This window comes from Kitasatospora sp. NPDC004531 (assembly GCF_053602195.1).
Window position 1 is genome coordinate 112,202 of record NZ_JBSGDD010000003.1, and the last position, 54,600, is coordinate 166,801.

Consider the following 54,600-nt stretch of genomic DNA (forward strand, 5'->3'; position numbering starts at 1 on the left):
GCCTCCGTCAGCCGCAGCACCGCGATGTCACCCGAGCCGTCCGGCTCGATCGGCGTCCAGCCCGTCACCTCGGCGGTCATCCGCCGACCGGGCGCGGCCAGCGGGAAGTCCACCTCCAGCCGCCCGTCCGGCGGACCGGGGGCGTCCGCCGCGACCCCGAGGACCCGGGCCACCACGTGCGCGCAGGTGACGACCTCGCGCCGCCCGACCAGAAACCCGGCCCCCTCCGGCCGGCCGTCCGAACCGAGCACCCTCACCACGGAGGTGTCGCTCGGCGCGGCAGTGCCCGGTTCCATCCCAGCCCCACCCCCGTGGCAAGAGACTCTAATGGAGCGTCAAATTCCTTGCCATATCCATCTGTTCAGTCCGCCAACGCCTGCTCACTGTAGTGCTCGACGTAGGACAGCAGTTGGGGGTCGTCCAACGGCTCGCCGCGGTAGCCGGCCAGCGCGATCCGGCCCTCGATCCAGTAGCGGTAGGCGAATTCCTCGAACGAGGGCGCGCACCAGCCGATCGGCCCTCCCACGCCCTCCTCCGGCTCGTCCTCCCATTCGCCTTCGAGGTCCTTCCAGGAGTGCACGACGAAGCTCTCGCCACCCGGCCGCAGGTACAGGTACCACATCACGCAGTCCTGCTGGTCGTTGAGGAACCGCACCAGGTACGCGCCGGGCTCGACGGGGCTCGGGACGGGCATCGAGAAGTTCTGCCAGCAGGCGGTCGGCGACACCGCGTCGAGCGACAGGGCGAGGCGCTCGTCGCGGTGGTAGGCCAGGAAGTCGGCGGGCAGCGCGAGTCCGAGCCGCCGCACCGCCGCGTCGAGGATCTCCACTTCGTCCGCCAGGGCCGACGACCGGCCGCTCGGGCCGCCCAGCCAGTCGAAGGAACCGGTGAAGCGGGCGGAGTCGAGCGGCGGCACGCTGTCGTACGGGTACCACTCGTAGGTGGCGGCGCAGTCCCGGTACTCGCCGAGATCGGTGTTGCACCACTCGGCCGGGAAACGGACGGTCATCGCGAACCTCGCTGAACAGTGGGCGCCTGGGACCACTGCACGCTAGCGGGGGCCGCCGACAGGCCCGTTCGGGGCGGCGGGGGTTCAGGTGCCGGGGCGGGCCAGGCGGTCGACGATGGCGCGGGCGCAGTCGGCGGGTGGGGTGCGGGTGGTGTCGACCTGCAGGTCGTAGTGGACGCCGTGGTGGACCCGGATGGCCTGGTCGGCTGCCATGCCGGGGGTGCGGTCGGGGCGGGCGCGTTCGCGGGCGGTGGCCTCGGCGGGCTCGCAGCGCACCCCGACCCAGAGCACATCGAGGTTCAACAGGGCTTTGACCCACCGGAGTTGAGAGTTCCGGCCGGAGAGGAAGACGTCGTCGACGATGACCGGCGCGCCCGCCGCCGCGGTGGCGGCGACCCCGGCCATCCAGGCGCCCTCCAGCCGGCGGAAGGTACCACCGACCGCGACCGTCCCGTCACCGCCGAGGTCGATCCCGGCGTCGCCCTGGAGCAGCGCCAGCGGCATCGCGTCGATCAGCCCGTCGATGCCGAAGATCAGCCAGGGCTCCGGCAGTTGGGCCTGGAGCGAGCGCGCGAGACTGGTCTTCCCGCTGCTGGAACCGCCGTTGAGCACGATCACCCGAATGGTCATCGGGCCACCCTAACCGGCTCCGCCGATCCGGCGTCGGTCACCATTGGTGAGCGGCGAAGTCCACTGGCCCGGGCACCAGTTGGGCGGCGTGGTCGACCACCGCGCGCAGTTGCTCCGCCATCTGCGCGGACGGCAGCCGCATCCGGTCGCCGTGCCCCGGGAGCACCCACTCGAAGCGCAGCCGGGGCGCGACCCGGGCCAGCGAGGCGGCCTGCTCCTCGATGGAGTACCAGGTGACGTGCTCGGCGACCGCCAGCGCCCCGACGGTGCGCGACCAGTAGAGGCTGTCACCGCTGAAGCAGTACCGCCCGTCGGCGAGGAACAGCACGCTGCCGCGGGTGTGCCCCGGCACCGGGTGGGCGACCACGCCCTCGGCGATCTCCGTCGGCCCGGTGCCGCGCAGCACCCGGTCGGCGTCCGGCGCGGCCGCCAGGTCGCCCTCGTGGATCCACAGTCGGGCGCCGAAGCGGTCGGCCCAGCGGCGGCCGTGCACGGCGTGGTCCTGGTGGGTGAGCAGCACGTCGGTGATCCGTCCGACCTGCTCGTAGCGGTCGGCCAGCGACTCCGCCCAGCGCGGCGTGTCGATCATCATCACGGTGCCGTCCGGTCGGCGCAGCAGGTAGGAGTTGGCGGCGGCGGTCCGGCGCGAGTTGTGCCCGCAGAGCAGCACGTTCTCGTCGATCGCGAGCGGGAACGGGTCGGCCGCCGGGTCCAGCGGTCCCGAACGCCGGCGGATCGAGCGGGTGTGGCAGGCGAACGCGGCGGCGTTCACCTGCGCCAGTTCGGCGGCGTCCTGCGGCTGCCGCACCATCTCCGAGCCCCGGCCGACCTGTCGGATCAGGCCCGGTGCGAGCTGCCGTGCCACGTCGCAGCCGGTGCAGCGGTCGTCCACGTACCATTCCTCGCCCATGGCAACGCCCTTCGGGAGTAGGTGATGTGACGCTTCGTCAGCGATGCGCTGCTCCAAGAGTCACCCGGCGGGCGGGGAAAGTGGAAGGGCCGCAGATCTTGTGCTTCCGCGCCGTGGGCGCTCCGGCAGGCAACGGGCCGGTGGGGGAGGGCGGCGCGGGCAGCGAACAGGGGGCGCGCGGACGGGCTCAGCGGCGGGCTCAGCGGCGGGTGAGGCCGTCGAGGACCAGGTCGACCAGGGAGTCGAGGAAGGCCGGGGTGACGGGTTCGCCGAGCAGCAGGTGGCGGGCGAACAGCGGGCTCATCAGCGCCTCGACGGCCGCATGGGCGTCGGCGTCGGGGCGGATCTCGCCGCGTTCGGCGGCCCGGTGGAGCAGGAGTTCGGCGCGCTGGAGCCGTTCGGCCCAGTAGGCGTCGCGGCCGCTGCGGGTCTCGGCGGTGGCCGGGGCGATGCTCAGGTGGAGCAGGGCGGGGCCTTCGGGGGTGTCGAGGAACGCGGCCAGGGCGGTGAGGAGTTGGCGCAGGTCCTCGCGCAGGCTGCCGGTGTCGGGCAGCGGCATCGCGTGGTCGGTGTAGTCGGCGAGCGCCTCGCGCAGGAGTTGCTCGCGCGTCCCCCAGTTGCGGTAGACGGAGGTCTCGTGCACGCCGGCCCGCGCGGCGACGGCCGAGACGCTGGCGGCTTCGAGCCCGCCCTCGGCGAGCAGGTGGACCGTCGCGTCGATCACGGCCCGCCGCATGGCCGCGCCGCGTCGGCGCAGGGGCGTCGGCGCGGCCGTCCCCGCGTTCCCGGCGCCGGTGTTCTGCTCGTTCGACACACCCGAATTCGACACACCCGAAGCCTAACGCAGGCCTCCTTGCATTGCGTCGAACGGCGTCGTAGCCTCAGCAATGCAAGTCGCCTTGCGATATCTCGGCAGGGCGGCTGCGGCAACGAGGCCGCCGACAGTTCGCCGCCGGCCGGAGAGGATCGACCATGGCCCGGATGCGTGCCGTCCGCCTGCACCTGCCCACCCGCAAGCTGAGCGTCGAGGAGGTGGAGCGTCCCGTCCCCGGCCCCGGCCAGGTGCTGATCAAGGTGGAGGCGGCCGGCGTCTGCCTGTCCGACGTCCACCTGATCGACGGCTCGCTCACCCCGCTCTACCTCCAGGGCGAGAGCGTCACCCTCGGCCACGAAGTCTCCGGCACGGTCGCCGAGTTGGGCGAGGACGCGGGCGCCTGGAAGGTCGGCGACCGGGTCGTCCTGCAGGCCGGCGAGAAGCGCGACGGCATCACCTGGACGCGCGGCGTGGACTACGACGGCGGCTGGGCCGAGTACGCGCTCGCCCGCAAGGACACCCTGATCCGGCTGCCCGAGTCCATCCCCTTCGAGCAGGGCTCGATCATCCCGGACGCGGTCTCCACCCCCTGGGGCGCCATCACCCTCACCGCCCAGGTCCGCCCGGCCGAGCCGGTCGGCGTCTGGGGCGTGGGCGGGCTCGGCGCGCACGGCGTCCAGCTGCTGCGCACCATCGGCGCCAACCCCGTCATCGCCGTGGACCCCTCCCCCGCCGCCCGCGAACGCGCCCTCGCCTTCGGCGCGGACCTCGCCCTCGACTCGGCCGACCCCGAGCTCGCCGCCAAGATCGGCGCCGCGACCGGCGGTGCGGGCCTGGCCGTCGCGTTCGACTTCGCCGGCGTCCCCGCCGTCCGCGAGCAGGCGCTGACCGTCCTCGGCGCGCACGGCCGCCTGGTGCTCGTCGGGCTCACCGACCAGCCGCTGACGGTGACCAACAGCGTCCGCTTCTCCTACCTCCAGCAGCAGATCCTCGGCCACTACGGCTCCGGCGAGAACGCCGTCCCCGAGCTGATCTCGCTCGCCGCCGGCGGCCGCCTGGACTTCTCCCGCTCCGTCAGCGACGTCCTCCCGCTGGAGCAGGCCGCCGAGGCCGTCGAACGCCTGCACACCAAGCAGGGCAACCCGATCCGCCTGATCCTCAAGCCCTGACACCCCCCCTCGTGCCGCAGCCCCGCCCGGCGGGACTGCGGCACGAGCGGCTTCGGGCGGGCGGTCAGGCCGTGCCGCGCCCCGCCGTCCAGACCTCGCGGAGCCGGTCGGCCGCCTCGGCGCCCTGGCGCAGGCCCGCCCGGTACGCCGGGGCCCAGACCGTCCGGTCGTTCAGGTCCGGGCCGAAGACGTGCAGGGCGGCCGGGTCGGGCTCGACGGTCACGGCGGTGCGGGCGGCCGCGACGGCCAGTTCCCGTGCGAGCAGCTCACGCGGGAACAGGTGCGCCTGCGGGTCGACCACCACCAGCACGCGGGCCCCGACGGCGAGGGCCGCGTGGGTGGCGGAGTGCAGCGAACCGTCCAGGTAGCGGCGGCCACCGAGGGTGATCGGCGGATAGATGCCCGGGAAGGCCGTGCTCGCCGCGACGGCGGCGGCCAGCGGCGCGCCGCCCGTACGGTCGAAGACCTTCCGCCCGCCGGTCCCGGCGTCCGTCACGGGGACGAGCAGCTGCCGTCGCCGCGGCCACTGCGCCGGGCCGACCATGGCGCGCATCCGGGCCAGGTGCGGCTCCTCGGGGCCGGTCCGGGCGGCGAGCGCGATCCGGCCCACCTCGCGCCGCGCCGCGTCCGGGTCGGCGGCGGCCCCGCGCAGGACGGCGAACGCCTCGCCCAGGCTGCGCCCGTCCACCTGCGGCGGCGTGCCGCCCGGGCGGACCGGCTCGGCGAGCCGCTCCGGGTTCTGGCCGGTGGCCAGCAGTGCGGCGGTGATCGCTCCGGCCGAGGTGCCGACGAACAGGTCGGCCTCGCCCAGGTCGACGCCGGCGCCGCGCAGCCCGGCGGCGAGTCCGGCCGTCCAGGCCGTGCCGACGAGTCCGCCGGCGCCCAGGACCACCGCCCGGTCGAGTGCGTGCATGACGACTGCCCTTCCCATTGTTGAAACAGTCGTACCATATACCGACGCTGCCTCAGTTCCGTGCCGTCGGAAGGACGTTCCGCCATGGGCCGACCCCCGGACCCCGCCCGCCGCGAGGCCACGCTCGCGCGGGCGACCGACTACGTGCTCGCGCACGGCCTGGCCGGCCTGAGCCTGCGGCCGCTCGCGGCCGCGCTCGACACCAGTCCCCGGATGCTGCTCTACGACTTCGGCAGCAAGCAGGAGCTGGTGGCCGCCGTCCTCGCCGAGGCCCGCCGCCGCGGCGCCCGCCGGCTGACCGAGGACCTTCCGCCGACGGCCGCCGCCCCGCAGGAGCACCTGCGGGCCATCTGGGCCTGGCTGAGCGCGCCGGAGCGGCTCCCGTTCGTCCGGCTGTTCTTCGAGGTCCACGCCGACGGACTCGCCCACCCGGAGAACTACCCGGACCGGGCCGAGGCGATCACCGGCTGGTTCGACACCCTCGGCGCCGCCCTCCGCGACCTGACCACCGGCCCCGAGGACACCGTCACCCCCACCCTGGTGATGGCCGTCCTCCGGGGTCTGCTGTTCGACCTCACCACCACCGGCGACCACCGGCGCACCGATCGCGCGCTCGACCGCTTCTGCGAGCTGCTCGGCCGCTGAACGGCGGCCCGGCCGGGCGTTCGCTTCCGGGCGCCCGCCGGGGCGTCGGCGGTGTCGCCGGCCCCCACGGGGGAGCGTCCGGGGGCACCGGCGGCGGGTGCCCCGAAACGGATCCGACGACGCCGGACGCGTGAGCGGAGGCGTGCTGCGGTGCGGCGGTCCGGGCGGGGAAACTCGTTCGCACAACCGGGCCTGGTTGCCGAATGCTTGGGGTCATGACACTGCATGACGACGAGGTCCCGACCGACGAGGCGCTGGTGCGGCAGCTGTTGGCGCAGCAGCGGCCGGAGTGGGCCGGGCTGCCGGTGCGGGCGGCCGGGGGCGGGACCGACAACCGGATGTTCCGGGTCGGGGACGAGCTGCTGGTGCGGCTGCCGCGCACGCCGGGGACGGCCGGGGCGGTGCGCAAGGAGCAGGCCTGGCTGCCCCGGCTGGCACGGGAGTTGACGTGCGCGGTGCCGGAGCCGGTGCACCAGGGGGTGCCGGGGTGCGGGTTCCCGCTGCCGTGGTCGGTGTACCGGTGGATCGAGGGCGCGGAGCCCGGGCCGGAGTCGGTGTCCGACTGGGCCGCGTTCGGGGCGGAGCTGGCGGCGGCGGTCCGCGGCCTGCACGCGGCCCCGCTGCCGCCCGAGGACGAGCGGGACGGCCTCCACTGGTACCGGGGCGGGGAGTTGGCCGCCTGCGCCGAGTCGATCGAGAAGTCCTTCGCCGAGGCCCGCGCCCTGCCCGGGCTCGATCTGGACCTCGACCGCCTGCACGCGATCTGGCGCGGGGCGCTCGCCCTGCCCGCCCCCGCCGGGCCGCCGGTGTGGCTGCACGGCGACCTCAAGCCGTCCAACCTGCTGGTCCGGGACGGCCGGCTGCACGCGATGATCGACTTCGGCGGCCTGTCGATCGGCTTCCCGGACGCCGAGCACGCGCCCCTGTGGGACTTCCCGGCCGCCGCCCGCCACGCCTACCGGGCCGCCCTGGGCGTCAACGAGCAGTCCTGGCAACGGGCTTGCGGCTGGGCGGTGGCCGTGGCGATCAGCGGCGTGCCCTACTACTGGCACAGCAACCCGCCGTTCGTCGCCGAGTGCCTCGCCCGCCTGCGCGCCGTCCTGGCCGACCCGGCCGGGCTCTGACCGGCCGAGCCCCGCCTCCCCTTCAACACCCTTGCCGTCGAGCGGAGTTGGGTAGGCTCACGAACATGTCCACCGCCGCGCTGTCCTTCGGTTCCGCCGCCCGCCTCTACGACTCCATTCGGCCCAGCTACCCGCCGCGGGCGGTGAGTTGGGCCGTCGGCGCCGAGCCGCTGCGGGTGCTGGACCTGGGGGCGGGCACCGGTCTGCTGGCCGGCGGGCTGCGTGCGGCGGGGCACGAGGCGGTCGCGGTCGAGCCGGACCGGCAGATGCGTGCCGTCGCCGCCGAACGGCTCCCGGGGGTGCGGGTGCTGGCCGGCAGCGCCGAGGACATTCCGCTGCCGGACGGGTCGGTCGACGCCGTCGTGGTCGGGCAGGCCTACCACTGGTTCACGCCGCAGGACGCGCTGCCGCAGATCCACCGGGTGCTGCGCGGGGGCGGCGTGTTCGCGGCGCTGTGGAACATCCGCGACGACCGGACGCCGTGGGTGGCCGCGCTGTCCGGCATCGTCGGCCCGGAGGGGTACGGCCTGGAGAGCGCCTGGCCGTACGGTCCGGTGGCGCCGTGGTTCACCGAGCCCGAGCGCGGATCGACGGCGCACACCGTGACCGTCCCGACGGGTCGGCTGGTCGACCTGGTGCGTTCGCGCTCCCGCTTCCTGACCGCCGACGCGGCCGAACAGGTCCGCCTGGAACGGGAGATCGCCGAGCTGGTCGCCACCGATCCGGCGCTGGCCGGCCGCGACAGCGTCGACCTGCCCTACCGGACCTGCGTCTACCGGATGCGACGGGTCTGAACTCCCGCCCCGGGTTCGGGCACCACCGCGTGGGTCAGCACCGAGAGGTCGAACGGCCGCAGCGCGTCGGTGCGTTGCTCCCACGTCTCGGTGGCGAGGACGTCGTGCTGGCGCAGGTGGCGCAGCGGGCGCAGGCCGTGGGCGGTCAGCAGGGCGTCCATCTCGTCCACGGCGAGGAACGTCCGCCACGGTTCGCCGTTCTCGGCGGCCGCGGCCCGGACGTGTTCGGCGTAGGCCTGCCCGGCGGGGTCGCGGTGTCCGGCGGGCAGCAGGTGTTCGGCGACCAGCTCGGTGCCGGGTGCCAACCCGCCTACCGTGGAAAGGACTTGGGCGATCGCCTCGGCGCTCAGGTACATGGTGACGCCCAGCCAGCTCACCACGGCGGGCCGGCCCGGGTCGAACCCGGCGGCGGCCAGGGCGGCGGCCGGCGAGCCCTGTTCGAGGTCGAGCGGGACGAAGGCGACGGTGGGCGGGACGGCGATGCCGGCGGCGGCCAGCCGCCCGCGCTTCCAGTGCTGGGTGTGCGGGTGGTCCACCTCGAACACCCGTATCCGGTGGGCGAGTTCGCTGCGGTAGGCGAAGGAGTCCAGGCCGGCGCCGAGCAGCACGTACTGGTCGGTGCCGCGCTGCGAGACGGCGTCGGCGAGGAGGTCCTCGGCGAGGCGGCTGCGGGTGACGGCGGTGGTGCGGGCCCCGGCCAGGACGGGGTGGGCGCCGAACGCGCGGTGGTAGCCGAGGAGTTGCTCGGCCTGTTCGCCGAGCAGGGCGGCCGCGAGGGTGTCGGCGTGGATCGGCGGCTGCTGGTCGACGAGCAGGTGGGCCGCTCGGGCGGCGGCCGACATCAGGGCGGTACGGCTGGGCGACTGGACGTTCTCGTTCATAGCCGAGACCGTAATATGAATTTCTGCCAGCATATCATATCCACAAATCTTTCGACATCCTTATTCGGTGCGCTTTTCGCAACAATTCCCGCACCGGGCCGCCATCTCCCGTGATAGGCAGGGGGAATGGCATTCACTCCCGCCTTTCCGGCTCTGCTGAACCAGATCGACGAGCACTCCGCACTGCTCCGCCAGACCGTTGCCACCGCGCCCGACCCGGAGGCCGTCGTCCCCAGCTGCCCCGACTGGCGGCTCCCCGACCTGCTCGCGCACCTCGCCGTCGTCCAGCGCTTCTGGACCGCCGTCATCGCCGCCGGCCCGGGCTTCGTGCCCAGCCGGCTCAAGCCGGAGACCGGCCTCTCCCCCGAGCGGGCGCTCGCCCGCTCCGCCGAGGCCACGTCCGAACTCCTCGCGGCACTTCGCGAAGCCGGACCGCAGCGGCCCTGCTGGACGTGGTGGCGCGGCGCCGACGCCCCGCAGGACGCGGGGGCCGCCGCCCGGCACCAGGTGCAGGAGGCCGCCGTCCACGCGTACGACGCCCAACTCGCCGTCGGCGCACCGCAGTCGGTCGCGGAAGCGGTGGCCATCGACGGCATCGACGAGTTCCTCGCCCTCTCCTGGGGCACCGCCGGCCGCTGGACGCACGGCCCGGCCCGGGTCCGCCTGCGCACCGAGGAGGGCCCCGGCTGGCTGGTCGAGCTCACCGCCGGCGGCGCCAAGCCGATCGCCCCGGACGAGGACCCCGTCACCCTCGAACTCGCCGCACCCGCCAGCGAGTTGCTCCTCATCCTGCACCGCCGCCGCCCGCCCGCGGCGGTCCGCACCACCGGCGACGACCCGTCCCTGCTCCCCCACCTCCTCGCCTGGCCCCGCCTGGGCTGACCGGACCGCCCGCGTGCTTCACTCGGTGCACCCGCCGAGTGAAGGGGCCCTCATGAACCGGACCGCCGTTCGCACCGCCGCCGTCGCGTTCCTCGCCGCGAGCCTGGCGGCGTGCGGCGCCGTTCACGGGGGCTCCCCGATCTCGCCGCCGCCCGTCACGGACACCGAGGGGCGGATCATGTCGGTGACCGGCGACGGATTCGCACTCTGCGGCATCTCCCGTACTGCGGACGACCGTTACCGGGTGGAGGTCTGCGGCGACCAGGAGAAGGCGCGGGCGGCGATCGAGCAGCGGTTCCCGGGCGTGGCGGAGGTCCACCCGTACCGGCCGGGCGAGGGCGGCGCGCACACGCCGCAGCAACTCGCCGCCCAGTACTGGGTGAACCGCACCGCCGACGAGGGCTTCACCGTCACCTCGACCCGGATCACCGCCGACGGCACGATCGCGGTCGGCGTCGACGGCGACCTCGACCGGGCCCGGGCCGTGCTGGAGCAGCGGTTCCCGCACTGGACGGCCGTCCACGCGGAGACCGCGTCCCCGGCGCTCTGACCGGCCGGCCGGCCGCCCCGAGCGCCCCCGTGCGCCCTTTCGCCGCCTCGCGGTGGGGCGGAAGGATGGGAGCCCGTCGGAGACGAGGCAGCGGGGGCGACAGCGGTGACCACCAGTCCGTCCAGCGCCGAGGGGTGGCGGCTGCGGCTCGACGCGGCGATGGCGGACGGCGGGCGGTGGCCGGAGCGTTCGCCGTGGATCCGTCCTGCGGTCGCCGCGCATCCGCGCGACCTGTTCGCACCCGACCGGCTGTGGGACTGGGACGGCCGCGCCTGGCAGCCGGTCGGACGGATCGCCGATCCCGGCCGGTGGTTCGGGTTGCTGTACGACGACCCGGGCCGGCCGGCGGTGACCAGGGTCGCCGACGGCCTGCCGTCCTCCAGCCTGCCAGCGCCCGCCGTGGTGGTCGACATGCTCGACTCGCTGCTGCTGGAGCCCGGGCACCGGGTGCTGGAGCTCGGCACCGGCGCGGCCTGGAACGCGGCGCTGCTCGCCCACCGCGCCGGCCCCGGCCGGGTCGTCTCGGTGGAGGTGGACGCGGACCTCGCGACGACCGGCTCGGCCCGGCTGCGGGCGGCGGGCCTGGACGCCCGGGTGCGGGTCGGCGACGGGGGTGCGGGCCGGCCCGCCGACGCGCCGTTCGACCGGGTGATCGCCACCCACGCCGTCGAGCGCGTCCCGTGGACGTGGGTCGAACAGACCGCGCCGGGCGGCCGCCTGGTACTGCCGTGGGGCGGCCTCGGCCACGTCGCCCTCACCGTCGCCGACGACCGCGCCTCCGCGAGCGGCCGGTTCCGGGGCCCGGCCCGGTTCATGGCCGACCGGACCACCGCCGACGGCGCCCCGCCCCGGGGCTTCGCCGAGATCCGCCGTGCCGCCCCGCCGGGGCCTGAGCGGCGCACCTCGCAGGATCCGGCCGAACTGCGGGACTGCGACCTGCTGTTCCACCTGCGGCTGGCGCTGCCCGAGGTCCGCGTGGAGACCGCCGCCGACGCGGACGGCGTGTCGGCCCGGCTCCACGACGGCACCTCGTCCTGGGCGGCCCTGTCCGCCACCCCCGACGGCGTGTTCGTCCACCAGGGCGGCCCGCGCCGCCTCGCCGAGGAGGTCGCCGCTGCGCGGGACGAGTGGACCGTGCTCGGCCGGCCCGAGGTGTACGACTACGGCCTGACCGTCACCCCGCACGAGCAGTGGGTGTGGCTCGGCGACCCGACCTCCGCCCGCCGCTGACCGGCCCCGCACGGGGTCGGCCGGCCCGAGATCGCTGCCGAACACGGCGACCGCCGCCGGCACGCCCGCGAAGATCCACGCCTCGGCGGCCCGACGCCAGTCACACGCGGCGGGGCGCTGCCGGGCGTCCCGGCCACCGGCCCACCCCCGCCGACGGCTTCCACGAGGATCGTCCGCAGCGCGGAACCCCGTCCTGGCAGCGGCCGAGCACCGTGTTCCGAACGCTCCGCACGAGCAGCGATCTCCGCTCGCCGCCGGCAGGCTCCCGGACGGCGCTGACCGTGATCGCCACAGCAGCCCGGACGGCGCCGGACCGCTACCGCCGGCGACGGCTCCGGCGAGGGTCGTCGGCCGCGCCGAACGCCGTCTCGGCGGCCGCCAGCACCAGGAAGCTTCCCAGTACCGCGAACACCGCCGGTACGCCGGTGAAGATCCGCATCTCGGCGGCGCGGCGCCGGTCGTACTCGGCCCGGTCGATCTCCGCGCGCACCGAGGTCCGTCCGCGGTCGCCGACTTCGTGCTTCGTCCAGTAGTAGCCGGAGGCGTCCTTGCCGACCTCTCCCGCGCCGCCCGCGGTCGCCAGCCCGATCGCGATCAGGCAGGCCGCGAGCGGGTAGCCGAGCTTCACGCCGCGCGGCAGCAGCCGCAGGTACCGCAGCAGGTCGAAGCCGTTGCCGCGCCGCAGGAACGGCACCGACCAGGAGCGGACCAGGGCGACGACGAAGAGCAGCACGATCGCCAGCAGCGTCGGGGCCCACAGCCAGGCGGGCGCCATCCAGCGCAGCGGGGGCGCGGTGGCGGCCATGCAGAGCAGTTCGACGGCGCACAGCGCCCAGGCCGCGACAAAGTGCACCCGGTGGCTGCCCCGCAGTACCTCCACGTCCCGCCCCCGTCCACGCGTTCCCCGAGCTGCCCGCGCAGCCTATCCCCGGTATACCCCTGACCGGCACCCTTGCTCTGCGTAGACTGCCCCACATGGCTTGCCGCATCAGTGAGTTGATCCTGGACTGCACCGATCCCGAACTGCTCGCCGGGTTCTGGTGCGAGGTCCTCGGCTACGTCGAGCTCGGCCGCGAGCCGGACGGCGGCATCGAGATCGGCCCGCCCGGCACCGGCTTCGGCGGCCCGCAGCCGACCCTGATCCTCAGCCCGAGCGCCGACCCGCGCCCGGCGAAGCTCCCGCTGCACCTGGACGTCAGCCCCACCGACCGCGACCAGGACGCCGAACTGGCCCGCCTGCTCGCCCTCGGCGCGAAGCCCGCCGACGTCGGCCAGAGCGGCGAGGAGAACTGGCACGTCCTCGCCGACCCGGAGGGCAACGTCTTCTGCCTGCTGCGCGCCCGCATCCCGGCCGTCCCACCGGAGCGGTCGGACGGCAGCAACGGATGACGGGCACGGCCACCTGCTACCTGCTACCTGCTACCCGCACCTGACGCGGCCCGCTGCCGACCGAGTGGGAACCGCCGCTGTGCAGAGGGGACTTGACGGGCGGCGCGGCGCGCTCAGCCGGTGATCGTGCGGACGTCGACGGCGGCCATCCCGGCGCGGGCGGCGGCGAGCAGGCCGGTGTCGGCGTCGTCCAGGACCAGGCAGTGGGCGGGGTCGACGCCGAGGCGTTCGGCGGCGAGCAGGAAGATCTCCGGTGACGGCTTGCCCTCGGCGACGTCGTCGCGGGTGACGGTGCAGCCGAACAGCTCGGCCAGGCCGAGGTGCCGCATGGTCGCCTCGACGGTGGCGCGCATGCCGCCGGAGGCGACGGCGATCGGCAGCCGGCCGGCCAGGTCACGGGCCAGGTCGGCGACCCAGCCGATCTCCCGGACGTCCCCGAGGTGGTCGAGGTAGCGGGCCTCGCAGTCCGCGACCAGGGCGTCCACGGTGACGCTCGGGGTGATGCCGTGCTGACGGAAGGCGTCGGCGATGGTCTCGGGCGTCGAGGTGCCGGTGTGGGCGAGGTACCAGTCGTGGCTGATCGGGATGCCGTACGGGCCGAGGGTGTCGGACAGCGCCTTGTAGTGCGCGGTGTGGGTGTCGGCGAGGGTGCCGTCGAAGTCGAAGAGGACGGCTCGGCGGCCGGTGAGCAGGTCGGGGTCGAGCGTGCCGGACACGGTTTTCCTCCCGGGTGGGCCGGTTGACGTCCGCGACCATTAGGTCTGTTCGCGGAGCGGGCTGTCAAGGCGTCAATGCCCGGGCCGAGAAGGGGAATTGCGACCGGCCGTGGCGGCCAGCGCGGCGGCGACCAGCAGGCACAGCAGCGCCCAGGCCGGGGTGAAGCCGCCGGTGAGGTCGACCAGCAGGCCGAGCACGGGCGGCACGGTGACGATGGCGATCTGGTTGACGGACATGGCCAGCCCCAGGGCGAAGCCGGTCCGGCCCGCCGGGGCCGACTCGGTGACGTGGGCGACCCACGGGCCGTACCAGCCGAAGCCGAAGAAGCCGAGCCAGACGAAGACGCCGGAGGCCACAGCCGGCACCCGCCCGGCGGGTGTCATCAGCACGGCCAGCCCGGCGATCACGGCCGCCATGCAGGCCAGCACCACCGGGTAGCGCCCCGACCTGCTGCGGTCGCTCCAGGCCGCCAGGCAGATCCGCCCGACGACGCCCGCGACCTGGGACGCCACCAGCACCAGCGCCGCCCGCCCGGCGTCGACCGACGCCGCCTGGTGGAGGTGGAGCACCGTCAGGATGCCGACGCCGCACTGCACCGAGATCAGGCTGGTCCCCGACAGCATGATCCGCACGGTGGACGGTTCGCGCAGCATGCCCAGCCGCGCCCGGAGCTGCGCCGCGAGCGGGCCGGAGGCCGCCGGGTCGGACGGCACCGGCGGCCTGCGGTAGCAGCCCGTGAAGAGCACCGCGCCGAGCAGCGCGACCAGGCCGCCGGTCAGCAACGTCGCCCGCCAGCCGAACTCCCGGGCGATGAACGGGAGTACCGCCGAGGCGAGCGCCGCCCCCAGCGGCAGGCCGGCCTGTCGGATGCCCATCGCGAAGCCGCGCTGCGAGGCGTCGAACCAGGACGCCACCGACTTGCTCCCGCCCGGCTGCACGGTGCTGTACCCCGCCCCGACCACCAGCAGCGCCACCAGCAGCGCCGGGTACCCGGGTGCCAGGCTCCCTGCGCCCAGCGCCAGCGCGACCACGCCGGCCCCGGCCCCGACCACCCAGCGCTCGGAGTGCCGGTCCAGCAGTGCTCCGGCCACCAACAGGCCGACCAGAGGCGCGAGTTGGGCCGCCGAGACCAGCAGGCCGAGCTGCGCCGCACTCAGCCCCAGGGCGCTGCGCAGCTGGACGCCGAGCGCGCCGATGCCGCCGACGAAGAAGCCGGACGCCGCCTGGGTGAAGGTGGCGACCCCCAGCACCGTCCAGCGGTAGCGCCACGGGTCGCGGGCATCGGGACGCGGGGGCCTGACGGCTTGTTGTGTCATGCCGACCAGCCTGTTGTAATGGCCTTGTGCAGCTCAACCCTTACGGCGAGGACGCGGTGAACCTGGCCGCCGACCTGGCCAACCCCCGGCCCGGGAGCGCGGGCGAGCTGGCGGACCGCTGCCTGGCGGCCGGGCTGCTGCTCGAACGCCCGGTGACGGCGGACGACCTGGCCCGAGCCCAACTGGCCCTGGACGCCTGGGAGTCGGTGGTCGACGCCGCCGACGACCGGGAGCGCGCCGACCGGCTGAACCGGATGCTGGCCGAGGCCGCCGCCTACCCGCGGCTGACCTCCCACCCGGGCACCGGCTGGCACCTGCACTACCGCGATCCGGAACAGCCGCTCGGCTCGGTGCTGTTCACGCTGTTCGCGGTCGGCACCGCCCTGCACCTGGCGACCCGGGGCATGCACCGCCTGCGCCGCTGCGAGGTCGCCGAGTGCCACACTGCGTTCGCCGACACCTCGCGCACCGGCCGACAGCGCTACTGCTCGCCGCGCTGCGCCAACCGGGACGCCGTCCGCCGGCATCGCGCCCGATCGGCCGACTGAACGATTCCGACCGGGAGTTGACGTCAGCCGGCGGTGGCGGACGTCGCGAAGCCGGCGGGGGTGTCGCACCAGACGGTGTCGCGGGTCCTCAACGGTGCTCCGCACATCCGGCCGGGCACCCGGGACCGGGTGCTCGCCGCCATCCGGGAGCTCGACTACCCTTAGCCCATCGCACCGCTCCTCTCCCGCCACGACGGTAGAGACGACCCGACCAGGACGGGAGTGGCCGTCCCACGGGAGCGCCCATTACGGGCGGATGACGATGGTGCTGAGCGTGCCGTCACCCCAGACCGTGGTGCTCATCATCATCTGGCCGTCCAGGGACGCGACCGTGAACTCCGGAACGAAACGATCAGTGAAGAGGGTTGCGAAGCCGCTCCGCAGCAGGTCCACCTCACTCCTCACCAGGTCCCACTCGTCGAGCAGTCGAACACGGAACCACCCTTCGTACGGCTCATGGTCCGAATCGTCCCCGAGGCGCACGCGGCCGAGCGCGAGCAGAAACTCGCGCTTCTCGTCGAGGAGCCCGAACTCCGCGGCCATTCGGTGCCAGCCCGTGTTGACCTTGTCGGCGAAGTCCGAAGCGTTCAGGTCGGCGACCTCATCCGGGTGTGAGTCGAAGCGTCCGTGCTCAGGCCCGGCGCTCGCAGGCGACACGTACTTCGGCAGTGGGGGCAGTCGGACCTCCTGCTGGAATCGTTCGACGAGCCGGAGCCCGGCGGAGGCGAGCAAGTCACCTATCTCGGCATCAGTCAGAATCACGGCAGCACAGTAACCGCAACTCACGCCGCCCGGGCCGGATTTTCTGGCGATCCAAGAGCGCCTACCACCCCTTGATCGCAAGCTTCACTCGAAACGAGCCGCGCCCATCTGCGATCATCCGCTCATGAGCTACGACCTGGCTGTGTGGGATGGGGAGCGGCCGAGCGACGAGGACGCGGGCGCGGTGTTCGAGGAGTTCTACGAGCGTCACCTCGATTCGGAGGACGTGTTCGCGGAGCCGTCGCCGCGCATTGAGTCGTATGTCGAAGCACTCGTCGAGCGGTATCCGGACGATGTTCCTGGCAGCCCCTGGGCGTCACCGCCGGTCATGGGCGAGGCCTCGGGCCCGATCGTCTATCTGCTCATGTCCTACAGCAGGGCGGAGGAAGTCTCCGAATATGCCGCTGCGCTGGCTCGCGAGCACGGGCTCGTCTGCTACGACCCCCAGGGAGATACCCTTCGGGGCTGACTGGACAGGAACCACGGACTCCGGCTCTGCCGCCTCCGCCGGCTCGGATTGAACCGGCGGCGGTTCACCGGGACCCGGCAGGCTCTCGGGCGACGCGTCGCGGCAGCCGAGGGTGCCGTTGTCCGGGGCCGGCACCTCGCCGGTCGCAGCCCTGCTGCCGGCATACATCGCGGACCGATCGACCCATGTCGACAGACCGGTCACGGGCGGCTGCAGAAGGCCACCGTCGCAGCATCCTGAACCGGGAATCGGTGACAGTTGGACAGACCAGTATCACCCCCCGGCCGGCAGCGGCCGGAGCGCGCTGTGTGCAGTGACCACCCGTCAGGCCGGGCCGGCCGGGTCCGAGAACCGGGCTGCCGCACTGCCGTGTGCCGGCCTGCGGCTGGCGGCGGTGCCGGCGGTGTCGGCGGTGCTGGCCCGGACGACCAGTCGCGGTGCGATGGTCACGTGCGTGACCGGTGTGCCGGGTTCGTCGATCAGCCGTAGCAGCAGGTCGATCCCGGCGCGGCCGATCGCGGTGAAGTCCTGCCGGACGGTGGTGAGCGGCGGGGTGATGTACGCGCCCTCCGGGAGGTCGTCGAAACCGGCGACGGCGATCTCGGCGGGCATCCGCACCCCTGCCTCGTTCAGTGCGCGGACCAGCCCGAGGGCCATGTGGTCGTTGGCGGCGAACACCGCGGTCGGCCGTGGGCCCGCCCCGCCGCGGAACGCCTGCGCGACGACGCGCCCGGCCGCATGGCCCGAGGCCGGGCTCCAGTCGCCGGTCAGGTGCGGCGGGACGGGGAGGCCGGCCGACTCCAGCGCCGCCCGCCAGCCCTGCAGGCGGCCCTCCGCCTCGATCCATTCGCCGGGGCCCGCCACGTGCCAGACGGTGGTGTGCCCCAGCGAGAGCAGGTGCTCGGTGATCGCCCGGGCCCCGGCGAACTGGTCCACGGCCACCCCGGGCAGGTCCAGGTCGTAGCCGCCCTCCACCGTCACGATCGGGAACGGCTGGGGCAGCCGGGCCAGGGCTGCCACCGTGTGCCGGTGCGGTGTCATCACCACCACGCCGTCCACCCCCCAACTGCCCAGCCGTTCAAGGGCTTTGCGGAGCGCGTGCTCGGTCAGCTCCTCCAGGCCGACGGAGGCCACCAGGTAGTCCTCCTGCCGGGCGGCGCGCTCCAGACCTGCCAGGATGCTCGCCGGGCCGAACAGCGTGGTGTTGGCCGCCACCACGCCCAGCGTCCGGCTGCGCCTGGTGACCAGCGTCCGGGCCGCCGAGTTCGGCCGGTAGCCCAACTCCGCGATGGCCCGCAGCACCCGCGTCCTGGTCGCCTCGCGCACATTGGGGTGGTCGCTCAGAACCCGGGAGACGGTCTGGTGCGACACGCCCGCGACCGCCGCGACATCCGCCATCGTCGGCGGCCGCCGCTCCCCAGCCTCGTCCATGTCGCTCCCCGCTCTCCCGGTGCCCACGGTGACGGCGTTCACCCTAGTGGCCGCCGCTGCCCCACGACCGGCCACCTCGACGCGAACCCGGCAGCCATCCGGGAGGCTCGCGGACTTCGTGAAGCAGCGAACCACCGGAAGGCGACAACCGGAGCTTTCAGTAAGCTGATTGACGGTTCGTCAGAATGTCGAGCAGGCGTGGCAGGGCGGCGGCGAGGATCCCGGTGTCGGCCTCCGGGGTGCCGCCGTACGCGTAGACCGTGGAGGCCGCGGCCGGGCTCTCGCCGGGGAAGCGCGGGCGGTGGCCGGCGTCGGCGTGCTCCACGAGGTGGGCGTCGAGGCCGGCCGCGCGCCGGCGGGCGGCGAGCTGGTGGGCGGCGGGGGCGGAGGGCCACATCGCGTCGTCGCCGCCCGCGATCAGGAGGAGCTCGGCGCGGGTGCGTTCGACCGGGATCGCCGCCGCCGCGAGGCGGTCCGCGAAGGTCTGTTCGCTCTGCTCGTACCAGCCGCGGATCGCCACCGGCCGGCCGTCCGGCTCGGTGGGCTGCCAGGAGTCGTCCATCGGCACGAACGGCAGCGGCCGGCCCTGCCACGTCCAGCTGGAGCGGTAGGGGCGGTCGGCGCCGTCCGCGCCGGGGCCGACGTTGCACCACACCCGGGAGGTGGGTGCGATGGCCACCACCGCGTCCACCCGGGGGTCGTGGACCGCCGTCAGCAGCGCCGCTTCCGCGCCCTTCGAGCTGCCGAGCACGCCGATCCGCCGCGCGCCCTCGTGCCGCAGCAGGTCCACGGCCGCCGTGAAGGTCTCCAGCGGAACCTCGCAGATGCCGGGCGGCTGCCCGGGGCCGCCGAACCACCGGATCGCCAGCGTGGTCAGCCCGGCCCTGGCCAGCATTCGCGCCCGCTCCCGCTCCACCCGGCCGCTCGACCCGGCGAGCACCAGCACCGCGGCGCCGTCGCCGTCCTCGGGCGTGCACAGCAGGCCCTCCCAGGGCTCCGTCAACTCCCGTTCCCGCACCGTCTCCATGCGTCCGATCATACGAACGGGGGCGCACCGCAGGCCTGTTGCGCTCCGCCGGAAGGAGCACGTGCCCCCTCCGCCCGTCGGCCTCGCGGAGGAGGCGCGTCGTTCCGCGGAGCGACGACCGGCGGGCACGCGGTGCGGCAACGTGGCTCCATGACGCCCACAGACAATCTGATGCAACGTCAGCACCGCTCCAGGCCAAGGCGGTTGTGCTCCGCGATGCTGGCCTTCGGGCTCGCCGCCGGGCTGCTGACCGCCGGCGCGCAGGCCGCCGGCGCGCAGGCCGCCGACGCCGACCAGGCCGGTTGGACCGCGCGGATCAGCCGGACCGAGTTCGGCATCCCGCACGTCGTGGCCAGGGACTTCGGCGGCCTCGGTTACGGCTTCGGCTACGCCTACGCGCAGGACAACCTCTGCCAACTCGCCGACCAGGTGGTCACGTTGCGCGGCGAGCGCTCCCGCTGGTTCGGGCCGGACGGCCGGACCGCCGACCGGGTGCGCAACCTGGACAGTGACGCCTACCAGCAGAGCCTGCTGCGCTCCGGCACGGTCGAGCGCCTGCTGGCGCAGCCCGCACCGCTCGGGCCGACCGGTGAGGCGCGGCAGTTGGTGGACGGGTACGTCGCGGGCTACAACCGCTACCTGCGCGACACCGGCGTGCAGAACCTGCCGGACCCGTCCTGCCGGGGGAAGGGCTGGGTCGGGCCGATCGCCGCCGCAGACATCTGGAACGCCCTGTACGACGTGGACACCTGGGCGGGCACCCCCAAGTCCCTGGCGGCCACCGCCGTCCCGGCCGCCGCTGCCGACGCCCCCGACGCCCCCGAGGCTCTGCTCGCGTCCGTCCGGCCGGGCCGCGCGGGCGACGGGCCGGAGCTCGGCAGCAACGGCTGGGCGATCGGACGGGACGCCGCGCGCGGCGCAGGCGCCCTGCTGCTGGCCAACCCGCACCTCCAGTGGGTGGGCCCGAACCGGTTCTACCAGGCGCAGTTGACCATCCCGGGGGTCCTGGACGTGGCTGGCGCGGGCCTGTCCGGCATCCCGTTCGTGCAGATCGGGCACACCCGGTCGCTCGCCTGGACGCACACCGCCAGCTACGCCGACCACTCGACCTTCCTGCGCCTGTCGCTGGTGCCGGGCGACCCGACCGCGTACCTGGTGGACGGCCGGCCGGAGCGGATGACCGCGCAGCGCGTGCCGGTGACGGTGCGGGCCGCCGACGGCACGCTGTCCACCGTCGAGCGGACGCTGTACCGCTCCCGGTACGGCTACGTCCTGGGGCTGGGCTGGACCGCCGAGCACGCCTACACCGTGCTCGACGCCAACGCCGGCAACCTCCGCTCCCTCAACGAGTGGATGGCGATCGGCCGTTCGCAGAGCCTCGACGAGTTGCGGCGGGCGCAGCGCACCTACCAGGGCGCGCCGTGGGTGTACACGCTGGCCGTGGACGCCACCGGCACCGCGTACTTCACCGACTCCTCGGCCGTCCCGCACCTGCCCGACGCGCAGCGGGCGCGCTGCCTGGTACCCGGCGCGCTGGTCCCCGGCACGCTGGACGGCTCGTCCGGCGCCTGCGAGCCGGGCAGCGATCCGGACGCGCGGGTGCCCGGCGTGTTCGGCCCGGCCGACCAGCCGTCGCTGACCCGCACCGACTACGTGGCCAACTCCAACAACGGCCCGCGCCTGACCAACCCGGACGCGCCGCTGGGCGGCCTGCCCGCCGTCCACAACGCCGATCCCCGGCTGGACGCCCGTGCCCAGCTGGGCCTGCGGATGATCGCCGAGCGGCGGACCGGCGCCGACGGGCTGGGCGCGCCCGGCTTCACCCTCGGCACGCTCCAGGCGGCCATGTTCGGCGACCGGGTGCAGAGCGCCGAACTGGACCGCGACGACGCCGTCGCGCTGTGCCGGGCGCACCCGGCGATCACGGCGTCCGACGGCGCCCTGGTCGATGTGCGCGGCGCGTGCGACGTGCTCGCGGCCTGGAACCTGCGGGCCGACGCCGACAGCCGGGGCACCGTGCTCTGGCAGGCGTACCGCGACGCGCTGGCCGGCACCCGGACGCAGGCCTGGCAGACCGTCCCGTACGACCCGGCGCGGCCGCTGACCACCCCGCGCGGGATCGCCGCCGACAGTCCCGACGCGCAGCGGGCGCTGGCCGACGCGGTGCGCGCCCTGGCGGCCCGGGGACTGCCGGTGGGCGCGGCGATCGGTGAGGTGCAGCGCTGGGGAGGCGTGCCGCTGCACGGCTGCGCGGGCCCGACCGGTTGCTTCAACGTGCTGACGGCCGGGCCGAGTTCGGGCGCGGGCGGGGGGACGTACCCGGCACCGGGGGCGACCGTCCCGCACGGGTCGGGCTTCCTGATGGCGGTCGAGCTGACCGACCGGGGCCCGCGCACCCGGACGCTGCTCGCCTACGGCCAGTCGGCCGATCCGAGCTCGCCGCACTTCACCGACCAGACCCGCATGTACGTGGCCGGGCAGTGGGTGACGGAGCGTTTCACCGAGGCCGAGATCCGCTCGGCGCCGGGGCTGACCGTCACCACGCTGCGGCGCTGACCGGGCGGCCGACCGCCGCCGGGGAGCATCTAGGGTGGTGGGGTTGGGCGGGTTCGGGGCAGGGGGGCGGGGCGTCGTGGAGCGGTCGCGGCTGGTGGGGGTCGCCGGGCCCGGCGGGGCGGGCTCGGGGTACGCGGTGGGCGGCCGGCTGGTGCTGACGTCGGCCCATGTGGTGCGCGGCGAGGGCTCCTCGGAGGTCACCGTGTTCCGGCCGGCGGGGGCGGGGCCGGTCGGGGCGCGGGTGGCCTGGTGCGGGACGCCGGGCGGGCGGGACGACGCGGCGCTGCTGGTGGTCGAGGAGTCGCTGTGGGCCGAGCCGCCGGGGCCGGTGCGCTGGGGGCGGCTGGTGACGGACCGTCCGGGGGCGGAGTGCGGGACGTGGGGGCTGCCGGAGCTGGCGCAGCGCGCGGGGCGTCCGGCCGAAGCGGTGCAGCTGGTCGGGGAGTTGAACCCGGGGACGGGCTTCGTCGACAACCGGCACGTGCTGGAGCTGCGGCAGCACCCGCCGCAGTGGCCGGGCGGCGGTTCCGCGTGGGGCGGCCTGTCGGGGGCGGCCGCGCACTGCGGCGAGCTGCTGGTCGGCGTGGTGGCGTCGGAGCGGGCGCATTCGGGCGGGGCACAGCTGAACCTGGTGCCCGCGTACGTGCTGCACCACGATCCGGCGTTCCGGGCGGTGTTGGCGCGGCACGGGGTGCCGGCGGCGGTGTTGGAGCCGGTGGAGTTGCAGCGGTTGGCCGATCCGGCGCTGGCGCCGGGGCGGGCGGCGGGGCCGGTGCGGTCGCCGGCGGCGCTGCTGCGGGCGGCGCGGCAGGTGGTGCCGTTCCACGGCCGGGCGGAGCTGCTGGGCGAGCTCGTGGAGTGGTGCGGACGCGGCGGGTTCGGTGCGTGGCTGCTGCACGGGCCGGGCGGCCAGGGCAAGACCCGGTTGGCGCACGAGTTGGCGGCGCGGCTGTCGGAGCGGCAGTGGGCGGTGCTGTGGCCGCGCCCGGACGCGGGTGCGGAGGAGTTGGCGGAGTGCCGGTGGGCGACGCGTCCGCTGCTGGTGGTGCTGGACTACGCGGAGCACCGCACCGGGCAGCTGGCCGCGCTGGTGGGCGCGGCGGCGGCGCACCGCGGGGGGACGCCGTTCAAGCTGCTGCTGCTGGCCCGGACCGACGGCGACTGGTGGCAGCAGGCCGTCACCGCCGACGACGTGGCGCAGGACCATTTGGAGTTCGCCCCGACGCGGCGGCTGGACGCGTTGCAGGAGGATCCGGCGGCCCGGCCGGCGGCGTACCGGGCGGCGGTGGACGCGCTGGCGGCGGCGCTGCCGTTCGTGGACGGCGGCGCGGAGCAGGACTGGGCGGGCGCCGCGGCCGCCCTGCCGGTGGCCGAAGGGCTGGAGCAGCCGGGCTACGGCAACGCGCTGACCCTGCAGATGGCCGCGCTGGCCGACCTGCTGGACACCACCGGGGCGGCCGAGTTCGCCGGGCCGCCGGGCGTCGCCGTGGTGGAGGACCGGCTGCTGGGCCACGAGCGCCGCTACTGGCAGCGCACCGCGACGGCGCTCGGCCTCGCGCCCGCGCTGTCGGCGCGGGCGCTGGACGCGGTGATCGCCGCCGCGAACCTGGCGGGCGCGGCCGACCGGGAGCAGGCGTCCGGGCTGTGGCGGGCGTTGCCGGCGCTGGCCGACCAGCCGCGCGACCGGCTGGACACGGTGACGGCCTGGCTCGGCGCGCTCTACCCGGCCCCCGCGCCGCAGCCGTTCGGGCCGCTGCCGCCGGACCGGCTCGCCGAGCGGCACATCGCCCGCGTGCTGGAGGAGGCCGACCCGGAGCTGCCCGAGCGGCTGCTGCCGATCCTCGACGCCGAGCGCACGGCGCAGCTGCTGACCGTCTGCACGCGGGCCGCCGCGCACCCGGCGCTCGCGGGCCGGCTCGATCCGCTGCTGACGCGGCTGTGCGTGCGCCACCGGGCCGCGCTGGCACCGCACTTCGTCGCGCTGGCCACCCGCACGCCGCGCCCCGGGCCGCTGCTGGCGGCGCTGGACGCGATCGTCGACGACCCGGGGACGCCGCTGGAGGAGCTGCTCGGGCTCAACGGGCTGCTGCCGGTGGCCAGTGAGGCGCTGGTGCGGCAGGCCGCCGGCCTCGCGCGGCGCCTGACGGAGCGGCTGCGGGAGCCGGCCGCCGCCGATCCCGAGCGGTACGGGCTGCTGTTGGCGGCCGTGCTCAACGACCTGTCGATCAGAGCGAGCCACCTCGGCCGGGCCGAGGAGAGTCTGGCGGCGATCCTGGAGGCGGTCGAGCTGTGCCGCGGCTTCGTCGCGGCCGATCCCGCGCTGCACAGCGTCGGGCTGGCCGTCCTGCTGGGCAACCTCGCCAACGAGCTCGTCGAGCTGGGCCGGCCGGAGGATGCGCTGGTCGCCGCGCAGGAGGGCATCGCGCTGCACCGGTCGCTGGGCGAGGCCGGGCTGGCGGGGCTGGCGGACGCCCTGGTCAGCCTCTCCCCGGTGCTCGCCGGTCTCGGTCGCCACGAGGACGGGCTGGCCGCCGTGCAGGAGGCCCTCGACGTGATCCGTCGGCTGGCGGAGGCCGATCCGTCCCGGCACGTGCGCCGACGGGCCACGGCCACGGCCCAGTTGGCGATCCGGCTGGGCGATCTCGGCCGCCTTCCGGAGAGTGCGGCGGCCGCCCGCCGCACGGTGGCGGTCTACCGGGCGCTCGCGGAGGCCGAGCCCGACGCGCACCTGTCCGATCTGGCCAGTGCGCTCGGCAACGAGTCGGAGGCGTGGCGGCTGCTGCGCCGGCCGGAGCAGGGACTCGCCCCGGCCGAGGAGGCGGCCGCCCTGTTCCGTCGGCTCGCCGAGCGCAATCCGGACGCGCACCTGCCGCGGCTGCGGACCAGCCTGTCCGTCCTCTCCGACCATCTGCACGATGTCGGCCGGCCCGCGGAGGCGCTGGCCCTCGCCCGGGAGGCGGTCGCCATCGCCCGGGCGCTGCACGCCACCCGGGCGGACCTCGGCCGGGCCGATCTCGCCGCGGCGCTGGTCGGCCTGTCCCGGCACCTCGGCGAGCAGCGCCGCATCGAGGAGGGGCTGGCGGCCGCCCAGGAGGCGGCCGAGCTCTGCCGCGCCCTCGCCGCCGTGCGCCCCGCCGTCCACGGGAACCGGCTCGCCACCGCCCTCAACCACGTCTCCAGCCATCTGCGGCTGCTCGGCCGGGCGGAGGAGGCGCTGGCCGGCCGCCTTGAGGAGGTGGAGCTGCTGCGCAGGCTCGACTCGCCCTATCGCCTCGCCCAGCTGGCCGGGGCCCTGGACGGCCTGGCGGACCAGCTCAGCTCGCTGGGACGGCACGCCGAGGCGGTGCCGTTCTGCGCGGAGGCCGTCACGGTGTGCAGCACCCTCGCCGACCGGGACGCGAACAGCCACCTGCCGCTGTTCCTCGGGGCCCTGATCCGGCTCAGTGAGGAGCTCCGCCTGGCCGGCGACCCCGTCCTCGCGGTCCGCCCCGCGCGCGATGCCCTCGACCTCTGCCGCAGCCTGTACGAGGGCGCCCCGGGTCCTCATCTGCCGTGGCTGGCAGTGGCGTTGGCCAACCTCGCCGCCTGCCTGGACGCACCGGAGCAGCTCGCCGAGCGGGCCGCCCTGACCGAGGAGGCGGCGGCCCTGCACCGCACCCTCGCGGAGAGCGATCCCGCCACCCACCGGCCGCTGCTCGCCCAGGCGTTGCTCATGGTGGCCACCAACTCCGGCCTGGCGGGCCGGACTTCGGACGCGATCGGCCCCGCGCTCGAAGCGGTCCGGGTCTGCCGCGACCTGCACCGCGCCGATCCCGAGGCCCACCGCTCGGCGCTGGCCGTCGCGCTGCACACCCTCGCGGTGGCCCACCTCGACCTCGGCGACCGCGCGCAGGCGCGGGACGCCGCGCTCCAGTCGCTCGACCTCCAGCAGGAGCGGCCCGCCGAGTTCGCCCACACCATCACGATGCTCCAGGAACTACTCCGGATCATCGACCAACTCCCGTCCTGATCCCGCCGGTTGCCCGGGGCGCCCGCTGGCGGCGCGGGATTCCGGACAGCTAGTATCCCGAACATGCGGACGAGCGAAGGCGTCGAGTGGGGCCTGCACTGCTGCCTCACCCTGGTGTGGCTGGACGGACCGGACCCGGTGCCGTCCGCGCGACTGGCGGCGATGTTCGAGCTGTCGCCGACGTACCTCAACAAGGTGCTCCAACGCCTCACCCGGGCAGGCCTGTTGACGTCCGCCCGGGGCCCGCGCGGCGGCGTCCGACTGGCCCGCGACCCCGGGCGGATCACCATGATGGACGTGGTGACGGCCGTCGAGGGCGCCGACCCGCTGTTCGCCTGCGCCGAGATCCGGCAGCACGGCGCCTCCGCCCAGGGCGCGCACACCCGCGAGTTCGCCCGCCCCTGCGGCATCGCCGCCGCGATGCGCCGCGCCGAACTCGCCTGGCGCCGCGAACTCGCCACCCGCACCATCGCTGACCTGGCCCACGACGCCCCGGCCACCACCGCCGCCCGCATCCGCCAGAACTACGCCCGCCTGCTCACCACAGCCTGACCCGCACAGCAGGCCCCCCGGGCCGGCGACGCCACCCCCGTCCGACCCGACTTCGACCACCGCACCTCCCGGAACCCCCGCCCCCCGGCCCGACCCGACTTCAGCCACCGCACGCCTCGGCCATGCCCGGTGCCACCCCCACCGGGCCAACCCCGGCGCAGCTCCGCCGCCACCGCAATTCCGCACCACCGAACCGAACGCCACCCACCCCGAACACCTCACCCACCCAACGCCACCACCCGAGGCGAAGCGCTGCACCACCGCGCCCGCGCGACCACCGCCGGCGCAGCTCCGCACCGCTGACCTGAACGCCACCCGCCCCGAACACTTCGCGCACCCGACACCACCGCCCAAAGCGAAGCGCTGCACCACCGCGCCCGCACAACACCCGCCGGCGAAGCCCGGCGCAACTCCCACCGCTGACCCGAACGCGGAACCGCCCCGAACGCTTCGCGCACCCGACACCACCGCCCAAAGCGAAGCGCTGCACCACCGCGCCCGCACAACACCCGCCGGCGAAGCCCGGCGCAACTCCCACCGCCATCGCCGCCGCCCGACCCGACTTCGACCACCCCACGCCCCGGACATCCTGGGCCCCGGCGCCGCCGACCGTCCCAACTCCGCTCCACCGAACCGAACGCCACCCACCCCGAACACCTCACCCACCCAACGCCACCGCCCGAGGCGAAGCCCGGCACCACCGCGCCCGCGCAACCACCGCCGGCGAAGCCCGGCGCAGCTCCCACCACCATCGCCCGCGCCCGCCCCATCCCGCCCAAGCCACCGTCCCGCCCCGACCCGTCCCCCAATTCAGGACACCCAACATCCCGAATAGGAGCCCTCCCATGCCAAAGGCCCTCAACTCCCCTCCCTCACGCACCCGTTCAGCCGCCCTCCGCCCCGCCCTCGTGCTCGCGCTCGGCACCTTCGCCGTCGGCACCGACGCTTTCGTCCTGGCCGGCTTCCTCCCCGCCGTAGCCTCCTCCCTCCATGTCTCGACCGCCGCCGCCGGGCAGTCCGTCAGCCTGTTCGCCGCCGTGTACGCCCTCGCCTCGCCGCTGCTCGCCGTCGCCACCGCCCGACTCCCCCGCCGTACGTTGCTGCTCGGCGCCCTGCTGCTGCTCGCCGCCGCCAACGCCCTCTGCGCGCTGGCCCCCGACTACCCCGTCCTGCTCGCCGGCCGCGCGCTCGCGGCTCTCGGTGCGGCCGCGTTCACGCCCACCGCCGGAGCGACGGCCGCCGCGCTGGTGCGGGCCGAGTCGCGCGGGCGGGCGCTCGCGGTGGTGATCGGCGGGCTGACGGTGGCCACCGCACTCGGCGTCCCGCTCGGACGGGTGGCCGCCGTCGGCCTGGGCTGGCGGGCGGCACTCGGCGCGGTCGCGGCGCTGAGCGTGCTGGCCGCACTCGCCGTCGCCCGGACGCTGCCCCAACTCCCGGGCGCCGCACCGGTTCCGCTGCGGTCGCGGCTGTCGGCACTGCGCCGCCCCGGGGTGCTGGCGGTGCTGCCGCTGACGGTGCTCGGCATGGCGGCGTGCTACGTCCCGTACTCGTACAGCGTGCCGGTGCTGGCGGCGGTGGGCGTCTCGGGGCGGGTGGCCGTGCCGGTCGCGCTGGTGCTGTACGGGGCGGGCGCGGTGGCGGGCAATCTCGCGGCGGGGCGGTGGACGGACCGGGTAGGCGCGGTGCGGGTGCTGACGGTGGGCTACGCGGTGATGGCGGTGTCGTTCGCGGCACTGGCGGCGCTCGCGGCAACACGGTCGCACAGCCTGCTCGCGGTGGCGGCGCTCGCGTTCCTGTGGGGCGCGAGCAGTTGGTGCCAGACGCCCGCGCAGCAGCACCGCCTGCTGGCCGCCGCGCCCGAACAGGCCCCGCTGGTGGTCTCGTTGAACTCGTCGGCGATCTATCTGGGCATCGGCGCGGGCACGGTGCTGGGCGGCGTGGCGCTGCCGTCGGGCGCGACGGCGGTGTTCGCACTGGCGGCCGTGCTGGCCTGCGGCGCGGCGGGGTTCCTGCGGGTGACGGTACGGGCCGCGCGCACCACGTCCGGTGCTACATCCACATGAACGGCTGGCCGGCGAGCGCGGAGGCGGCCCGCGCACTGGCGGTCAGCGTCTCGTCGGGGGCGGTGCCGCCGCCGCTGCCGGGGCGCTGGTCGGCGTAGCGGGCCTCGACGAGGGTGAGGTAGTGGCCGACCACCTCGACCTGGATCGCGGCCATCGGCCGGATGCCGGCGGCGGGGGCGATCAGCCCTTCGGGGAAGGTGAATTCGAACTCGGCGGCGTGGTCGCGGACGGCCTGCACGGCCCGGTCGGCGGTGCCCGGGTCCGCGAAGCGCAGTACCGTGACGCTGGTGATCACGGGCTGGTCGTTGCGGGTGAGCGCGACGCCGAGCCAGTCCAGGCAGTCGAGCTTCTCCAGCAGGTCGTGGCTCTTGTCGATCTGGAAGCCCTGGCATTCCACGCCGTCCCGGCTGGCGCTCCGGTGGGCCTTGAACACGTCGACCTCGTACGTGCGTTGGGCCGGGAAGTACCGCTCGGCCGTGAACGCCTGGGCCTCGGTCATCGGCTTGGCGATCTGCCCGGGGACGGCCGCGGCGGCGGCCGGCTGGGTGCTGGTGGGACCGAGCCCGGGCAGGATGTCGCCGGGGTGCGGCGTGGACACCACCCAGACGCCGCCGGCCGCGAGTACGGTGACGACGCTCCACAGGACGGCCAGGCGTCTGCGCTCGCCGACGGCCCGGTGCCCGGCCATCGGCTGGTCCTTGTCGGCGCCGACAGGCGCATCCCCCTGGATGGTCATGGCGCAGATTCTAAGCAGGTCATCCCACAATCCCACCTTCGGGTCGGGCCCTCCGGAGGCCCTCCGCCGCCGACCGTTCGGCATCGGCAATCGGCTTGTCAGCAGATGCGACGGTATGTCCAACATGCGTGCCAGCACCGGGCCCTGACCCGGCCACTGCGCCCGTTCATCCGCCGAGTCCTGGGACCCACACCAGGCGCAGCACGTCGATGGTGCGCTCGTCGGGGTTGACGAACAGCTCTGCGGTGACGGACGGCGCGAGGACCGCGCTGCGCAGGTCGCCCCACTCGTCGACGGGCGAGCCGGCCCGCTCGTCGAGCGTCACCAGCGCGGCGGTGACCAGCGCGAACAGCAGGTCGTCGGCCTTGGAGATCTCGACCATCGCCTGGGCGGGCTGATCCTGGAGCCAGACCCGCCAGCCCTTCACGCGACGGCCCCGACCTGCTGCGACCGCCCTGCCGCGAGCACCGGCCCGACCGCCGCCCGGAACCCGGACCGGTCGCCGCCGTACGCCGCCGACATGGCCCGCAGCCACCACGAGGTGATCACGGCCTCCCGGTCCAGCGGATCCTCGACCGGCCCCAACTCCGCGTAGAACCGCGCCCGTTCGTCGTACGTGAGCGCGTGTTCGATGCCGTTGATGCTGCGCGGCACCCGAAGCGTGCCGGACTCGGCCATGGCCGTCATACCCTGCCCTCCCGTCCCAATGCCTCCGACCGTACCCGCGCCCCACCCGATCCGTCTGCCGCGTTTCGCAACGAATCTCCGCTGCGGGAACGGCCGATGGCGGCGGATGCCCGGATTCACCGCCAAGTATGCGTCGCCGACGGCCGGTTCGCGCTTTCGTGTGCGCCCTCCCGACCACACCCGCTCCGCGACCTCCTTCCGCACCGAACCGTCCTCGCCGAAGCTTCCTCGCCGAACCTTCCTCGCCGAACCTTCCTCGCCGACCGACCGACGAACCGACCCGCTGCGCACCGAATTGCTTACGCAATGGCGGCGATTCGCTTTCCTGCCCGTTCGGGTGCTCCTAGCATCGGAGCACGGACATTCCGACAGACAGGGGTGGGTCTCCATGCCCGTGGACAGCGCCGGGATCGACCGGTCGAAGCCGAGCATTGCCCGCATCTACGACTACCTGCTCGGCGGTCAGGACAATTACCCCGCAGACCGCGAGATCGGTGACTTCTTCCTCCACGAACTTCCGGGGTCGGTGGAGGTTCCGGTCGAGAACCGCCGGGCCCTGATCCGCGCGGTGGGCGCGATGGCCGACGACGGCATCGACCAGTTCATCGACCTGGGCAGCGGCCTCCCCACCGCCGACAACGTGCACCAGGTCGCCCAGCGCCACCGCCCCGGCGCCCGCGTCGTCTACGTCGACAGCGACCCCACCGTCCTGGCCCACGGCCGCGCCCTGCTGGCCGCCGACGAACGCACCACCCTGATCCGGGCGGACGTGCGCGAGCCGGAGACCATCCGCCGCCACCCCGAGGTGACCCGGCTGATCGACTTCGACGAGCCGGTCGGCCTGGTGTTCAGCGCCGTCCTGCACCACGTCAACGACGACGAGCACCCCGCCGAGCTGGTCCGCTGGTGGACCGAGCGGGTGCCGTCCGGCAGCCTGCTCTACCTCTCGCACTTCCGCTCCGGCCACAACGCGCAGACCCGGCTCGCGGAGCAGAAACTGCACGGCGTCTTCGGCCGCGGCCGTTTCCGCACCGACGAGGAGATCACCGCCCTGTTCGGCGACCTCGACCTGCTCGAACCCGGCCTGGTGAACTGCTCCCGGTGGCGGCCCGAATCGCAGACCGGCACGGGCGAAAGCGAATTGACGGTATGGGGGCAGCTGATCTCCTGTGCCCTGGCCCGCAAGCCGTAGCGGGCCGCCGGCATTCCGCCGAACGGGTTTTGACTATTCGAACGCTGCCCCTATTCTTCACCCAGCCTGCGCGTGACCGGCACCGCAGACCCGATCAATGGGGGGCCGCAGTGCATTCCGAAACCGCTCACGACCTTCCGCACCCGCAGCTCCCGCCCCAGGCCGGCCGGTCCGCCGGCGGACCGTCCGCCGGCGGACCGGGGTTGGCCCTGGCCGCACAGATCCTGATCGGCGCCGAGACGGCGACGCAGCTGGTGTCGTCGGTGATCGGCGACCTTCAGCCGGCGGTGTCCCTCGCGCTGAACCCGCTGATGGTCGTGCTGTTCTTCGCCACCGTCGTGGTGTTCGTTCTCTGGTTCCGCAGGTGCCGGCTCAACGTCGACCGCATCGCCCCGGGAAGCTCGCAGTACACGGTCGGCCTCGCCTCCTGGGGCTGGTTCATCCCGCTGGCGATGTGGTGGATTCCGTACCGGATCGCGCTGGACATCTGGCGTGCGACCGCGCCCGGCGCCAAGGCCTGGCTGGTCCACGCCTGGTGGGTCGCCTGGCTCGCGAAGACCGTCGGCGGCGTGATCGCCGTCCGCCTCGGGCAGGACCTCTCCGGTGACTCGCCCTTCGGCGTGGCCACCGCCCTGGCCGCCGCTACGCTCGCCATTCTGTTCGTCCAGCAGCTCACCGACCGTCAGCAGGCCCGCCTGCGAGCCCTCCCGTCCGCGTAGCGCGACACCGGCCCGCGCGTACCCGCACCGGCCCGTCGGCCGAGGCCCACGCGGGCCCCGGCCGAACAGTGCCCGGCGGAGCTGCCTGTCAGGCGAGCGGCGCCCCGAATCCGGTGACGGCGCCCGGGTGCCCGGTCGGGTCGCCGACCAGGCCCGGCCAGACGGTCACCTCGCCTGCCGCGTTCGCCCCGTACAGGTCGGGGGTGCCGTCGCCGTTCAGGTCGCCGACCGAGCCGACGACGGGGTGGGCGGCGGGGTCGATGCCGCTGCCGAGGACGGTGCCCTGGGCGGGGTCGGCCAGTGCGGAGAAGTCGACGGCGCAGTTGGCGGCGGGGTTCCTGGTGATCGGGTACGCGAGGATCCGGCCGGTGCTGCGCTCGCGGGCCCAGAGCGTGGCCTGCGCGGTGGTGGTCGTCGTCCCGGCGGCGTCGGTGCAGGTGGTGGTGCCGTTGGCGGGGCCGGGGCCGATCAGGTCGTAGCCGCTCCAGTCGAGGCCGGAGAGCAGCCGGTCCGTCGCGGCGAGCGGCCTCGCGGTGGTGCTGCCGGGGGTGAACAGCCAGAGCTTGGTGCCGATCACCGCGACGAGGTTGGTCCTGACCGGGAGGTCGGCGGGCTCGTTGTTGACGGAGCCGATGGCCACGACCTGGGTGGCGTTGCTCCAGTCGGTGCCGAGCTCGGGCGGGCAGGCGATCGTGGCGCCGCCGGCGTCGAGGCAGCTGACCGGGCCCTGGGTGGTGGTGCCGTTGAGGTAGAACGCGGTGCGGCTGGTGATCCCGCTGGTCGAAGGCCGGTACAGGTAGAGCTGCGTGGCCCCGGCCGCGTGGGCGATCAGATCGTCCTGGAAGCCGCTGCCGACCAGTTTGCCGTGATGGGTGGTCTGCACGCCCTGCCAGGTTCCGGTGGGCGAGTCGACCGCAGCGCCGAAGAGCTGGCCCGTCTCGGCGGTCTCGGTGGTGTTCCGGATGGCGCGGAGGTTGCCGGCACTGTCCGGCAGCACGATCTCGGGGACTCCGTCGCCGGTGAGGTCGCCGTACCGGCCGCCCTGGGTCACGGCCGCCGCGCCCGCGATGGGCCCGGTCGCTGCGGCGGCCGGGATCCCCAGCAGGCCGAGCCCGAGCGTGCCGGAGGCGACCAGCGCGAGCAGGCGCGGCAACTGCCGTGCGGCGCGCCGGTCGGAAGTGCGATCGGACATGAATCGTCCCCCTCAGTCTGTCTGCCTTTCGGCAGGTTCATGACCCGTCGTGTTCGCGGGCCGCCCGATTCGATCACCTGCCTCCGACAGCGGCAAGACCCCTTTGCATAGCCTCTGAATATAAACGTGCTATGTTTTGGCTCATGAGTCGTCAAGACACCGACCCCGACCCGTCCGCCGCCATCGGATCCGCGCTGTACGGCCTGGCCACCAGGGCCGCCAGGCGGCTGCCGCGGGACATGAGCCTGACGTCCGCCGCCACGCTGGCCACCCTGGAACGGGGTGGGCCGCGGCGGATCACCGATCTGGCTGCGGTCGAGGGCGTGACGCAGCCCGCGATGACCTCGCTGGTGCGGGTGCTGGAGGAGTCCGGGCTGGTCGAGCGGCGGGGGGACGCGTCCGACCGGCGGGTCACGCTGGTGCACCTGACCGAGGCCGGCGCCGGCTACGTCCGGACGCGGCGGCGGGCGGGCGTCGAGGCGTTCGAGCGGTTGCTCGGCGGGCTCACCGGCGACGAGGTCGCGGCGCTGGTGGCGGCCCTTCCGGCGCTGGAGCACCTGGCGGAGCTCGAAAGCCGGGACCGCGAAGGGGCGCAGCGGTGAGCGGGCGGCCGGTCGGCGGGGTCGCGTTACCGGCGGCGAAGTCGGCGCGTCCCGAGGAGCGGCTGCTGGTCCCCGCGCTGATATTCGTCGCGCTGGTGGTGGCGGCGGTCGGCAGCCTCGGAACGCCGCTCATCACCAGCGTCGCGACCTCGTTCCACGTCTCGCTCGGCAGCGCGCAGTGGACGCTGACCGTCGCGCTGCTCAGCGGCGCCGTCGCCACGCCCGTCCTGGGGCGGCTCGGCGCCGGGCCGCACCGGCGGGCCACCGTCCTCGTCACGCTGGCGGTGGTGGTCGCCGGGAGCGCGCTCACCGTGCTGCCGCTGCCGTTCGCCTGGCTGCTGGCCGGCCGGGCGGCACAGGGCATCGGGCTCGGGCTGACGGCGCTGATGATGGGCGTGGCCCGCGACCACCTCCCCGAGCAGCGCGGCGCGGCCGTGATCGCGCTGATCTCGGTGGTCTCGATCATCGGGGCCGGCGTCGGCTACCCGCTGGCCGCGCTGCTCGCCGAGTTCGGCGGGGTGCGGGCCGCCTACGGCCTCGGACTGGTCGTCACCGCCGCCGCCCTGCTGGCCGCGTGGCGCTCCGTGCCGGAAGCCCCCGAGGGCCGCTCCGCCCGGGTGGACGTGGCGGGCGCGGTCCTGCTGGCCGCCGCGCTGCTCCTGGTGCTGTTCCTCGCCGGCGAGCGCAGTCTGTGGAGCGAGCACCCGGCCGTGGCGGCGGGCCTGGCCGTCCTCGCGGTGGCGCTGCTCTGCGTCTGGGCCGTCGTCGAGCTGCGCAGCCCGGCGCCGCTGGTCGATGTGCGGGCGGTGCGGCACCCGGCGGTCGCCTGGGCGAACCTGGCCATGTTCGTCGGCGGGATCGGCATGTACCTCCTGCTGACGCTCATCACCCGGTACGCGCAGACGCCGCACGGCGCCGGCTACGGCTTCGGGCTGACGACCTTCGTCGCCGGGCTGGTCCTCGTCCCGTTCTCGGTGCTGGGGTTCGCCGCCGGCCGGCTCACGCCCCGGGTCCGGACGCGGATCGCCGACCCCCTGCTGCTGGCCGGCAGCGCCGTCGTGGTCGGTGGCGGGTTCGCGCTGTTCGCGGCGGCCCGGTCGGAGCTGGCCGAGTTGTTCGTCGCGATGGGCGTGCTCGGCTTCGGCGTCGGCGGCTTCTCCGCGGCGATGCCCGGCGTCATCCTGGCCGTCACCCCGAAGCACGAGACGTCGAGCGCGATGAGCTTCAACTACGTTGTCCGCAGCGTCGGTTACTCGCTGGGCAGCGCCATCGGCGGCCTGGTCCTCGCCGCAGGCACCGGCCCCGACCGGCGCTTCCCCGACGACAGCGCGTACACCACCGCGGCCCTGGTCGGCCTCGCCGCCATGGCCGCCACCGCACTGACCGCCCTCGCCATCGCCCGCCGACGCCCCGCCGGGACCACCCCGTGAATCGGAAGCACTCACTCGTCGGACCTGCCCGACCTGTCCGCCGCAGTGGGCGTGCTCAGCTTCGGTGGCTTCTCCGCCGCCGAGCAACACGAGCTTCAACTACGTTGTCCGCAGCGCCGGTTACTCCCTGGGCAGCGCCATCGGCAGCCTGGCCCTCGCCGCAGGCACCGGCCCCGGCCAGCGCCTCCCGACCCTGGCCGGCCCCGCCGCCATCGCCGTCACGTACTGACCGCCCTCGCCCGCCGACGCCCCACCGAGACCACCCCCTGAACCGGAAGCACTCACTCGTCGGACCTGCCCGACCTGTCCGCCGCAGTGGGCCTGCTCGGCTTCGGCGACTTCTCCACCGCCGAGCGCCACGAGCTTCAACTACGTTGTCCGCAACGTCGGTTACTCCCTGGGCAGCGCCATCGGCGGCCTGGTCCTCGCCGCAGGCACCGGCCCCGGCCGGCGCCTCCCGACCCTGGTCGGCCTCGCCGCCATCGCCGTCACGTACTGACCGCCCTCCCCCGCCGACGCCCCACCGAGACCACCCCCTGAATCGGAAGCACTCACTCGTCGGACCTGCCCGACCTGCCCGACCTGTTCGCCGCGGTGGGCGTGCTCGGCGTCGGTGGCTTCTCCGCCGCCGAGCGCTACGAGCTTCAACTACGTTGTCCGCAGCGCCATCGGCGGCCTGGTTCTCGCCGCAGAAACCGGCCCCGACCGGCGCCTCCCGACCCTGGTCAACCTCGCCGCCATCGCCGTCACCGCACTGACCGCCCTCGCCCGCCGACGCCCCACCGAGACCACCCCCTGAATCGGAAGCACTCACACACTGGAGGTTCCATGCCCAAGGGCTACTGGGTCAGCGTCTACCGCACCGTCTCCGACCCCGAGCAGCTGGCCGTCTACGACAGCCTGGCCGGCCCGGCCGTGCGGGCTGCCGGCGGCCGGGTCCTCAGCCGCGGCAGCCGGATCGTGGCCCACGACGCCGGCATCGCCGAACGCACCATCCTGATCGAGTTCGACACCTTCGAACAGGCCGTCGCGGCCCGCGACAGCGCGGCCTACCAGGACGCGCTGGCCGTCCTCGGCGACGCCGTCGAACGCGACTTCCGCATCGTCGAAGGCACCGACTGACAGCGGCGCGGTCGGATCCGCGCCGCGGGTCCGACCGCCTCGGTGTCGCCGCCCGCCGGGCGCGGCCCGCTCAGTCGAACGCCACGACGAGCCGGACGGCCTCCTGCCCGTACCGGTCGGCCAGGGCCTTCATCACGGCGAACACGTGCGGCCAGTGCGTGCCGCCACCCAGCACGCCGTCGACCGCCTGCGGATCGAGTCCGGCGAGCTCCGTCCAGCCGACCCACGTGGCGTCGTCCAGGAACTCCAGTCGGGCCCGCAGCTCGGACGACACGTCGGGCGGCAGGCCCCGGCCGGCCGCGAGCGGACGGACGCCCGCAAGGTTCCGCACGCCGAACAGCAGGCCGAAGGCCGCATAGTCGGTCCGGTCGTACAGCGGCCACAGGTCGATCGCCGCGATCCACGGTTCGGCGTCGTCGGTGTCGAGGTATCCGGCGTCCACGCCTGGGTGACGGTGTTCGATCGCGCCGTGGATGCTCGTCGTCATGGCGCCGCAGGCTAATGGCACCCCTGTCCGAGCGCCTGTGCGTTTCCGCCGGCGTCCGCCGGACGCCCCTGCGCGGGGTGTTCGTCGCAGCAGGTCAGCGGGTGTTGTGACTACTCGCACACGCTCCGGGCGATCTTCTGGCGTGTTCCCTCTGGCGGACGGTGGGCCCGCCCGGGCAGGATCGGGCGCATGGATCTCCTCGACACGCTGACCGACAAGGGCCTTCGCCGGGAACTGCCCACCCGCGAGGAGGCGCTGGCCGTGCTGGCCACCACGGATGACGACCTGCTGGACGTGGTCGCGGCGGCGGGGCGGGTGCGCCGCCAGTGGTTCGGGCGGCGGGTGAAGCTGAACTACCTGGTGAACCTGAAGAGCGGACTGTGCCCGGAGGACTGCTCGTACTGTTCGCAGCGCCTCGGCTCGAAGGCCGAGATCCTCAAGTACACGTGGCTGAAGCCGGAGCAGGCCGCCGAGGCCGCGGCCGCCGGTGTCGCGGGCGGCGCGAAGCGGGTGTGCCTGGTGGCGAGCGGCCGCGGGCCGACGGACCGGGACATCGACCGGGTCGCGGACACCATCGCCGCCATCAAGGGCGCGGACGAGCAGGTCGAGGTGTGCGCCTGCCTGGGCCTGCTGTCCGACAATCAGGCGGAGCGCCTGAAGGCGGCCGGCGCGGACGCGTACAACCACAACCTGAACACCTCCGAGAGCACCTACGGCGACATCACCACCACCCACACCTACGCGGACCGGGTGGACACCGTCACCAAGGCGCACGGCGCGGGCCTGTCGGCCTGTTCGGGCCTGATCGCCGGCATGGGCGAGAGCGACGAGGACCTGGTGGACGTGGTCTTCGCGCTGCGCGAGCTGGACCCGGACTCGGTGCCGGTGAACTTCCTGATCCCGTTCGAGGGCACCCCGCTCGCGGAGGAGTGGAACCTGACGCCGCAGCGCTGCCTGCGGATCCTGGCGATGGTCCGGTTCGTCTGCCCGGACATCGAGGTACGGATCGCGGGCGGCCGCGAGGTGCACCTGCGTTCGATGCAGCCGCTGGGCCTGCACATCGCCAACTCGATCTTCCTGGGCGACTACCTGACCAGCGAGGGCCAGGCCGGCCAGGCCGACCTCGACATGATCAAGGACGCCGGCTTCGAGGTGGAGGGCGCCGAGCAGACCACCCTGCCCCGCCACCGCGCGGCGGCCGCCGGCGGCTGCGGCGGCGGCGCCTCGGCATGCGGCAGCGAGGGCAGCGAAGGCCCCGGCGCCTGCGGCGGTCACGACGAAACGAGCGCCTGCGGCCCGTGCGGCGGCGGCCGGCACGCCCAGGACGAGGACGACGACGCGGCGCGCACCGACCTGGTCCGGGTGCGTCGTCGTGGCGCGGGCACCGAACTGGCCCCGAACGCGTGAGCGACGCAGAGCGGTTGCTCGACCTGGACCGGGCGCACGTCTGGCATCCGTACGGCCCGATGCCGGGGACGGTCCAGCCGTTCGTGGTGGAGTCGGCCGCGGGCGTGCGCCTGCGGCTGGCCGAGCCGGTGGGCGGGCACCAGGAGCTGATCGACGGGATGTCGTCCTGGTGGGCGGCAATCCACGGCTACCGGCACCCGGAGCTGGACGCGGCGGTCCGCGACCAGCTGGAGCGGATGAGCCACGTCATGTTCGGCGGGCTCACCCACCGTCCGGCGGTCGAACTGGCCGTCAAACTGGTGGAGTTGACGCCCGAGCCGCTCCAGCACGTGTTCCTCGCCGACTCCGGTTCGGTGGCGGTCGAGGTGGCGTTGAAGATGTGCCTGCAGTACTGGCAGTCGCTGGGGCGGCCGGAGAAGCGGCGGGTGCTGACCTGGCGCGGCGGCTACCACGGCGACACCTTCCACCCCATGTCGGTGTGCGACCCCGAGGGCGGGATGCACCACCTGTGGGGCGGGGTGCTGCCCCGGCAGCTGTTCGCGGCCGAGCCGCCCGCCGGGTACGACGCCCCCGCCGACCCGGAGTACCTGGCGCACCTGGCCGACCTGATCGAACGCCACGCCGGCGAGCTGGCCGCCGTGATCGTCGAGCCGGTGGTGCAGGGCGCGGGCGGCATGCGCTTCCACTCCCCCGCCTATCTGACCGCGCTGCGCGAGTTGTGCGACGAGCACGACGTACTGCTGGTCTTCGACGAGATCGCCACCGGCTTCGGCCGCACCGGCGAGCTCTTCGCCGCCGACCACGCGGGCGTCTCCCCGGACGTGATGTGCCTCGGGAAGGCGCTGACCGGCGGCTATCTGACGCTGGCCGCCACCCTGTGCACCAGCAGGGTCGCGGAGGGCATCTCGCGCGGCGAGGTCCCGGTGCTGGCGCACGGGCCGACGTTCATGGGCAATCCGCTGGCGGCGGCCGCCGCCAACGCCTCGATCGACCTGCTGCTGCGTCAGGACTGGCGCACCGAGGTCAAGCGCATCGGGACGGCGCTGGTCGGCGCCCTCGCGCCGTGCGCCGGGCAGCCCGGGGTGCGGGACGTCCGGGTGCTGGGCGCGATCGGCGTGGTGCAGTTGGACGCGCCGGTCGACATGGCCGCCGCGACCCTGGCCGCCGCCGAACAGGGCGTGTGGCTGCGGCCGTTCCGCGACCTGATCTACACCATGCCGCCGTTCGTCACCGGCGATCCGGACGTGGCCGCGATCGGCCGCGCCGTGGCCGCCGCTGCCGCCGCGTCGCACGCCGTCCGCAGTAGCTGATTCGAGGAAGCACCATGGCACGCGTTCTGTTCGTCACCGGCACCGGCACCGAGGTCGGCAAGACCGTCACCACCGCCGCCGTCGCCGCGCTCCGCACCACGCCGGTGGCGGTGCTCAAGCCCGGGCAGACGGGGCTGGCGCCGGGCGAGCCGGGCGACGTGGACGAGGTGGCCAGGCTGGCCGGACCGCTGGTGCACGGCGTCGAACTGGCCCGCTACCCCGAGCCGTTGGCCCCCGACACGGCCGCCCGCCGGTCCGGTCTGCCGACCCTGTCGCCGGACGAGGTGGCGAAGACCGTGGCCGACCTGGCCGACCGCTTCGAGGCGGTGCTGGTGGAGGGCGCGGGCGGGCTGCTGGTCCGCTACGACGAGCAGGGCCGCACGCTCGCCGACCTCGCCGCCGCCTGCGAACTCGCGGGCGTGCAGGCCGAGTTCCTGCTGGTCGCGGCGGCCGGCCTGGGCACCCTCAACACGACGGCGCTGACGGCGGAGGCGCTGCGCCACCGCGGCCTGGCGCTGCGCGGCGTGGTGGTCGGCAGCTGGCCCGCCGACCCGGACCTCGCGGCCCGCTGCAACCTCGCCGACCTGCCGTCCGCCGCCGGCGCGCCCCTGCTGGGCGCCCTGCCGGACGGGGCCGCCGCTGCCCAATCCCCGGCCGCCTTCCGGGAGTTGGCCGCGTCCTCGCTGGCACCGTCGCTGGGCGGCCACTGGGACGCGCAGGCGTTCGCTTCGGAGCACCGCCCCGGCTGAGCAGGGGCGGTGAGACGGCGCGGCGGGGCTGGTTGCCCGTCGCGCCGTTCGCGCTTTCCGGGCGCCCGGAGCCCCCTCCCGTCACCGCCCGCCCGCGCCGCGATCCGCCTCCCGGCCGCCGATCAGGCGGGCCACCAGCTCGTCCACCAGCGTCGTGCGCTGCTCGGGCGTGAACAGCTCGGGCAGGGCGAGGCGTTCCAGGATCAGCCAGTTCAGCGCCAGGTAGAGCAGTTGGACGGCGGTGGCGTCGCCCGGCAGGCCCGAGGCGAGGTGGTAGTCGACGTTGAACTGGAGGTCCTCGCCGATCCGGCGGGTGACGGTCTCGCGCAGCTCGGGGCGGCGCAGCGCGGCCAGGCGGAGTTCCAGCAGGGCCAGGAAGCCGGTCGGGAAGTCGGCGATCCGGTCGACGAGCTGGTGCATCAGTTCGGCGACCCGGGCGGTGTCGCGCGGGCCGGTCAGGCCCTGGGCGAGGGTGTCGGGGTCGGCGCCGAGGCGTTCGTACACGCGCTCGGCGCACTGCATGAGCAGGGCGTCGCGGTTGGCGAAGTAGTTGGAGGCGGTGCCGGCCGGGACGGCGGCGCGCTGGTCGACGGCGCGGAAGGTGAGTCCGCGGGCGCCTTCCTCGGCGAGGACTTCGATCGCGGCGTCGAGCAGGGCCGCGCGCCGTTCGGGATTGCTTCGGGCCATTGCTTGTAACCACTCCAGTCGTAGTGCTACGGTCTTACCACTCCAAGCAGAGTACTACAGACCGAGTGGTCACATTTCTTCGGAAGGTTCCTGTATGCGAAAGCTCGTGTACTACGTCGCCGTCTCCATCGACGGCTTCATCGCCGGCCCGGGCGGCGAGTTCGATTTCTACCCGGAGGCTCCCGACATGGTGGAGTACCTCCGCTCCGAGTTCCCCGAGACCATGCCGGGCCACGTCCGGCCGCACCTCGGCCTCGACGGCGTGCCGAACAAGCGCTTCGACACCGTCCTGATGGGCCTCGGCTCGTACCGCCCCGCGTACGACCACGGCATCACCAGCCCCTACCCGCACCTGAAGCAGTACGTGGTGTCCTCCAGCCTGCCCGAGCCGACCGACCCCGCGATCAATGTCGTGCGCACCGATCCGCTGTCCCTGGTACGGGAGTTGAAGCAGCAGCCCGGCGACGGCGACATCTGGCTGTGCGGCGGCGGAGTGCTGGCGGGCGAGCTGCTGCCCGAGATCGACGAACTGGTCTGGAAGCGCTACCCGGTCCTGGCGGGCACCGGCATCCCCGCCCTCGCCGGCCGGTTCCGGCCGCGCCCGTTCACCCCGGTCGAGACCCTGTCGTTCAGCAACGGCGGCACCGTCACCACCTACCGCCCGACCCCGCAGTAAAAGGGCTGTCCCGTCGCTCCCCCGCGCCGGCATCATGATCCGCATGACCGCAGACCGAAAGGCCCGTGCCGCGTAGCCGGCCCGGCGCACTCCGCGCCGATCAGCAGGACGACCCGCGCTCCTGGAACGCCCCGCCGCCGCCCCGCATCCCGTGGCTGTCGGTGCGCACCGGCCTGGCGATTCACCGGTTCGAGCGACGCTGCGCCGACTACTACGTCTACCCCGGCGCCACCGACCGGGCGTTGCGACGGTACCGGGCGTTCGCCCTGGCACCGGGCCGCTGCGCCCTCTACCCGCAGGACGCGCAGTGCCCGTGCCGCGGCTGCTCCTTCGACGACGTACGGCACGCCCGGGACGTCCTCGACCAGGTCATCCGTGCGCTGCCCGCCCGCGCCCGCCGGGAGCTGGCCCGCCACGTGGCCGTACTGGACGCCGCCTACCTCCGGCGCACCCTGCCCGATCCCTTCGCAGACCGACGCCAGTGGCGCGCCGACCGCTGGTGGCACCGCCGTCTCGCCGGTGGCCGGGTGGGGCCGTGAGTCCCGCCCGAAGCCCCCGTCCGTTCAGCCTGCCAACGTCGCGAACGTCGCCAGCGCGGCGAGTTCGGCCGCGTCGAGCGCCAGCGTGCCCGCCGCGGCGGAGTCGCGGACGGACGCGGGGCGCCGCGCGCCCGGAATCGGGACGACGATCGGCGACTGCGCCAAGTGCCAGGCCAGGCAGACCTGTTGAGGGCTCACCCCGCGCGCTGCGGCGAGCGCATGGAACGGGGTGGTGGCCGGTGGGGCGGCGGCCGTGGGGTCGTCGACGGCGCTGCGGGAGATGCCGCCGAGCGGGCTCCAGGGGAGGAAGGCCAGGCCGAGGGAGGTGCAGAGGTCGAGGGTGTCGCGGGTCTCCTGGTGGGCGGGCGAGAAGCGGTTCTGGACGGAGACCAGGCGCTCGCCCAGGATGCCCCGGGCGGTGCGGATCTGTTCGACGTCCACGTTGGAGAGGCCCACCGTCCGCACGGTTCCCGCGTCAGCGAGGTCGCGCAGGGCGCCGACCGACTCGGCGAACGGCACGGCGGGGTCGGGCTTGTGGAGCTGGTAGAGGCCGATGGCCTGCCCGCCGAGGCGCGTCGCCGACGCCTCGGCCGCGCGGCGCAGGTGGCGGGGGTCGCCGTTGACGGTCCAGGAGCCGTCGCCGGGCCGGCCCCGGCCGCCCTTGGTGGCGATCAGCACGTCGTCCGGGTCGCCGCCGTAGCAGGCCAGCGCGCGGGCGATCAGCCGTTCGTTGTGGCCGAGTTCGCCGGCGTGCCAGTGGTAGCTGTCGGCGGTGTCGATCAGCCGCACACCGGCGTCGAGTGCGGCGTGCACGGTGGCGATCGCCTGCGCCTCGTCGGGCCGGCCCTCGACGGACAGCGGCATCGCGCCGAGCCCGATCGCGCCGACCGGCACCCCGCCGACGGTGCGGACGCCGCCACCGAGCCGCCCCGACCCGTCCCCCAGGTACTCGTTCACGTTCCCCCGGCCCTCTCGAATCCGCCGACCGCCCGCCGTTCATCGGGTGATCGTTCTTGTCGAACACCCTGCCGGGCAGCGGTCGCCAGCGGTAGTGTCGATCAGAGGACACCGTTTTCAGGGGAACTGTTGATCGACGTACAGCGGCTGGCCGTCCTGCGGGAGGTGGCGCGGCAGGGCAGCTTCAACCGGGCCGCCGCCGCGCTGCACTGCACTGCCTCGGCGGTCTCGCAGCAGATCGCCGCACTGGAGCGCAGCCTGGGCACGCCCGTGGTCGAACGGTCCACCCGGGGCGTCACGTTGACGGACGCGGGGCGGGTGCTGGTCGAGGCGGCGGACGCGATCGCGGCCGAACTCGCCGACACCGAGCAGCGCATCACCCGCCTGACCGCCGCCCGCACCGCGCTCACCGTCGCGGCCTTCGCCAGCGGCGGCCGTCGGCTGCTGCCGGGCGCGCTGGCCGGGTTCGCGGCCGAGCATCCGGACGTGGAGCTGACCGTCCTGGAGGCGGAGCCGGAGGACGCCCTGCCCGCCGTCCGCGAGGGGCGCGCCGACCTCGCGCTCGCCTATCACCTGGACGGGCCGCCGCCGTCCCGCGCCGGCGACCGCTCCGGCCTGGACTGGACGCCCCTCGCCGAGGACCCGCTGCGCGTCGTCCTCCCCCGCCGCCACCCGCTGGCGCTGCGCCACGCCGCGCAACTCGCCGACCCGGACGCCGCAGGCCCGGCCCCCGTCGCCCTGCACCTGGCCGAACTCGCCGACCAGCGCTGGATCCTGGGCTGCCGAAAGTCCGCCGGCCAGCTGGCCCGGTTCGCCGCGCTGGCCGGCGTGGACGTGCGGATCTCCTGCACCGCGACGGACTACGAGTTCGCGCAGTCCCTGGTCCGCTCGGGCATCGGCATCGCGCTGATCCCGCAGATCGGCCTCGCCGACCACCCCGACCTGCTCGCCCTCCCGCTCGCGGATCCCGCCCCGCGCCGCCACCTCGGCCTCGCCCTCTCCCGCCGCCGACGGGGCCACCGCGCCCGCCTCGCCGAGGATCTCGCCGCCCGCCTCACCGCCGAGGCCGGCACGCTCCCCGCCTGATGCCCGCCCGATGCCCGCCTGATCCCGACGGGGCCCGCGAGTTGGTTCCGCTCCGAGAGTTTTGACCGCCGGACGGGCCCGGGACAAGGCCGGACGGTGGTTCGTCGTCGCTCCGCCACGGTCGCGCAACGGGCCGAAATACTCCGCAACACCCGCCCCGAGCTGGGCAGATGGCGATTGACAGCGGGCGTTCGACCTGAGCACGATGAAGGCCGAGCCCAGTCGCAGCGAGCCGGAAGGAGGGCCGATGCGTACCCCTGTCGAAAGCTGTCGTCCGTCGTGCCCTGCCCCGGCGCCGGCCTGCTGCGGTGGCTGTTGTCCGTGCCGCTGCGCGTCCTGACGCCCGGCCGGTCCCTTCTCGGCCGCTGACGCCTGCCGTCCCGGCCCGCCGAGCGATCGGCCGGCGGGCCGCCGAGCGATCGAACCGCGGCCCTCCGAGCAGCCGTACCCGCATGCCGTGGCGCAGCGCTGCCCGCTTTCCCGTGTCCCGTACCTTCCCGAAGGAGCATCACCATGTCCGTCTCCACCCCTGCCCCCGCACCGACCGCGCTGCGCCTGACTCCGGCGGCCGGCCGGATCGGCGCGATCGTCCACGACGTGAAGCTGGGCGGCGAGCTGCCCGCCGAGACGGTGGCGGCGATCGAGGCCGCCCTGTACGAGCACAAGGTGCTGTTCTTCCGCGGCCAGCAGCATCTGGACGACGCCGAACACGAGGCGTTCGCCCGGCTGTTGGGCCACCCGGTGACGCACCCGACGGTGCCCAGCGCGGACGGCCGGTACATCTTCGAGCTGGACGCCACCAAGGGCGCCCGGGCGAACAACTGGCACACCGACGTGACGTTCGTGCCGTCGTACCCGAAGGCGTCGATCCTGCGGGCGCTGGAGCTGCCGGCGGCGGGCGGCAGCACGGTGTGGGCGAACACGGCGGCGGCGTACCAGGATCTGCCGCAGCAGCTGAAGGCGCTCGCGGAGAACCTGCGGGCGGTGCACACCAACGACTACGACTACGCGGCGAACCTGGTGCTGGCACCGGAGTTGGCGGAGAACGCCGAGGTGGCGCGGCTGTTCCGGCAGGTGTTCGTGTCGACGGCGTTCCGCACCGAGCACCCGGTGGTGCGGGTGCACCCGGTGACGGGCGAGAAGAACCTGCTGCTGGGGGCGTTCGCACAGCGCCTGGTGGGGGTGTCGGTCAACGACAGCCGGACGCTGATCGGGCTGTTCCAGCGGTACGTGGAGCGGCTGGAGAACACGGTGCGCTGGGAGTGGCAGGTCGGCGACGTCGCGATCTGGGACAACCGGGCGACCCAGCACTACGCGGTGAACGACTACGGCGACCAGCCGCGCGTGGTGCGCCGGATCACCCTGGACGGCGATCTGCCGGTGGGTGTGGACGGCGAGCCCAGCCGCCTGCTGGAGCCGGCCGACCCGCCGCGCGTGGCGGGCCTGGTGCCGGCCGCCGAACTGGAGGCCGAGGCCCTCGGCCGCTGAACCGCCGGACCCTCCAACCCGCCGAGCCCGAACCGGAGTTGACGCCATGCCCGACCCCTCCCCCCGTACGGGCGACGACCGCCGGACGGCGAACGCGGCCGTCGTGCTGCGCGCGGTGCTGGACCACGGTCCGGTGGCGCGCAGCACGGTGGCCCGGCTGACCGGCCTGAGCGCGGCGGCGGTGTCGCGCCAGGCGGTGGACCTGCTGCGGCTGCGGCTGCTGACGGAGCGCCCGGAGTCGGCGGCGGCGGGGGTGCGGGGGCGTCCGCAGGTGCCGTTGGACGTGGACGCGGATCGGCTCGCGGTGGCGGGGTTGCACCTCGGGGTGCCGCACAGCACCTTCGCGGTGCTGGATCTGCGCGGCCGGGTGCTGTTCCGCCGGGAGTTGTCGAACGGCGGCCGGACCGGTCCCGCGGTGCTGGATCCGCTGCTGGCCCGGCTGCCCCGGCTGTTGGCGGCCGGGGCGCCGGGCCGGCGGGTGCTCGGCCTGGGTGCGGTGACGGGTGGCGCGGTGGATCCGGAGCGCGGTGTGGCGGTGCGCCACGAGCCGTTGGGCTGGCGGGAGTTGCCGCTGGGCGCGCTGCTGGAGCGGGCGACGGGGCTGCCGGTGCGGGTGGACAACCACGCGCGGGCGCTGGCGGCGGCGGAGTTGCTGTTCGGGGCGCCGGCGGCGCGGCGCTCGATGGTGCACCTGTTCGTGGGGCACGTGGTGGACGCGGCGATCGCGGTGGCGGGGACGGTGCACCAGGGTCCCCGGTCGGGGACGGGCGACGGCGGGCACCTGCCGGTGCCGGGCAGTGCGGTGCGCTGTCACTGCGGCCGGGTGGGCTGTCTGTCGGTGGCGGCGTCCGACACCACGCTGTTCGAGGCGGCGGCCGCGCAGGGCGTGATCGCCCGCCCGGACCGGCAGTTGATGATTCTGGCGGTGCGCTCGGGCGACCCGCGCGCGTTGGCGCTGGTGCGCGCGCGGGCCCGGGTGGTGGGCGGGGCGCTGGCCCTGCTGGCCGATGTGGTGAACCCGGATCTGCTGGTGCTGACGGAGACGTTCGCGGCCATCGACCCGGCCGTTCTGGACGTGGTGCGCGAGGAGTTCGCGCTGCGTTCGCACCTGCACCGGGACGCCTCGGTGGTGGCGCAGCGCTTCGGCGCGGACGCGCTGGCGGTGGCGGGCGGCGCGCCGGTGCTGGCCGAGTTGTACGCCCGTCCGCTGCACCGCCTGTGACGTGCCCGCGCGACACCCGACGGGCCCGGGCCCGCCGTCCCCCTCCTTTTCTTCTCGACTACCGATTGAGGACTTTGCGACCATGACCGTGTTCTCCACCGCTCCCGGTGGCCCCTTCCCCGCTTCCCCGCCGACCCGCCGCAGTGTGCTGCGCGGCGGCCTGGCGGGCGCCGGCCTGCTCGCCCTATCCGGGTGCCGTTCGGCGGCGGACGCGTCCTCGCGGGCGGCCGAGGACGGTGCGGCGCCGCGCCGCGGCGGGGTGTTGACGGTGGGGGCGCAGATCGACTTCACGCCGGCGCTGCTGTTCGCGCAGAGTGCGAACGTGCTGGTGCACCGGCTGGTCTTCAACACGCTGACCAGGTACGACGACCAGCTGCGCCCGCAGCCGGAGTTGGCGTCCGGCTGGGAGGTGGCGGCGGACGGGCTGAGTGTGCGGCTGCGGCTGCGGGAGGACGTCACGTTCCACAGCGGGCGGCGGTTCACGGCGGACGACGTGGTGTTCGCCGTGAAGAACCTGCAGGATCCGGTGCGTTCGGCGCAGTTGCGGTCCACGGCGGCGACGGTGACGGAGTTCCGCAAGAACGGGGATTTCGATCTGACGCTGGTGCTGGCGCATCCGGTGTCGAATCTGTTCGACCTCTTCGAGTTCATGATCATTGCTGATCGGGAGTCGATCGAGGACGCGGTCACGGGCAGCAGGTTGATCGGCACCGGCCCGTTCCGTTTCACCGAGCGGCGTCCCGGCTCCTCGCTGAGCTTCGTGCGCAACGAGGCGTACTGGAACCCGGGCCGCCCGTACCTGGACGGGGTGGAGATCCAGGTGATCCCGCAGGCGGAGACGCTGCTGTCCTCGGTGCGCACCGGCCGGACGCACCTGTCGTACGCGGTGCGCGGCAAGGACGTGGCCACGCTGCGCGGCGACTCGCAGTTCCGGATCACCCAGTACGACACGGGTTCGGGCGCGTTCTACATCGGCGCCAACCTGGCGTACCCGCAGGTGCAGGACCGCCGGGTGCGGCAGGCGATCGCCTGGGCGATCGACCGCGACCGGCTGGTCGAGCAGGCCCTCGGCGGGTACGCGACGGTGTCGTCGGTGCCGTGGCCGAAGTCCTCGCCGGCGTACCGGGAGCAGGACGCGACGTACTACCGGCACGATCCGGCGAAGGCCCGTGAGCTGCTGCGGGAGGCGGGCGCGGGCTCGCTGTCGCTGCCGTTGGCGCACTCGGCGGAGGCGGGGGCGGCGGCGGTCGCGCAGGTGCTGCAGTACGACCTGCGGCAGGTCGGCATCGACGTGCAGTTGCAGCCGGTGGACTCCCCGACCATGCAGAAGCAGCTGATCGCCCAGTCGATGCCCGCGCTGTGGACGCTCAGCCACGGTTTCGCGCAGCTGCACCCGGCGACGCTGGCGGTCTCCGCGTACCCGTTCAACGAGGCGAAGAACACCTCGCGGTTCTCCTCGCCCGCCTACACCGAGGTCGTCCAGCAGGCCTGGAAGCGTTCGGACAGCGACAGCGCGGAGGCGAAGGCGCTGTACCAGCGGGTGACGGACGTGCTGCTCCAGGAGCAGTTCATCATCGACCTGGCGATCGCGGGGCTGGTGGAGGTGGCGGGGGCGCGGGCGCGCGGTGCGACGCTCAACAAGTTCGGCTACCTGAACCTCGACGACGCCCACCTGGTGGGCTGAGCGGTGCGGGGCTTTCTGACGAAGCGGCTGCCGAGCGCCCTGGTGGTGCTGGTCGCCGCGTCCTTCCTGGTGTTCCTGATGCTGCGGCTGATCCCGGGCGACCCGGCGACCACGCTGGCGGGCCCGGACGCCTCCCCGGCGACGATCGACGCGATCCGGGCCCGGCTGGGGCTGGACGAGCCACTGGCGGCGCAGTACCTGCACTGGCTGGGCCAGGTGCTCACCGGCGATCTCGGCCCGAGCTACGCGATCGGCGGCCAGGTGTCCGCGCTGATCGGCGACGGCATCGCGGCGACCGCTCAACTCACCGTCGCGGCCCTGCTGTTGGTGGTGGCGCTGGCGGTTCCGGTGGCGCTGCTGGGCGCCTCGGCGCGGCGCCGTCCGGCGGCGGGCCTGCTGCGGGCGCTGACCACCGGCGCGCTGGCGGTGCCGCCGTTCGTGACGGGCGTGCTGCTGGTGCTGCTGTTCGCGGTGTCGCTGCGGCTGCTCCCGGCGGGCGGGTACGCGGCGTTCACGGACGCGCCGGACCTGGCGGTGCAGTACCTGGCGCTGCCCGCGCTGTGCCTGGCGCTGCCGAGCGCGGCGATCCTGGCCCGCTACCTGCAGGACGGGCTGGAGCGGGCGCTCGCCGAGGACTACGTGCGGACGGCGACGGCGCTCGGCGTCCCGCGCCGGCGGATCCTGTGGCGGCACGCGCTGCCGAACGCGCTGCCGTCGGCGGTGACGGTGCTGGGCCTGCAGATCGGCCAGCTGGTGGCGGGCGCGGTGGTGGTGGAGCGGATCTTCGCCTGGCCGGGCCTGGGGCAGTTGATCGAGCAGGGCGTGCAGCGCCGCGACTACCCGGTGGTGCAGGACCTGCTGCTGCTGGTGGTGGCGGGCTACGTGGTGGTGCAGCTGCTCACCGACCTGGCGTACTCGTGGCTGGATCCGCGGGTGCGTGCGGAGTGAGGCCGACCGTGTTCATCCGATTCTCGAAGGGAGTGGTCCGAGGATGAGCGTGCTCTCCGTTGCGGCCTTCCGGCCGGTCCGCAACCGGTACCTCGCCGGGCTGGCGACCTGGCGGGGCGTCACCGGCCTGCTGCTGGTGGGCGCGGTGGCGCTGGCGGGCCTGCTGGCGCCGGTGCTCGCGGACGCAGATCCGAACGCGCAGGGCCCCGAGGCGCTGGCCGGCCCGGGCGGGGCGCACCCGCTGGGCACCGACGACCTGGGCCGGGACCTGCTGAGCCGGGTGCTGCACGGCATCGGCACCGACCTGGCGATCGTGCTGACGGCCGTGCCGGCGGGCGCGCTGGCGGGCGCGGCGCTGGCCCTGCTGGCGGGCGCCTCGCGGGCCGCCGACCTGGTGGTGCAGCGATTGTTCGACCTGATGCTGTCCTTCCCGGGGGTGATCCTCGGCCTGGCCGTCACGGCGGTCCTCGGGCCGGGCCGCTGGCCGGTGGTACTCGTCATCACGCTGGCCGAAATCCCGTATTTCGGGCGGCAGTTGCGGGCGGGGATCCTGGTGCAGCGGGAGCGCGAGTACGCCGTCGCGGCGCGGGTCGGCGGGGCGGGCCGGGCCCGGGTGCTGCTGCGGCACGTGCTGCCGAACGCGGTGGACCCGCTGATCGTGCAGGGCGCGGTGGCACTGTCGGTCGGGGTGTTCATCGAGGGCGCGCTGAGCTTCCTCGGGCTGGGCGTGCGCCCGCCGGATCCCACCCTCGGCAGCCTGATCAGCGGCTCGGTGGCCTACCTGGATACCAGCCCGCTGCTGGCCGCCGCCCCGCTGGCCGTCACCACGGCGCTGGTGCTCGGCTTCACGCTGATCGCCGAGGCCCTGAACCGAGGAGTACGCCGATGACCGGGACCACGCCCCTGCTGCGGGTCGACGGCCTGTCCGTCGCGTTCGGCGACCGGACGGTGGTGCGCGGGGTGGACTTCGCGCTCGGGGCCGGGGAGAGCCTGGGCGTCGTCGGCGAGTCCGGCTCGGGCAAGTCCACCACCGCCCTGGCGCTGCTGCGGATGCTGCCCGCGGGCGGCCGGATCACCGGCGGCAGCGTCGAGTTGTCCGGCCAGGACCTCGCGGCGCTGCCGGAGGCGGCGCTGCGCGCGGTGCGCGGCCGGCGGATCGCGATGATCTTCCAGGATCCGATGTCCTCGCTGAACCCGGTGCTGACGGTGGGCCGCCAGCTGGACGAGGCGCTGCGGGCGCACGGCGACCGCCGCCCGCGGGCCGAACGGGCCGCCCGCGCGGCGGAGTTGCTGGACCTGGTGGGCATCCCCGGGGCGGCGCAGCGGCTGCGCGACTTCCCGCACCGCTTCTCCGGCGGGCAGCGGCAGCGCATCATGATCGCGCTGGCGCTGGCGCACGACGCCGAGGTGCTGGTCGCGGACGAGCCGACCACCGCGCTGGACCCGACCGTGCAGCGGCAGATCCTGCGGCTGCTGGCCCGGATCAACCGCGAGCGCGGCACGGCGCTGCTGGTGATCAGCCACGACCTGGGCGTGATCGCCGAGACCTGCGAGCGCCTGCTGGTGATGCGCGACGGCGAGGTGCTCGAACACGGCCCCACCGAGCGGCTCCTCACCGATCCCCGACACCCGTACACCCGGGCCCTGTTGGCGGCCGTGCCACGCCTGGACGCGCCGTCCCGCGCGGCGGCGAACAGTACGCCGGGGAGCGAGGCGCTGCTGGTGGTGCGCGGCCTCGCCAAGCACTACGGGCCGCGCCGGCGGCGCGTCGCGGCCCTGGACTCGGTGGACCTGGAGCTGCACCCGGGCGAGACCCTCGGCCTGGTCGGCGAGTCCGGCTCGGGCAAGTCCACGCTGGCCCGGGCGCTGGTCGGCGCGCACGCCCCGTCGGCGGGAGAAATCCTGCTGAACGGACGGCAGTTGGGCCGCCCCGGCGCCCGCCGGGACATCCAGCTGGTCTTCCAGGACCCGTACTCCTCGCTCAATCCGCGCCTGACGGTGGGGCAGATCGTCGCGGAGCCGCTGATCGCGCACCGCCTCGGCGACCGCGCGCAGCGCCGCCGCCGGGTGGCCGAACTCCTCGAACAGGTCGGCCTGGAGGCGTCCGCGGCGGCCCGTGCGCCGCGCGAGTTCTCCGGCGGGCAGCGCCAACGGATCGGCATCGCCCGGGCGTTGGCGCCGGAGCCGAGCGTGCTGGTGTGCGACGAGCCGGTGTCGGCGCTGGACGTGTCGGTGCAGGCCCAGGTGATCGAGCTACTGGCGCGGCTGCAACGGGAGTTGGGCCTCGCGGTGCTCTTCATCGCGCACGATCTGGCGGTGGTCCGGCAGGTCAGCCACCGGATCGCGGTGCTGCACCAGGGCCGGATCGTCGAGTCCGGTCCGGCGGACCGCGTCGTCGGCCGTCCCGAACACCCGTACACCGCCGACCTGTTGGCGGCCGTCCCCGCTCTTCCCCGTACCGTCCCCACTCTTCCCCGCACCGTCTCCGGGAGCCTCCTATGACCTCCTCCACTCCGCAGCGCCGCGACCCGTACCGGGGCTTCCCCGGCCGGATCGGGCGGACCTTCGCGGACTCCGTCCCGTCCTGGCCCGAGCGGCAGCGGCCGCCGGAGGGCGCGCCGAACATCGTCGTGGTGCTGGTCGACGACCTCGGGTACAGCGACATCGGGCCGTTCGGCGCGGAGGTGCCGACGCCGGTGCTGGACGGCCTGGCCGAGCGGGGCGTCAAGTTGACCAACTACCACACCATGCCGCTGTGTTCGCCCGCCCGGGCGGCCCTGCTGACGGGCCTGAACCCGCACCGGGTGGGCTACTCGTTCGTGGCGAACGCGGACCCGGGCTTCCCCGGCTACGGCATGGAGATCGCCGAGGACATCCCCACCCTCGCCCAGCTGCTGCACGACGCCGGCTACGCGACGTACGCGGTCGGCAAGTGGCACCTGACCCGGGACTCGGCGTCCTCGGCGGCCGACAACCGCGCCAACTGGCCGCTGCAGAAGGGCTTCGACCAGTACTACGGGGTGCTGGAGGGCCTCACCAGCCTCTTTCATCCGCACCAACTGGTGCGCGACAACTCGCCGTTGGACATCGACGAGTTCCCGGACGGCTACTACCTCACCGACGACCTGACCGACCAGGCCATCGGCATGATCAAGTCGCTGCGGGCGCACGACGCCGACAAGCCGTTCTTCCTCTACCTGGCGCACAACGCGGTGCACGGCCCGCTCCAGGCCAAGCCGGAGGACCTGGCCCGCCACCGGGGCCGGTACGACGGCGGGTGGGACGAACTGCGCGAGCGGCGCTTCGCCCGGCAGTTGGCGGCGGGGCACTTCCCGCCCGGCACCGAACTGCCGGAGCGCAACGCCGAGGCCGGGCACCAGGTCGGCCCGTGGGACGAGCTCGACGAGGTGCAGCGGGCGCTGTACGCCCGCTACATGGAGGTCTACGCCGCCATGGTGGACAACGTCGACCAGAACCTCGGCCGGCTGACCGAAGTGCTGGACCGCCTCGGCGAGTTGGACAACACCATCGTGGTCTTCACCTCCGACAACGGCGGCACCGGCGAGGGCGGCGCGGAGGGCACCCGCAGCTACTTCAGCCGCTTCGTCCACCACCCCGACCTGCCGGCCGACTGGAATCCGGACGTGCGGCGGGAGATCGACCTGATCGGCGGCCCGCAGTCGCTGGTGCACTACCCGCGCGGCTGGGGCATGGCCTCCAACACGCCGTTCCGGCTGTACAAGGGGCAGACCTACGCGGGCGGGGTGCGGGTGCCGTTCGTGCTGTCCTGGCCGGCCGGCCTGCCCCGGGCGGCCGCGGACTCCGGGGTGCGCCCGCAGTACCAGTACGTCACCGACCTGCTGCCGACCCTGCTCGAACTCGCGGGCCTCCCAAGGCCGTCGGAGCGCGCCGGCCGTCCGGTGCAGGAGCTGGACGGGGTGTCGTTCGCCTCCGTGCTGCGCACCCCGGACGCGCCGTCCACCCACCCCGAGCAGTACTGCGAGATGACCGGCAACCGCTCCTACTACCGGGACGGCTGGAAGCTGGTCACCCTGCACCGCCCGGGCACCCCGTACGACGACGGCGAGTGGGCGCTGTACGACCTGCGCACCGACCCCACCGAGATCCACGACGTCTCCGCCCAACACCCGGATCTGGTGAAGGAGTTGGCGCAGGCCTGGGAGGACGCGGCGTGGCGCGACGGGGTGTTCCCGCTGGCCGACGCCTCGGGGGCGCTGGCGCTGCGCGGCCCGGAGGAGCAGTGGCTGCGCCGGCCGGTCACCCTGCTGCCCGGCACCCCGGAGCTGGAGCGCTACCGCTCCTCGCGGCTGATCTCGTTCCGCTCCTTCCGGGTGGAGGTGGCGCTGACCGCGCACGCGGCGCACGACCAGGGCGTGCTGGTCTCGCACGGCGACCAGGGCGGCGGCTACAGCCTGTACGTGGAGGACGGGCGGCTGCGCTTCGCCTACAACCAGTACGGCGATCTGTTCGAGGCGGACGCGGGCCCGCTGGCGGCCGGCGCGCACCGGGTGGTCCTGGAGGCGGCCGCGGTCGCCGACCTGAAGTGGGACTTCCGGGTGCGGGTGGACGACACGGTGACGGGCCGGCTCGGGCCGGTGCACCAGCTGATCGGGATGGCCCCGTTCCAGGGCATCAGCGTCGGCGTCGACCGCAAGTCCCCGGTCTCCTGGCCGCTGTGGGAGCGCCACCGCTCCTTCCGCTACTCGGGCCTGCTGCGCTCGGTCACCTACCTGCCGGGCCCGGCCGCCCCGTACGACCCGCAGACGGTGGCGCGGGCGCTGCGGGAGGCGGCGGCGGCCTTCGAGTGACCGGGAGTTGTTGACCCCGGGGTCGAATATGTCGTACCGTCAGGCCATGGGACGACCGAAGCAGTTCGACGAGGACACCGCGATCGCGCAGGCGATGCAGGTGTTCTGGACGAACGGCTACGCCGGGTCCTCGCCGGCCGAGCTGGCCGAGGCGGCGGGCATCGGCAAGGGCAGCCTGTACCACGCCTTCGGCTCCAAGCGGGAGCTCTTCGGCCGGGCCCTGGACGCGTACGACCGCGCCGGGCTCGCCCTGACCGAGGAGTTCCTGTCCGGGCCGGGCACCGCCAAGGAGGCGATCCGCGGCTACCTCGCCATGCTGGTGGAGCGGGACTTCGACTCCCCGGTGCGGCGCGGCTGCCTGGCCGTCAACACCGCACTGGAGCTCGGCGGACGGGACGCGGAGGCCACCCGCACGGTGCGCCGCCAGACCGAGCGCAGCGCCGACCTGCTGGCCGCGCGCA

The 54,600-nt window shown here is 74.4% G+C and carries 55 protein-coding genes and 1 pseudogene (2 of these 56 only partly in view); 36 read left to right on the forward strand and 20 right to left on the reverse strand.

Features of this window, described 5'->3' with window-relative positions:
- The 5 genes from ACWEMJ_RS02710 to ACWEMJ_RS02730 all read right to left on the reverse strand — a co-directional run.
- Positions 1-296 carry the 5' portion of an nSTAND1 domain-containing NTPase gene (locus tag ACWEMJ_RS02710; protein ID WP_452135107.1) on the reverse strand. Its footprint begins 3,220 nt before the window's first position, so the window shows 296 of its 3,516 coding nt (coding positions 1-296); its start codon is at positions 294-296; its stop codon lies off the left edge, out of view.
- A gap of 65 nt (positions 297-361) precedes the next feature.
- Entirely contained in the window at positions 362-1,009 is a 648-nt protein-coding gene (locus tag ACWEMJ_RS02715; protein ID WP_452135108.1) for a hypothetical protein, read from the reverse strand.
- 84 nt (positions 1,010-1,093) lie between these two features.
- On the reverse strand, positions 1,094-1,639 hold the full coding sequence (locus ACWEMJ_RS02720; RefSeq protein WP_452135109.1) for a chloramphenicol phosphotransferase CPT family protein: 546 nt from the start codon (positions 1,637-1,639) through the stop codon (positions 1,094-1,096).
- A gap of 37 nt (positions 1,640-1,676) precedes the next feature.
- Positions 1,677-2,549 carry an MBL fold metallo-hydrolase gene (locus ACWEMJ_RS02725; RefSeq protein ID WP_452135110.1) on the reverse strand — a complete coding sequence of 291 codons (873 nt, stop codon included), beginning with the start codon at positions 2,547-2,549 and terminating at the stop codon, positions 1,677-1,679.
- 199 nt (positions 2,550-2,748) lie between these two features.
- A complete protein-coding gene (locus ACWEMJ_RS02730) occupies positions 2,749-3,285 on the reverse strand; it encodes a TetR-like C-terminal domain-containing protein (RefSeq protein WP_452135174.1) in 537 nt (178 codons plus the stop codon).
- A gap of 236 nt (positions 3,286-3,521) precedes the next feature.
- On the opposite strand from ACWEMJ_RS02730, the gene ACWEMJ_RS02735 reads away from it, so the two are divergent.
- Positions 3,522-4,532 (forward strand): zinc-binding dehydrogenase, encoded by a 1,011-nt coding sequence (locus ACWEMJ_RS02735; RefSeq protein WP_452135111.1) that lies wholly within the window; start codon positions 3,522-3,524, stop codon positions 4,530-4,532.
- Positions 4,533-4,596: 64 nt separating this feature from the next.
- Here the strand turns inward: ACWEMJ_RS02735 and ACWEMJ_RS02740 are convergent, their stop codons facing one another.
- On the reverse strand, positions 4,597-5,445 hold the full coding sequence (locus ACWEMJ_RS02740; protein ID WP_452135112.1) for a patatin-like phospholipase family protein: 849 nt from the start codon (positions 5,443-5,445) through the stop codon (positions 4,597-4,599).
- Positions 5,446-5,529: 84 nt separating this feature from the next.
- On the opposite strand from ACWEMJ_RS02740, the gene ACWEMJ_RS02745 reads away from it, so the two are divergent.
- The 3 genes from ACWEMJ_RS02745 to ACWEMJ_RS02755 all read left to right on the forward strand — a co-directional run bounded on the left by ACWEMJ_RS02745 (position 5,530) and on the right by ACWEMJ_RS02755 (position 8,008).
- The gene (locus tag ACWEMJ_RS02745; protein ID WP_452135113.1) at positions 5,530-6,090 is read left to right on the forward strand and encodes a TetR/AcrR family transcriptional regulator; all 561 of its coding nucleotides are present in this window, start codon (positions 5,530-5,532) and stop codon (positions 6,088-6,090) included.
- A gap of 215 nt (positions 6,091-6,305) precedes the next feature.
- Entirely contained in the window at positions 6,306-7,214 is a 909-nt protein-coding gene (locus ACWEMJ_RS02750) for an aminoglycoside phosphotransferase family protein (RefSeq protein ID WP_452135114.1), read from the forward strand.
- A gap of 65 nt (positions 7,215-7,279) precedes the next feature.
- On the forward strand, positions 7,280-8,008 hold the full coding sequence (locus ACWEMJ_RS02755; protein WP_452135115.1) for a class I SAM-dependent methyltransferase: 729 nt from the start codon (positions 7,280-7,282) through the stop codon (positions 8,006-8,008).
- On the opposite strand, the gene ACWEMJ_RS02760 is transcribed toward ACWEMJ_RS02755, so the two are convergent.
- The gene (locus ACWEMJ_RS02760; RefSeq protein WP_452135116.1) at positions 7,987-8,889 is read right to left on the reverse strand and encodes a class I SAM-dependent methyltransferase; all 903 of its coding nucleotides are present in this window, start codon (positions 8,887-8,889) and stop codon (positions 7,987-7,989) included. The genes ACWEMJ_RS02755 and ACWEMJ_RS02760 overlap by 22 nt on opposite strands.
- Before the next feature lie 126 nt (positions 8,890-9,015).
- On the opposite strand from ACWEMJ_RS02760, the gene ACWEMJ_RS02765 reads away from it, so the two are divergent.
- The 3 genes from ACWEMJ_RS02765 (at position 9,016) to ACWEMJ_RS02775 (ending at position 11,551) form a co-directional block, all read left to right on the forward strand.
- Positions 9,016-9,771 (forward strand): maleylpyruvate isomerase N-terminal domain-containing protein, encoded by a 756-nt coding sequence (locus tag ACWEMJ_RS02765; protein ID WP_452135117.1) that lies wholly within the window; start codon positions 9,016-9,018, stop codon positions 9,769-9,771.
- A gap of 52 nt (positions 9,772-9,823) precedes the next feature.
- Positions 9,824-10,321: a hypothetical protein gene (locus ACWEMJ_RS02770; RefSeq protein ID WP_452135118.1), complete on the forward strand. Its 498-nt coding sequence runs from the start codon at positions 9,824-9,826 to the stop codon at positions 10,319-10,321.
- A 105-nt stretch (positions 10,322-10,426) separates the two neighbouring features.
- Positions 10,427-11,551, forward strand: a complete 1,125-nt coding sequence (locus tag ACWEMJ_RS02775) for a methyltransferase domain-containing protein (protein WP_452135119.1) — start codon at positions 10,427-10,429, stop codon at positions 11,549-11,551.
- Between the two features lie 316 nt (positions 11,552-11,867).
- On the opposite strand, the gene ACWEMJ_RS02780 is transcribed toward ACWEMJ_RS02775, so the two are convergent.
- Positions 11,868-12,431 carry a hypothetical protein gene (locus ACWEMJ_RS02780; protein ID WP_452135120.1) on the reverse strand — a complete coding sequence of 188 codons (564 nt, stop codon included), beginning with the start codon at positions 12,429-12,431 and terminating at the stop codon, positions 11,868-11,870.
- A 95-nt stretch (positions 12,432-12,526) separates the two neighbouring features.
- On the opposite strand from ACWEMJ_RS02780, the gene ACWEMJ_RS02785 reads away from it, so the two are divergent.
- Entirely contained in the window at positions 12,527-12,940 is a 414-nt protein-coding gene (locus ACWEMJ_RS02785; protein ID WP_452135121.1) for a VOC family protein, read from the forward strand.
- Positions 12,941-13,053: 113 nt separating this feature from the next.
- On the opposite strand, the gene ACWEMJ_RS02790 is transcribed toward ACWEMJ_RS02785, so the two are convergent.
- Positions 13,054-13,656, reverse strand: coding sequence for an HAD family hydrolase (locus ACWEMJ_RS02790; protein WP_452135122.1), 603 nt, complete (start codon positions 13,654-13,656; stop codon positions 13,054-13,056).
- A 72-nt stretch (positions 13,657-13,728) separates the two neighbouring features.
- Positions 13,729-14,973 (reverse strand): MFS transporter, encoded by a 1,245-nt coding sequence (locus tag ACWEMJ_RS02795; RefSeq protein ID WP_452135123.1) that lies wholly within the window; start codon positions 14,971-14,973, stop codon positions 13,729-13,731.
- Between the two features lie 26 nt (positions 14,974-14,999).
- On the opposite strand from ACWEMJ_RS02795, the gene ACWEMJ_RS02800 reads away from it, so the two are divergent.
- Both ACWEMJ_RS02800 and ACWEMJ_RS02805 read left to right on the forward strand, forming a co-directional pair.
- Entirely contained in the window at positions 15,000-15,521 is a 522-nt protein-coding gene (locus tag ACWEMJ_RS02800; RefSeq protein WP_452135124.1) for a CGNR zinc finger domain-containing protein, read from the forward strand.
- Positions 15,522-15,554: 33 nt separating this feature from the next.
- Positions 15,555-15,680 (forward strand): annotated as a pseudogene (locus ACWEMJ_RS02805) (LacI family DNA-binding transcriptional regulator); the annotation flags it as partial.
- A gap of 87 nt (positions 15,681-15,767) precedes the next feature.
- Here the strand turns inward: ACWEMJ_RS02805 and ACWEMJ_RS02810 are convergent.
- Complete coding sequence (locus ACWEMJ_RS02810; RefSeq protein ID WP_452135125.1) at positions 15,768-16,283, reverse strand: hypothetical protein; 516 nt, start codon at positions 16,281-16,283, stop codon at positions 15,768-15,770.
- A gap of 124 nt (positions 16,284-16,407) precedes the next feature.
- On the opposite strand from ACWEMJ_RS02810, the gene ACWEMJ_RS02815 reads away from it, so the two are divergent.
- A complete protein-coding gene (locus ACWEMJ_RS02815; protein ID WP_452135126.1) occupies positions 16,408-16,752 on the forward strand; it encodes a hypothetical protein in 345 nt (114 codons plus the stop codon).
- A 324-nt stretch (positions 16,753-17,076) separates the two neighbouring features.
- Here ACWEMJ_RS02815 and ACWEMJ_RS02820 read toward each other — a convergent pair whose 3' ends face one another.
- Positions 17,077-18,183, reverse strand: coding sequence for a LacI family DNA-binding transcriptional regulator (locus ACWEMJ_RS02820; protein WP_452135127.1), 1,107 nt, complete (start codon positions 18,181-18,183; stop codon positions 17,077-17,079).
- Between the two features lie 157 nt (positions 18,184-18,340).
- The gene (locus ACWEMJ_RS02825; RefSeq protein ID WP_452135128.1) at positions 18,341-19,210 is read right to left on the reverse strand and encodes an acyl-CoA thioester hydrolase/BAAT C-terminal domain-containing protein; all 870 of its coding nucleotides are present in this window, start codon (positions 19,208-19,210) and stop codon (positions 18,341-18,343) included.
- Between the two features lie 171 nt (positions 19,211-19,381).
- On the opposite strand from ACWEMJ_RS02825, the gene ACWEMJ_RS02830 reads away from it, so the two are divergent.
- From ACWEMJ_RS02830 to ACWEMJ_RS02845, 4 genes are all read left to right on the forward strand, one after another.
- Entirely contained in the window at positions 19,382-21,766 is a 2,385-nt protein-coding gene (locus ACWEMJ_RS02830; RefSeq protein WP_452135129.1) for a penicillin acylase family protein, read from the forward strand.
- A gap of 76 nt (positions 21,767-21,842) precedes the next feature.
- Positions 21,843-25,775 (forward strand): tetratricopeptide repeat protein, encoded by a 3,933-nt coding sequence (locus ACWEMJ_RS02835; RefSeq protein WP_452135130.1) that lies wholly within the window; start codon positions 21,843-21,845, stop codon positions 25,773-25,775.
- Between the two features lie 63 nt (positions 25,776-25,838).
- Positions 25,839-26,327, forward strand: a complete 489-nt coding sequence (locus ACWEMJ_RS02840; protein ID WP_452135131.1) for an RrF2 family transcriptional regulator — start codon at positions 25,839-25,841, stop codon at positions 26,325-26,327.
- 845 nt (positions 26,328-27,172) lie between these two features.
- A complete protein-coding gene (locus ACWEMJ_RS02845) occupies positions 27,173-28,390 on the forward strand; it encodes an MFS transporter (protein ID WP_452135132.1) in 1,218 nt (405 codons plus the stop codon).
- Here the strand turns inward: ACWEMJ_RS02845 and ACWEMJ_RS02850 are convergent.
- From ACWEMJ_RS02850 to ACWEMJ_RS02860, 3 genes are all read right to left on the reverse strand, one after another.
- Positions 28,377-29,126, reverse strand: coding sequence for a hypothetical protein (locus ACWEMJ_RS02850; RefSeq protein ID WP_452135133.1), 750 nt, complete (start codon positions 29,124-29,126; stop codon positions 28,377-28,379). The two genes, ACWEMJ_RS02845 and ACWEMJ_RS02850, sit on opposite strands and share 14 nt — an antisense overlap.
- Before the next feature lie 166 nt (positions 29,127-29,292).
- Positions 29,293-29,553, reverse strand: coding sequence for a hypothetical protein (locus ACWEMJ_RS02855; protein ID WP_452135134.1), 261 nt, complete (start codon positions 29,551-29,553; stop codon positions 29,293-29,295).
- Positions 29,550-29,813, reverse strand: a complete 264-nt coding sequence (locus tag ACWEMJ_RS02860; RefSeq protein ID WP_452135135.1) for a hypothetical protein — start codon at positions 29,811-29,813, stop codon at positions 29,550-29,552. The genes ACWEMJ_RS02855 and ACWEMJ_RS02860 overlap by 4 nt, the downstream gene beginning before the upstream one ends.
- Before the next feature lie 388 nt (positions 29,814-30,201).
- On the opposite strand from ACWEMJ_RS02860, the gene ACWEMJ_RS02865 reads away from it, so the two are divergent.
- Together ACWEMJ_RS02865 and ACWEMJ_RS02870 are read left to right on the forward strand one after the other, a co-directional pair.
- Positions 30,202-31,005: an SAM-dependent methyltransferase gene (locus tag ACWEMJ_RS02865; protein ID WP_452135136.1), complete on the forward strand. Its 804-nt coding sequence runs from the start codon at positions 30,202-30,204 to the stop codon at positions 31,003-31,005.
- Positions 31,006-31,208: 203 nt separating this feature from the next.
- Complete coding sequence (locus tag ACWEMJ_RS02870; protein WP_452135137.1) at positions 31,209-31,724, forward strand: DUF4328 domain-containing protein; 516 nt, start codon at positions 31,209-31,211, stop codon at positions 31,722-31,724.
- An 88-nt stretch (positions 31,725-31,812) separates the two neighbouring features.
- On the opposite strand, the gene ACWEMJ_RS02875 is transcribed toward ACWEMJ_RS02870, so the two are convergent.
- Positions 31,813-32,916, reverse strand: a complete 1,104-nt coding sequence (locus tag ACWEMJ_RS02875; RefSeq protein ID WP_452135138.1) for a hypothetical protein — start codon at positions 32,914-32,916, stop codon at positions 31,813-31,815.
- 239 nt (positions 32,917-33,155) lie between these two features.
- Here ACWEMJ_RS02875 and ACWEMJ_RS02880 point away from each other — a divergent pair, with 239 nt between their 5' ends.
- The 5 genes from ACWEMJ_RS02880 (at position 33,156) to ACWEMJ_RS02900 (ending at position 36,070) form a co-directional block, all read left to right on the forward strand.
- Positions 33,156-33,518, forward strand: a complete 363-nt coding sequence (locus tag ACWEMJ_RS02880; protein WP_452135175.1) for a MarR family winged helix-turn-helix transcriptional regulator — start codon at positions 33,156-33,158, stop codon at positions 33,516-33,518.
- Positions 33,515-34,948, forward strand: a complete 1,434-nt coding sequence (locus ACWEMJ_RS02885; RefSeq protein ID WP_452135139.1) for an MFS transporter — start codon at positions 33,515-33,517, stop codon at positions 34,946-34,948. The genes ACWEMJ_RS02880 and ACWEMJ_RS02885 overlap by 4 nt, the downstream gene beginning before the upstream one ends.
- Before the next feature lie 64 nt (positions 34,949-35,012).
- Positions 35,013-35,177 carry a hypothetical protein gene (locus ACWEMJ_RS02890; protein WP_452135140.1) on the forward strand — a complete coding sequence of 55 codons (165 nt, stop codon included), beginning with the start codon at positions 35,013-35,015 and terminating at the stop codon, positions 35,175-35,177.
- 384 nt (positions 35,178-35,561) lie between these two features.
- Entirely contained in the window at positions 35,562-35,747 is a 186-nt protein-coding gene (locus ACWEMJ_RS02895; RefSeq protein ID WP_452135141.1) for a hypothetical protein, read from the forward strand.
- 29 nt (positions 35,748-35,776) lie between these two features.
- Complete coding sequence (locus ACWEMJ_RS02900; RefSeq protein WP_452135142.1) at positions 35,777-36,070, forward strand: DUF1330 domain-containing protein; 294 nt, start codon at positions 35,777-35,779, stop codon at positions 36,068-36,070.
- 70 nt (positions 36,071-36,140) lie between these two features.
- Here the strand turns inward: ACWEMJ_RS02900 and ACWEMJ_RS02905 are convergent, their stop codons facing one another.
- On the reverse strand, positions 36,141-36,557 hold the full coding sequence (locus ACWEMJ_RS02905; RefSeq protein WP_452135143.1) for a hypothetical protein: 417 nt from the start codon (positions 36,555-36,557) through the stop codon (positions 36,141-36,143).
- Between the two features lie 189 nt (positions 36,558-36,746).
- Here ACWEMJ_RS02905 and bioB point away from each other — a divergent pair, with 189 nt between their 5' ends.
- From bioB to bioD, 3 genes are read left to right on the forward strand one after another with little or no spacing between them, the layout of a single operon-like run.
- On the forward strand, positions 36,747-37,964 hold the full coding sequence (gene bioB / locus ACWEMJ_RS02910; RefSeq protein ID WP_452135144.1) for a biotin synthase BioB: 1,218 nt from the start codon (positions 36,747-36,749) through the stop codon (positions 37,962-37,964).
- Positions 37,965-38,023: 59 nt separating this feature from the next.
- Positions 38,024-39,274: an adenosylmethionine--8-amino-7-oxononanoate transaminase gene (locus tag ACWEMJ_RS02915; RefSeq protein WP_452135176.1), complete on the forward strand. Its 1,251-nt coding sequence runs from the start codon at positions 38,024-38,026 to the stop codon at positions 39,272-39,274.
- Positions 39,275-39,288: 14 nt separating this feature from the next.
- A complete protein-coding gene (bioD, locus tag ACWEMJ_RS02920; protein ID WP_452135145.1) occupies positions 39,289-40,023 on the forward strand; it encodes a dethiobiotin synthase in 735 nt (244 codons plus the stop codon).
- 81 nt (positions 40,024-40,104) lie between these two features.
- On the opposite strand, the gene ACWEMJ_RS02925 is transcribed toward bioD, so the two are convergent.
- The gene (locus ACWEMJ_RS02925; protein ID WP_452135146.1) at positions 40,105-40,710 is read right to left on the reverse strand and encodes a TetR/AcrR family transcriptional regulator; all 606 of its coding nucleotides are present in this window, start codon (positions 40,708-40,710) and stop codon (positions 40,105-40,107) included.
- 94 nt (positions 40,711-40,804) lie between these two features.
- Between ACWEMJ_RS02925 and ACWEMJ_RS02930 the strand changes: the two genes are divergently transcribed.
- On the forward strand, positions 40,805-41,386 hold the full coding sequence (locus tag ACWEMJ_RS02930) for a dihydrofolate reductase family protein (RefSeq protein WP_452135147.1): 582 nt from the start codon (positions 40,805-40,807) through the stop codon (positions 41,384-41,386).
- Positions 41,387-41,451: 65 nt separating this feature from the next.
- Positions 41,452-41,925: a hypothetical protein gene (locus ACWEMJ_RS02935; protein ID WP_452135148.1), complete on the forward strand. Its 474-nt coding sequence runs from the start codon at positions 41,452-41,454 to the stop codon at positions 41,923-41,925.
- A 24-nt stretch (positions 41,926-41,949) separates the two neighbouring features.
- Here the strand turns inward: ACWEMJ_RS02935 and ACWEMJ_RS02940 are convergent, their stop codons facing one another.
- The gene (locus tag ACWEMJ_RS02940) at positions 41,950-42,882 is read right to left on the reverse strand and encodes an aldo/keto reductase (RefSeq protein WP_452135149.1); all 933 of its coding nucleotides are present in this window, start codon (positions 42,880-42,882) and stop codon (positions 41,950-41,952) included.
- Positions 42,883-43,011: 129 nt separating this feature from the next.
- Here ACWEMJ_RS02940 and ACWEMJ_RS02945 point away from each other — a divergent pair, with 129 nt between their 5' ends.
- The 9 genes from ACWEMJ_RS02945 to ACWEMJ_RS02985 form a co-directional block, all read left to right on the forward strand.
- Positions 43,012-43,968, forward strand: coding sequence for a LysR family transcriptional regulator (locus ACWEMJ_RS02945; protein ID WP_452135150.1), 957 nt, complete (start codon positions 43,012-43,014; stop codon positions 43,966-43,968).
- Between the two features lie 513 nt (positions 43,969-44,481).
- On the forward strand, positions 44,482-45,456 hold the full coding sequence (locus ACWEMJ_RS02950) for a TauD/TfdA dioxygenase family protein (protein ID WP_452135151.1): 975 nt from the start codon (positions 44,482-44,484) through the stop codon (positions 45,454-45,456).
- 46 nt (positions 45,457-45,502) lie between these two features.
- On the forward strand, positions 45,503-46,678 hold the full coding sequence (locus ACWEMJ_RS02955) for an ROK family protein (protein ID WP_452135152.1): 1,176 nt from the start codon (positions 45,503-45,505) through the stop codon (positions 46,676-46,678).
- An 82-nt stretch (positions 46,679-46,760) separates the two neighbouring features.
- Positions 46,761-48,362, forward strand: a complete 1,602-nt coding sequence (locus tag ACWEMJ_RS02960) for an ABC transporter substrate-binding protein (protein WP_452135153.1) — start codon at positions 46,761-46,763, stop codon at positions 48,360-48,362.
- Between the two features lie 3 nt (positions 48,363-48,365).
- Entirely contained in the window at positions 48,366-49,310 is a 945-nt protein-coding gene (locus ACWEMJ_RS02965; protein WP_452135154.1) for an ABC transporter permease, read from the forward strand.
- A 43-nt stretch (positions 49,311-49,353) separates the two neighbouring features.
- Positions 49,354-50,199 (forward strand): ABC transporter permease, encoded by an 846-nt coding sequence (locus tag ACWEMJ_RS02970; RefSeq protein WP_452135155.1) that lies wholly within the window; start codon positions 49,354-49,356, stop codon positions 50,197-50,199.
- On the forward strand, positions 50,196-51,812 hold the full coding sequence (locus ACWEMJ_RS02975) for a dipeptide ABC transporter ATP-binding protein (RefSeq protein ID WP_452135156.1): 1,617 nt from the start codon (positions 50,196-50,198) through the stop codon (positions 51,810-51,812). Before ACWEMJ_RS02970 ends, ACWEMJ_RS02975 begins: the two co-directional genes overlap by 4 nt.
- A complete protein-coding gene (locus ACWEMJ_RS02980) occupies positions 51,809-54,139 on the forward strand; it encodes an arylsulfatase (protein ID WP_452135157.1) in 2,331 nt (776 codons plus the stop codon). Before ACWEMJ_RS02975 ends, ACWEMJ_RS02980 begins: the two co-directional genes overlap by 4 nt.
- Before the next feature lie 46 nt (positions 54,140-54,185).
- Positions 54,186-54,600: the 5' portion of a TetR/AcrR family transcriptional regulator gene (locus ACWEMJ_RS02985; protein ID WP_452135158.1), read on the forward strand. Its footprint extends 170 nt past the window's final position; the window shows 415 of its 585 coding nt (coding positions 1-415); its start codon is at positions 54,186-54,188; the stop codon falls past the right edge of the window.

Excerpts from the sequence above, each read along its gene's own strand:
- ACWEMJ_RS02955 (WP_452135152.1), top strand. The coding sequence starts at position 45,503 with ATGCCCGACCCCTCCCCCCGTACGGGCGACGACCGCCGGACGGCGAAC.
- ACWEMJ_RS02960 (WP_452135153.1), top strand. The coding sequence starts at position 46,761 with ATGACCGTGTTCTCCACCGCTCCCGGTGGCCCCTTCCCCGCTTCCCCG.
- ACWEMJ_RS02795 (WP_452135123.1), bottom strand. The coding sequence starts at position 14,973 with ATGACACAACAAGCCGTCAGGCCCCCGCGTCCCGATGCCCGCGACCCG.
- ACWEMJ_RS02875 (WP_452135138.1), bottom strand. The coding sequence starts at position 32,916 with ATGTCCGATCGCACTTCCGACCGGCGCGCCGCACGGCAGTTGCCGCGC.
- ACWEMJ_RS02840 (WP_452135131.1), top strand. The coding sequence starts at position 25,839 with ATGCGGACGAGCGAAGGCGTCGAGTGGGGCCTGCACTGCTGCCTCACC.
- bioD (WP_452135145.1), top strand. The coding sequence starts at position 39,289 with ATGGCACGCGTTCTGTTCGTCACCGGCACCGGCACCGAGGTCGGCAAG.
- ACWEMJ_RS02865 (WP_452135136.1), top strand. The coding sequence starts at position 30,202 with ATGCCCGTGGACAGCGCCGGGATCGACCGGTCGAAGCCGAGCATTGCC.
- ACWEMJ_RS02975 (WP_452135156.1), top strand. The coding sequence starts at position 50,196 with ATGACCGGGACCACGCCCCTGCTGCGGGTCGACGGCCTGTCCGTCGCG.
- ACWEMJ_RS02930 (WP_452135147.1), top strand. The coding sequence starts at position 40,805 with ATGCGAAAGCTCGTGTACTACGTCGCCGTCTCCATCGACGGCTTCATC.
- ACWEMJ_RS02830 (WP_452135129.1), top strand. The coding sequence starts at position 19,382 with ATGCAACGTCAGCACCGCTCCAGGCCAAGGCGGTTGTGCTCCGCGATG.
- ACWEMJ_RS02725 (WP_452135110.1), bottom strand. The coding sequence starts at position 2,549 with ATGGGCGAGGAATGGTACGTGGACGACCGCTGCACCGGCTGCGACGTG.
- bioB (WP_452135144.1), top strand. The coding sequence starts at position 36,747 with ATGGATCTCCTCGACACGCTGACCGACAAGGGCCTTCGCCGGGAACTG.
- ACWEMJ_RS02950 (WP_452135151.1), top strand. The coding sequence starts at position 44,482 with ATGTCCGTCTCCACCCCTGCCCCCGCACCGACCGCGCTGCGCCTGACT.
- ACWEMJ_RS02820 (WP_452135127.1), bottom strand. The coding sequence starts at position 18,183 with ATGGACGAGGCTGGGGAGCGGCGGCCGCCGACGATGGCGGATGTCGCG.
- ACWEMJ_RS02735 (WP_452135111.1), top strand. The coding sequence starts at position 3,522 with ATGGCCCGGATGCGTGCCGTCCGCCTGCACCTGCCCACCCGCAAGCTG.
- ACWEMJ_RS02720 (WP_452135109.1), bottom strand. The coding sequence starts at position 1,639 with ATGACCATTCGGGTGATCGTGCTCAACGGCGGTTCCAGCAGCGGGAAG.
- ACWEMJ_RS02715 (WP_452135108.1), bottom strand. The coding sequence starts at position 1,009 with ATGACCGTCCGTTTCCCGGCCGAGTGGTGCAACACCGATCTCGGCGAG.
- ACWEMJ_RS02770 (WP_452135118.1), top strand. The coding sequence starts at position 9,824 with ATGAACCGGACCGCCGTTCGCACCGCCGCCGTCGCGTTCCTCGCCGCG.
- ACWEMJ_RS02880 (WP_452135175.1), top strand. The coding sequence starts at position 33,156 with ATGAGCCTGACGTCCGCCGCCACGCTGGCCACCCTGGAACGGGGTGGG.
- ACWEMJ_RS02765 (WP_452135117.1), top strand. The coding sequence starts at position 9,016 with ATGGCATTCACTCCCGCCTTTCCGGCTCTGCTGAACCAGATCGACGAG.
- ACWEMJ_RS02980 (WP_452135157.1), top strand. The coding sequence starts at position 51,809 with ATGACCTCCTCCACTCCGCAGCGCCGCGACCCGTACCGGGGCTTCCCC.
- ACWEMJ_RS02860 (WP_452135135.1), bottom strand. The coding sequence starts at position 29,813 with ATGACGGCCATGGCCGAGTCCGGCACGCTTCGGGTGCCGCGCAGCATC.
- ACWEMJ_RS02760 (WP_452135116.1), bottom strand. The coding sequence starts at position 8,889 with ATGAACGAGAACGTCCAGTCGCCCAGCCGTACCGCCCTGATGTCGGCC.
- ACWEMJ_RS02970 (WP_452135155.1), top strand. The coding sequence starts at position 49,354 with ATGAGCGTGCTCTCCGTTGCGGCCTTCCGGCCGGTCCGCAACCGGTAC.
- ACWEMJ_RS02785 (WP_452135121.1), top strand. The coding sequence starts at position 12,527 with ATGGCTTGCCGCATCAGTGAGTTGATCCTGGACTGCACCGATCCCGAA.
- ACWEMJ_RS02850 (WP_452135133.1), bottom strand. The coding sequence starts at position 29,126 with ATGACCATCCAGGGGGATGCGCCTGTCGGCGCCGACAAGGACCAGCCG.
- ACWEMJ_RS02815 (WP_452135126.1), top strand. The coding sequence starts at position 16,408 with ATGAGCTACGACCTGGCTGTGTGGGATGGGGAGCGGCCGAGCGACGAG.
- ACWEMJ_RS02905 (WP_452135143.1), bottom strand. The coding sequence starts at position 36,557 with ATGACGACGAGCATCCACGGCGCGATCGAACACCGTCACCCAGGCGTG.
- ACWEMJ_RS02925 (WP_452135146.1), bottom strand. The coding sequence starts at position 40,710 with ATGGCCCGAAGCAATCCCGAACGGCGCGCGGCCCTGCTCGACGCCGCG.
- ACWEMJ_RS02730 (WP_452135174.1), bottom strand. The coding sequence starts at position 3,285 with ATGCGGCGGGCCGTGATCGACGCGACGGTCCACCTGCTCGCCGAGGGC.
- ACWEMJ_RS02745 (WP_452135113.1), top strand. The coding sequence starts at position 5,530 with ATGGGCCGACCCCCGGACCCCGCCCGCCGCGAGGCCACGCTCGCGCGG.
- ACWEMJ_RS02900 (WP_452135142.1), top strand. The coding sequence starts at position 35,777 with ATGCCCAAGGGCTACTGGGTCAGCGTCTACCGCACCGTCTCCGACCCC.
- ACWEMJ_RS02740 (WP_452135112.1), bottom strand. The coding sequence starts at position 5,445 with ATGCACGCACTCGACCGGGCGGTGGTCCTGGGCGCCGGCGGACTCGTC.
- ACWEMJ_RS02755 (WP_452135115.1), top strand. The coding sequence starts at position 7,280 with ATGTCCACCGCCGCGCTGTCCTTCGGTTCCGCCGCCCGCCTCTACGAC.
- ACWEMJ_RS02750 (WP_452135114.1), top strand. The coding sequence starts at position 6,306 with ATGACACTGCATGACGACGAGGTCCCGACCGACGAGGCGCTGGTGCGG.
- ACWEMJ_RS02825 (WP_452135128.1), bottom strand. The coding sequence starts at position 19,210 with ATGGAGACGGTGCGGGAACGGGAGTTGACGGAGCCCTGGGAGGGCCTG.
- ACWEMJ_RS02845 (WP_452135132.1), top strand. The coding sequence starts at position 27,173 with ATGCCAAAGGCCCTCAACTCCCCTCCCTCACGCACCCGTTCAGCCGCC.
- ACWEMJ_RS02915 (WP_452135176.1), top strand. The coding sequence starts at position 38,024 with ATGCCGGGGACGGTCCAGCCGTTCGTGGTGGAGTCGGCCGCGGGCGTG.